This is a genomic window from Halomonas sp. ND22Bw (assembly GCF_003011945.1).
Classification (GTDB): domain Bacteria; phylum Pseudomonadota; class Gammaproteobacteria; order Pseudomonadales; family Halomonadaceae; genus Halomonas; species Halomonas halophila.
Genome location: NZ_PXWD01000016.1, coordinates 1 through 56,699, shown reverse-complemented (window position 1 = coordinate 56,699; position 56,699 = coordinate 1). Strand labels below are relative to the sequence as shown.

Below are 56,699 nucleotides of genomic sequence, written 5' to 3'. Positions count from 1 at the left end.
TCCCTTGAGATCGACGCGGCCAGCCCCATATAGCTGGCAACGGCTTTTTTCACCGACATATCAGTCTCGCTGGCGGCGCTGCCGCCGGCCGGCATTTCAGGAGAGACGCATGGCCAAAGATCCGCAGACCCCGCTGGACGACGAGCTGGCACGCCAGCAGGACGAGGCCGACACCCAGGTCGAGCCGGAGCCCGTCGAGGGCGAGCTGGAAGGTGCCGCCGAGGCCGCCGAAGAGGGCGCCGAGGCGGCCTCCGACAACCCGGAGGCCGAGATGCTGGCGGCCAAGGTCGAGGAGCTCGAGCAGGCCCTGGACGAGGCCAAGGACCAGTCGATGCGCACCGCCGCCGAGGCCCAGAACGTACGCCGCCGCGCCGAGCAGGAGGCCGAGAAGGCGCGCAAGTTCGCGCTGGAGAAGTTCGTCAAGGAGCTGCTGCCGGTGGTCGACAGCCTGGAGAAGGCGCTCGAGGCCATGGGCGAGGACGCCACCGAGGCGCATCGCGAGGGCGTCTCCATGACCCTGAAGATGCAGATCGACGTGCTGAACAAGTTCGGCGTCGAGCAGGTCGAGCCGTCCGGCGAGCCCTTCGACCCGCAGTACCACGAGGCCATGGCCATGGTGCCGAACCCCGAGCTCGAGCCCAACACCGTGATGGACGTGATGCAGAAGGGCTACCTGCTCAACGGTCGCCTGGTGCGCCCGGCGATGGTGGTGGTCAGCCAGGCCGCCGAATAAGCCGAGGCGAAATCGGTGCGGGGCCCTTGAAATGGCGTCGAGGGCCCCCAGATAGACAGCATCCCGCGGTAAACGCCGCGAACGAACGAATCACGTAACAGCAAAATTTCGAGGATTTCCTATGGGACGCATCATCGGTATTGACCTGGGGACCACCAACTCTTGCGTGGCCGTGCTCGACGGCGACAGCCCCAAGGTGATCGAGAACGCCGAAGGCGCACGCACGACCCCGTCCATCATCGCCTATACCGACGACGGCGAGACGCTGGTGGGTCAGGCGGCCAAGCGCCAGGCAGTGACCAACCCGCAGAACACCCTGTTCGCCATCAAGCGTCTGATCGGTCGTCGCTTCGCCGACGACGTGGTCCAGAAGGACATCAAGATGGTGCCCTACACCATCGCCGAGGCCGACAACGGTGACGCCTGGGTCGAGGTCAAGGGCAGCAAGCTGGCGCCGCCGCAGGTCAGCGCCGAAGTGCTGAAGAAGATGAAGAAGACCGCCGAAGACTACCTCGGCGAGTCCGTGACCGAAGCGGTCATCACCGTGCCGGCCTACTTCAACGACAGCCAGCGCCAGGCCACCAAGGACGCCGGCCGCATCGCCGGCCTCGAGGTCAAGCGCATCATCAACGAGCCGACCGCGGCCGCGCTGGCCTACGGCATGGACAAGTCTCGCGGCGACAAGACCATCGCAGTCTATGACCTGGGTGGCGGCACCTTCGATATCTCCATCATCGAAGTGGCCGACGTCGACGGCGAGACCCAGTTCGAGGTGCTGGCCACCAACGGCGACACCTTCCTGGGTGGCGAGGACTTCGACCTGGCACTGATCAACTACCTGGTCGACCAGTTCAAGGCCGACAGCGGCATCGACCTGTCCGGCGACAACCTCGCCATGCAGCGCCTCAAGGAAGCCGCCGAGAAGGCCAAGATCGAGCTGTCCAGCGCGCAGCAGACCGAGGTCAACCTGCCGTACATCACCGCCGACAACACCGGTCCCAAGCACCTCAACGTGAAGGTGACCCGGGCCAAGCTGGAGTCGCTGGTGGAAGACCTGGTGACCCGTTCGCTGTCGCCCTGCAAGACCGCACTGGCCGACGCCGGCCTGTCCGCCTCCGAGATCGACGACGTGATCCTGGTCGGCGGCCAGACCCGCATGCCGATGGTCCAGTCCAAGGTCGCCGAGTTCTTCGGCAAGGACGCCCGCAAGGACGTCAACCCGGACGAGGCCGTGGCCGTGGGCGCCGCGATCCAGGGCGGCGTGCTGGGCGGCGACGTCAAGGACGTGCTGCTGCTCGACGTCACCCCGCTGACGCTTGGCATCGAGACCCTCGGCGGCGTGATGACCCCGCTGATCGAGAAGAACACCACCATCCCGACCAAGAAGACCCAGACCTTCTCGACCGCGGATGACAACCAGACGGCCGTGACCATCCACGTGCTGCAGGGTGAGCGCAAGCAGTCCAGCGGCAACAAGTCGCTCGGTCGCTTCGACCTGGCCGACATTCCGCCGGCGCCGCGCGGCGTGCCGCAGATCGAGGTCGCCTTCGACCTGGACGCCAACGGCATCCTCAACGTGTCCGCCAAGGACAAGGCCACCGGCAAGGAACAGTCGATTGTCATCAAGGCCTCCAGCGGCCTGTCCGACGAAGAGATCGACCAGATGGTCCAGGACGCCGAGGCCCACGCCGACGAGGACAAGAAGTTCGAGGAGCTGGTGCAGCTGCGCAACCAGGCCGACGGTATGATCCACGCCGCTCGCAAGACCCTCGAGGAAGCCGGCGACAAGGCCACCGACGAGGAGAAGCAGGCCATCGAGAGCGCCGCCTCCGAGCTCGAGGAAGCGGTCAAGGGCGACGACCAGGAAGACATCCAGGCCAAGCTCGACAAGCTGACCGAGGCCTCCGGTAACCTGGCGCAGAAGATGTACGCCGAGCAGGGCGAGGCCGCCCAGGGCGCCGACGCCGCCGGCGAGGCTGGTGCCAAGCAGGAAGACGACGTGGTCGACGCCGAGTACGAGGAAGTCAACGACGACCAGAAGAAGCAGTAACCACGACGCCTGACATCGGGTGACGCCAGCGCGGGGGCCAGACTCCCGCGTTGGTGTTTCCGCAGCAGCGTCGCGACGGAGGCGGACAGACTCATGTCCAAGCGTGATTACTACGAGGTACTGGGCGTCGAGCGTGGGGCCGATCAGAAAGAGATCAAGAAGGCCTATCGACGCCTGGCCCAGAAATACCATCCGGATCGCAATCCGGACGACGAGACCTCGGCGGAGAAATTCCGCGAGGTCTCGGAAGCCTATGAGGTCCTGACCGACAGCGAGAAGCGCGCGGCCTACGACCAGTTCGGCCATGCCGGCGTCGACGGCCAGGCCGGCGGTGGCGGCGGCTTCGGCGGCGCGGGAGCCGGCGGCTTCAGCGACATCTTCGGCGATGTCTTCGGCGACATCTTCGGCGGGGGCGGCGCACGGCGTCATCCCAACGCCCCGCAGCGCGGCAGCGACCTGCGCTACAACCTCGAGCTCGATCTCGAGGACGCGGTGGCCGGCACCAGCGTCGACATCCGCGTGCCGCGTCACGTCGAGTGCGAGCGCTGCGACGGCGACGGCGCCGAGCCGGGCTCCACCAAGGAGACCTGCCCGACCTGTAACGGCATGGGTCAGGTGCGCATGCAGCAGGGCTTCTTCGCCGTGCAGCAGACCTGCCCGACCTGTCACGGCAGCGGCCAGCACATCAAGGTGCCGTGCCACGGCTGTAACGGCGAGGGTCGCGTGCGCGAGACCCGCACCCTGTCGGTGAAGATCCCGGCGGGCGTCGACACCGGCGATCGCATCCGCTTGAACGGCGAAGGCGAGGCCGGGCTCAACGGCGGGCCGGCCGGCGACCTCTACGTGCAGGTGGCCATCAAGCCGCACCCGATCTTCGAGCGCGACGGCCGCCACCTGCAGTGCGAGGTGCCGATCAACTTCGTCGACGCCTCCCTGGGCGGCGAACTCGAGGTGCCGACTCTGGACGGCCGGGTGAAGCTGAAGATTCCGCCCGAGACCCAGACCGGCAAGCTGTTCCGGCTCAAGGGCAAGGGCGTCAAGCCGGTCCGCGGCGGCCCCGCCGGCGACCTGCTGTGCAAGGTGGTCGTCGAGACCCCGGTCAAGCTCAGCGAGGAGCAGAAGGACCTGCTGCGCCAGTTCCAGGACAGCCTGGAAGGCAGCAACAGCCATCACTCGCCGAAGAAGACCAGCTTCTTCGACGGCGTGAAGAAGTTCTTCGAGGACATGAAGCCGTAAGGCGACAACCTCGGTGGCACGCTCGAGGCCCCGCGCTCCTCAGGGAGGCGGGGCCTCGTCGTGTTCGGGCCGACGCAAAGGCGCATCGAATATGGGAACTGTTCCCATCTCCGGTGTACCATGATCGCTTATCTCGGGGGCGCGGCTCGTCGTGCCCGCTCGACATGAATGACGCTCAAGGACCCTCATGGACAACGTCACGGATCGGCCGCTGGCCGGCATCGTGCTTCGACTGATGTCGGGCATTCTTTTCACGGGCATGATGGTGTGCGTCAAGGCGGTGAGCGATGCGGTGCCGCTGGGCCAGACGGTGTTCTTCCGCTCGGCCTTCGCGCTGCTGCCGATCGTGATCTTCATGACCTGGCGGCGTGAGTTTCCCCGGGCCCTGGTGACGCGCAAGCCGCTGGGGCACCTGGTGCGCTCGGGGTTGGGGGCGGCGGCGATGTTCGCCTCCTTCGCCGCGGTGGCGCGGCTGCCGGTGGCCGAGGCGACGCTGCTGGCCCAGCTGTCGCCGGTGGCCATGGCGGTGGGGGGCGTGCTGCTGCTGGGTGAGCGTTTCACCCTCCACCGGGCGGCGGCCTTCGCGCTGGTGCTGGCGGGGGTGGCGGCGCTGGTGGTGCCCGACCTGGGCGAGTCCCGGGGGCAGGTGATGGGCTACGGCCTGGGCGTGCTGGCCGCGCTGCTGACGGCGGGGGCGCTGGTGACGGTGCGGCGCATCTCGCGCACCGAGACGGCGGCGTCCATCGCCTTCTATTTCGTGCTGGTCACGGCGCTGGCGGGGCTCGCCACCCTGCCGCTGGGCTGGGTGGCGGTGTCGGGACAGACGCTGGCGCTGCTGGTGCTGGCGGGGCTGTTCGGCGGGGCCGCGCATATCTGCATGACCCTGGCGCTGCGCTATGCCGAGGTCTCGCGCCTGGCGCCCTTCGAGTACGTGGCGCTGATCTGGCCGGTGCTGGCCGACCTGGCGATCTTCGGCCTGGCGCCGTCAAGCGGCTTCCTGGTGGCCCTGCCGCTGGTGCTGGGCGGGGCGGCCCTGGCGGCGCTGGAGGGGCGTCGGCTCAGACGGCCTCTTCGACAATGAGCTGAGGCTGGCCCCTCGAGCAGCGTTCGATGCGCGCGGTCACCTGATAGACGCGATGCAGCAGCTCGGGGGTCACCACCTCCTCGGTGGGGCCGCAGGTGATCAGCTCGCCGTGCTTGAGCACCATCGCCTGATCGGTGAAGCGCAGCGCGTGGCCCAGATCGTGCAGGGCGGCGATCACCAGCATGCCTCTTTCCCTGGCCAGTCGGCGCAGGATCGACAGCAGCTGGATCTGGCGATGCAGGTCCAGCGCCGAGGTCGGCTCGTCGAGCAGTAGCACCTCCGGGTTCTGCACCAGCGCCTGGGCCGCGCCCACCATCTGCCGCTGGCCGCCGCTGAGGTCGCCGATGTCACGCTCGCCGAGCGCGGCGATGCCCAGCGCGTCCAGGGCGCGATCCACCTCGGCCAGATCCTCGGGCTTCACGTTCAGGCGCCGGCCCTGCATGCGCGCCAGCAGCACCGACTCGTAGACTGTCAGCACCGCATTGACGCCGGTGTCCTGCGGCATGTAGGCCACCGGGCGTTCGCGGGTGGCCCCCTCGATGCGCACCGTGCCGCCGCCGTCGAGCAGCCCGAAGATGCGCCGGAAGAGGGTCGACTTGCCCGCGGCGTTGGGGCCGAGCACGGCCACCACCTGGCCGCCCTCGAGGGGTGGGGTGGTGATCTCGGAGAGAATGCGGCGGCGGCCGTAGCGGGCCGACAGCCCGTCGAGGGTGAGCGTTACCATGAGGCCTTCTTGTTGCTGAGAACGAGGAACAGGAAGAAGGGGATGCCGACCAGCGAGGTGATGATGCCGATCGGGATGACGGTCCCGGGGATCAGCACCTTCGACAGCACCGAGCCGATGGACAGGATCAGTGCGCCGCACAGCGCCGCGCCGGGCAGGAAGAAGCGCTGATCCTCGCCCAGCAGCAGGCGGGCGATGTGCGGCCCGACCAGGCCGATGAAGCCGATGGTGCCGACGAAGGCCACGGCGATGGCGGCCAGCAGCGAGACCAGCACCAGCACCTCGAGGCGCAGTGCGCGGGGCTTCACGCCCAGGCTCTCGGCCTTGGCGTCGCCCAGGCGCATGGCGGTCAGCGCCCAGCCGTGGCGTGCCAGCAGCGGCATGACCACGGCCAGCACGCCCAGCGCGATCCACAGCTTGGGCCAGGTGGCCTTGGTCAGGCTGCCCATGGTCCAGAACACCACCGCGGAGACGGCCTGCTGGCTGGCGAAGAACTGGATCAGCGCCATCAGGGCGTTGAAGATGAACACCATCGCGATGCCCAGCAGCACGATGGTCTCGATGGTCACGCCGCGCCGCATGCTCAGGGCATGGATCGCGAAGGCGGTCAGCATGGCCATGACGAAGGCGTTGATCGGCACCATGTAGTCGACCGCCGCGGGCACGATCACCACGCCGAAGGCCAGCGCCAGGGCGGCGCCGAAGCTGGCGCCGGCGGAGATGCCGAGCGTGAAGGGGCTGGCCAGGGGGTTGCTGAGGATGGTCTGCATCTGGGCGCCGGCCACGGACAGGCTGGCGCCGACCACCAGCGCCATCAGCGCCACCGGCATGCGGATCTCCCACAGGATGACGCGGGCCTGCTGGCTGACGTCATCCGGGGAGAACAGCGCGGTAATCACCTCGCCGAGGCCGAAGCGGGCCGGCCCCAGGGCCAGGTCGACGCACAGGCTCAGGAACAGCGCCAGGGTCAGGGCGGCGAGGATCAGCTGGCGGCGGACCACCAGGGCGCGATAGAAGTTTCGCCCCTCCTCGGCGGAGGGGGCGGCGGACGGTGCGCTGGCCGACATGTCAGTCATCCTTCAGCGAGACCCAGTAGCCCGGGGCGTAGTCTACCGGCAGGAAGCGTTCATGCAGTTCCTGCAGCGTCGCCTCGGGGTCGAGATCGGCGAACAGCTCGGGGTGGAACCACTTGGCCAGCCGCTGCACGGCGACGAAGTAGTAGGGGCTGTTGTAGAACTGGTGCCAGATGGCGTGGAAGTCGTCGTTCTCCACGGCCTCGATGCCGGTCATGGCGGTGCGCTCGGTCAGCCCCTCGAGCTTGGCCCGGGCGGCCTCCATGTCGGCGCCGGGGCCCACGCCCACCCAGGCGCCGCCGGGCACGTAGGCGTCCCAGTTGCCGCCGGTCACCACCACCTGCTGCGGGTCGGCGGCGATGATCTGTTCCGGGTTCAGGGTGCCGAAGGTGTTGGGGATGATGCCGTCGGCGATGTTGCTGCCGCCGGCGAGCTCGACGTACTCGCCGAAGTTGCCCGGGCCGAAGCTCATGCAGCACTCCTCGGAGTAGCCGCCGGCGCGGTCGATCAGCACCCGGGGGCGTTCCGGCTCGGCGGCGGCAATGGTCTCGGTGACCCGCGCCATCTGTGCCTCGGAGAAGTCGATGAAGGCCTCGGCGGCGTCTTCCTCGCCCAGCAGCTCGCCCATCAGTCGCATCGAGGGCGTGGTGTGCGCGAGCGGATCCTCGCGGAAGTCCACGTAGACGATCGGGATGCCCAGCCGGGCGAGCTTGTCGTCGTAGGCGGCATCCTCGGTGGCGGTCCTGGCCTCGAGGTTCATCAGCACCACGTCGGGCTGCAGCGCGGCGGCCTGTTCGACGTCGAAGGTGCCGTCCTTGAAGCCGCCGAAGGTCGGGATGTCTTCCAGTTCGGGGAACTTCGCCGCGTAGCTGGCGTAGTTGTCCGGATCGGCCTGGGAGAAGTCCTCGCGCCAGCCCACCACGTGCTCGAACGGGTTCTCCGGCTGCAGCGCGCCCAGCAGGTAGATCTGACGCCCCTCGCCAAGGATCACGCGATCCACGGGGGCGTCGACGGTGACCTCACGACCGGCGACGTCGGTCACGGTGATTTCCTCGGCCAGGGCAGCCGTGGAACCGAGGGCGATGGCCGTGCCGGCGACGGCTTTCAGCAAGGGGCTGGACATGGGCGGTATCGGGCTCGTTTCGTGTGTCGGAATGCGCGAGGGGCGCCGGTGCTGCCTGCTGGTGGTTACGTATCATTCCTATTCGCAGGCGATGGCCAGTATGCCCGCATCTCTCGGCGGCGTCGAGACAGGCGGAACGTCGCGTTCCGCCCGGCGGGCGGCCCACGGGTACCGCAGTGGCGAACATGAGGTTGCCGGATAGGGACTGGCGCGCGAGGGTGCCCGCGTCATAGGCTGGAGGCCTATTCACTCTGGAACGCGGAGGGCAGAGATGCCGATTTCACGAGCCGATATCGCCACCGAGTCCGGCGACAAGCTGATCAACCGACTGTGCAAGCACTGGGCCCACAAGCTGGACGTCGAGCAGGAAGAGGGCAAGGGGCGCGTGACCTTCGAGGCGGGCAGCTGCCTGATGACCAGCGAGCCGGGCAAGCTGCACGTGGCCATCGAGGCCCTGGATGAAGAGGCGCTGGACCGGCTCGAGGGCGTGGTGGCGAGCCATCTCGAACGCATGGCCGGCAAGGAGCCGCTGGAGATCGTCTGGGAGAACTGATGGCCTCCCGTGCCCCGGTCCGCCGCGCCCACCTCGGCATGCTGGCCTGGGCGCTGCTGGTGGGGCTTTCCTTTCCCATCGTGGGGCGGCTCGGCGAGCTGCCGCCACTGTCGCTCACCGCGCTGCGCTTCGCCATCGCCTGCCTGGGGCTCTGGGCGCTGGTGCGCCGTACCCCGGAGGCCTGGCCCGAGCGCTGCGCCTGGCCGTGGCTCGTCGCCATGGGGGCCTGCCTGGCGGGGTTCTTCGGTGCCATGTTCTGGGCCGCCCATCACGCCACGGCGCTGTCCATGTCCACGCTCTACGTCAGCGTGCCGCTGCTGGCCTATGGCATGGGGCTGGCGGTCGGCGTGGAACGGCTGGCCTGGCGGCTGCCGGCGATCCTTGCGCTGGGCGCCCTCGGGGCCCTGGGGCTGGCCGGCGCCGAGGCCTGGCAGCGCGGCGGCCAGTGGCGCTTCGGCGCCGGCGAGGCGGTGTTCTTCCTCGGCTGCCTGTGCTCGGCGCTGTATCCGGTGCTGTCGCGCCGCGGCCTGGTCGCCGGGCACCTGCCCGCCTCGGCGGCGGTGCGCACCTTCTGGAGCCTGGCGCTGGGCGGCGTGCTGGTCGGAGCGCTGGGGCTCGCCCTGGAGCCGGTGGCCAGGCTCGCCACCATGAGCGGGCGCGATGCCCTGCTGATCGTCTATCTGGGGCTCGGCTCCAGCGCCCTGACCTTCTGGCTGATGCAGCGCGCCACGGCGGTGCTCGGCCCGGCCAGCATCACCGCCTACGGCTATCTGGTGCCCTTCGTCTCGATGCTGTGGCTGTTCGCCGAAACGCCGTCGCGGCTCGACTGGGTGTGGCTGCCGGGCAGCGCCCTGGTGGTGCTGGCCATCGGCCTGCTGCTGGCCGGCGGCGAGGAAGGCGCCGATGACGGCCACGCTGGCGCGGCCGAGGGTGGCGAGGGTCGCGGCTGACGGCGCGGGCTCCCTCGGGGCTCTGATATACTCCCGGCCATCTTTCGATCCGCCAATGTCAGGAGTCTCCGCATGACCCGTATCGCCATCGTCGGTGTCGCCGGCCGCATGGGCCGCACCCTGGTCAACGCCGTGCAGCAGGATGCCGAAGCCACCCTGGCCGGCGGCATCGTCGAGCCGGGCAGTTCACTCATCGGCGCCGATCTCGGCGAGCTGTCCGGTCAGGGCAAGCTGGGGGTCGCCGCGGTCGATTCCCTGGCGCAGATCGTCGACGACGTCGACGTGCTGATCGACTTCACCACGCCGCAGGTGACGCTGTCCAACCTGGCGGTCTGCGCCGAGCACGGCAAGCGCATCGTGATCGGCACCACCGGCCTGTCCGACGACGAGCTGGCCGAGCTGGACGGCTACCGCGACCGCGTGCCGATGGTCTTCGCGCCCAACATGAGCGTCGGCGTGAACCTGACCCTCAAGCTGCTCGAGACCGCCGCCAGGGCGCTGGGCGACGAGGGCTATGACATCGAGGTGATCGAATCCCACCATCGCCACAAGGTCGACGCGCCCTCCGGCACTGCGCTGAAGATGGGCGAAGTGATGGCCGACGCCCTGGAGCGTCCGCTCAAGGAATACGGCGTGTTCGAGCGCGTCGGCCAGTGCGGGCCGCGCACCGACAAGGAGATCGGTTTCGCCACCGTGCGTGCCGGCGACATCGTCGGCGAGCACACCGTGATGTTCGCCACCGAGGGCGAGCGCATCGAGATCACCCACAAGGCCTCCAGCCGCATGACCTTCGCCAAGGGCGCGGTGCGCGCGGCGCGCTGGGTGAGCGAGCGTCCGGCCGGGCGCTACGACATGCAGGACGTCATCGGCCTGAATTGAGCCATCGGTGTGCGTGAGGGGGTAGTCGAGAGGGCTCGGATGCTTTAAAATCCCCCAAATTTTGGCCGGGCGACGGCCCTTCGCCGCGCAAGCGCTTGTTGCGTCGGCCCAGCATTCCGAGCGAATGACAACAAGCGGGATGAAACCGGTCTTCCATGTCGGGTTTCGTCCCGCTTTTTTACGGGCCGAAGGGCGGTGGGGCGTTTTACCCGTCGGGTGCCTGCCGAGCCTATCCTTGACGAGCTGTCTCTTGAAGTCGTCTGTGAACATATGGGAGGACGTTGCATTGAACAAACCCGCGATACTGGCCTTGGAAGATGGCAGTGTGTTTCATGGCACCGCCATCGGCGCCGATGGGCAAACCAGCGGTGAGGTGGTGTTCAATACGGCCATGACCGGCTATCAGGAAATTCTCACCGACCCCTCCTATACCCGTCAGATCGTCACCCTGACCTATCCTCACATCGGCAACACCGGCATCAACGCCGAAGACGTCGAATCCGGTGCCATCGCCGCCGCCGGCCTGGTGATCCGCGACCTGCCGCTGCTGGCCAGCAACTTCCGCTCCGAACAGTCGCTCTCCGACTACCTGGTCAGCCAGAACGTGCTGGGCATCGCCGACATCGACACTCGTCGCCTGACCCGCATCCTGCGCGACAAGGGCGCCCAGAAGGGTGCCATCCTGGCCGGCGCGGACGCCGAGGGCGAGGACGCCGAGGCGCGCGCCCTGGCCGCGGCCAACGCCTTCCCGGGCCTCAAGGGCATGGACCTGGCCAAGGTGGTGTCCTGCCAGTCCGCCTACGAGTGGAGCGAGGGCGAGTGGGCCCTGGGCGCCGGCTATGCCGATGCCGCCGAGGCCGAGCGTCCCTTCCACGTGGTCGCCTACGACTACGGCGTGAAGCGCAACATCCTGCGCATGCTGGCGTCCCGCGGCTGCCGCCTGACCGTGGTGCCGGCCCAGACCCCGGCCAGCGAGGTCATGGCGCTGAATCCGGACGGCGTCTTCCTCTCCAACGGCCCGGGCGACCCCGAGCCCTGCGAGTATGCCATCGCCGCCATCCGCGAGCTGCTCGAGACCGAGCTGCCGATCTTCGGCATCTGCCTCGGCCACCAGCTGCTGGCGCTGGCCAGTGGCGCGACGTCCGAGAAGATGAAGTTCGGCCACCACGGTGCCAACCACCCGGTCCAGGACCTCGACACCGGCCACGTGATGATCACCAGCCAGAACCACGGCTTCGCCGCGGACGAGGCGTCCCTGCCCGAGACCCTGCGCGCGACCCATCGCTCGCTGTTCGACGGCACCCTGCAGGGCATCGAGCGCACCGACCGTCCGGCCTTCAGCTTCCAGGGCCACCCGGAGGCGAGCCCGGGGCCGCGCGACGTCGCGCCGCTGTTCGATCGCTTCATCGAGATGATGAAGGCCAAGCGCTAACCGTCCGATCGTCGCCCCTCGTCCGTCACCTTTTTTGCGGGAAGCACCATGCCAAAACGTACCGACATCCAGAGCATCCTGATCATCGGCGCCGGCCCCATCGTCATCGGCCAGGCCTGCGAGTTCGACTATTCCGGCGCCCAGGCCTGCAAGGCCCTGCGCGAAGAGGGCTACCGGGTCATCCTGGTCAACTCCAACCCGGCCACCATCATGACCGACCCGGTGATGGCCGACGCCACCTACATCGAGCCGATCACCTGGCAGGCGGTGGAGAAGATCATCGAGGCCGAGCAGCCCGATGCCGTGCTGCCGACCATGGGCGGCCAGACCGCGCTCAACTGCGCCCTCGACCTGGACAAGCACGGCGTGCTCGCCAAGCACGGCGTGGAGATGATCGGCGCCAACGCCGACGCCATCAACATGGCCGAGGACCGCGACCTGTTCGACCAGGCCATGAAGCGCATCGGCCTGGAGTGCCCCAAGGCCAAGGTCGCCCACACCATGGACGAGGCCTGGGGCATCCAGGGCGAGCTGGGCTTCCCGGTCATCATCCGCCCGTCCTACACCATGGGCGGCTCCGGCGGCGGCGTGGCCTACAACAAGGAAGAGTTCGAGGAGATCTGCACCCGCGGTTTCGAGCTCTCCAACAACCACGAGCTGCTGATCGACGAGTCGCTGCTGGGTTGGAAGGAATACGAGATGGAGGTCGTTCGCGACAAGAACGACAACTGCATCATCGTCTGCGCGATCGAGAACTTCGATCCCATGGGCGTGCACACCGGTGACTCCATCACCGTGGCCCCGGCCCAGACGCTGACCGACAAGGAATACCAGAACATGCGCGACGCCTCCCTGGCGGTGTTGCGCGAGATCGGCGTCGAGACCGGCGGTTCCAACGTCCAGTTCGGCGTCGACCCGAAGACCGGCCGCGTGGTGGTCATCGAGATGAACCCGCGGGTGTCGCGTTCCTCGGCGCTGGCCTCCAAGGCCACCGGCTTCCCGATCGCCAAGATCGCCGCCAAGCTGGCCGTCGGCTACACCCTGGACGAGCTGCAGAACGACATCACCGGCGGTCGCACCCCGGCGTCCTTCGAGCCGTCCATCGACTACGTCGTGACCAAAATTCCGCGCTTCACCTTCGAGAAGTTCCCCCAGGCCAACGACCGTCTGACCACCCAGATGAAGTCGGTGGGCGAGGTGATGGCGATCGGCCGCACCTTCCAGGAGTCGCTGCAGAAGGCGCTGCGCGGCATGGAGACCGGCAACGACGGTCTCGATCCGAAGATCACCCGCTTCACCGACGAGGCGATGGCGCAGATCAAGGGCGAGCTGCAGGCCGCCGGCGCCGACCGCATCTTCTACGTCGCCGATGCCATGCGCAGCGGCATGAGCGTCGAGGACGTGTTCGCGCTGACCAACATCGACCGCTGGTTCCTGGTCCAGCTCGAGGACCTGATCCTGACCGAGCAGGCCCTGGCCAGGCGCTCGCTCTCCGAGCTGAGCACCCGTGACCTGTGGCAGCTCAAGCGCAAGGGCTTCTCCGACGCCCGCCTGGCGGCGCTGCTCGGCGTGGCCGAGAAGGAGTTCCGCAAGACGCGCCAGAAAGCCGGCATCCGCCCGGTCTACAAGCGGGTCGACACCTGTGCGGCCGAGTTCGCCTCCGACACCGCCTACATGTACTCCACCTACGAAGAGGAGTGCGAGGCCGAGGTCAGCGACAAGCAGAAGATCATGGTGCTCGGCGGCGGTCCGAACCGCATCGGCCAGGGCATCGAGTTCGACTACTGCTGCGTCCACGCCGCCCTCGCCATGCGCGACGACGGCTATGAGACCATCATGGTCAACTGCAACCCGGAGACCGTCTCCACCGACTACGACACCTCCGACCGCCTCTACTTCGAGCCGGTGACCCTGGAGGACGTGCTGGAGATCGCCGACAAGGAGCAGCCGGCCGGCGTGATCGTGCAGTTCGGCGGTCAGACCCCGCTCAAGCTGGCCCGCGAGCTCGAGGCCGCCGGCGTGCCGATCATCGGCACCACCCCGGACGCCATCGACCGCGCCGAGGACCGCGAGCGCTTCCAGACCATGATCGACAAGCTGGGCCTCAAGCAGCCGCCCAACGCCACCGCGCGCAGCTTCGACGAGGCCTTCGCCAAGGCCGAGGCGATCGGCTATCCGCTGGTGGTGCGCCCGAGCTACGTGCTCGGCGGCCGGGCCATGGAGATCGTCTACGACGCCTCCGAGCTGGAGAACTACATGACCCACGCGGTCAAGGTCTCCAACGACTCGCCGGTGCTGCTGGACCACTTCCTCAACGCCGCCATCGAGGTCGACATCGACGCCGTTTCCGACGGCCAGCAGGTGGTGATCGGCGGCATCATGCAGCACATCGAGCAGGCCGGCGTGCACTCCGGCGACTCCGCCTGTGCGCTGCCGCCGTACTCGCTGCCGGCCGACGTGCAGGACGAGATGCGCGACCAGGTCAAGCGCATGGCGGTGGAGCTCGGCGTCAACGGCCTGATGAACGTGCAGCTGGCCTGGCAGGACGGCGAGATCTACGTCATCGAGGTCAATCCGCGCGCCTCGCGCACCGTGCCCTTCGTCTCCAAGTGCATCGGTACCTCGCTGGCCCAGGTGGCGGCGCGCTGCATGGCCGGCATCAGCCTGGCCGACCAGGGCTTCGTGGCCGAGATCGTGCCGACGACCTACAGCGTCAAGGAAGCGGTCTTCCCGTTCAACAAGTTCCCGGGCGTCGACCCGATCCTGTCGCCGGAGATGAAGTCCACCGGCGAGGTGATGGGCTCCGGCGAGACCTTCGCCGAGGCCTTCTACAAGGCGCAGCTGGGGGCCGGCGAGGCGATTCCGTCGCTGGAGGGCGAGCGCAAGGCGTTCCTGTCCGTGCGCGAGCCCGACAAGGCGGGTGTTATCGAGGTGGCCCGTTCTCTGTTAACATTGGGCTTCACCCTCTGTGCGACCCGTGGTACGGCGGCGGCCCTTCAGGCGGCCGATCTGCCCGTGGAGATCGTGAACAAGGTCTACGAGGGTCGTCCGCACATCGTCGATCTGCTCAAGAACGACGAGGTCGCCTACATCGTCAATACCACCGAGGGCCGTCAGGCCATCAATGATTCCTCGGTGATCCGTCGCACCGCCCTCGCCCGCAAGGTTCCCTATGCCACCACCCTGGCAGGGGCCAAGGCCGTTTGTCTGGCGCTCGAGTACGGCAATGCCATCACCGTGCGGCGGCTACAGGAACAGCATGCAGGAGTCAGTCAATGAACAAGGTCCCGATGACCGTCGTCGGTGAGCAGCGTCTTCGCGACGAGCTCGATCACCTCAAGAGCGAGGCCCGTCCGAACGTGATCGCGGCCATCGCCGAGGCGCGCGAGCACGGCGACCTCAAGGAAAACGCCGAGTATCATGCGGCCCGCGAACAGCAGGGCTTCATCGAGGGGCGTATCCAGGAGATCGAAGGCAAGCTGTCCAACGCACAGGTCATCGATGTCACCAAGCTGCCCAAGACCGGCAAGGTGATCTTCGGGGTGACCGTGGAGCTGATGAACCTCGATACCGACGAAGAGGTGACCTACCGCATCGTCGGCGAGGACGAGGCCGACATCAAGGCCGGTCAGATCTCCGTGACCTCTCCCATCGCCCGTGCCCTGATCGGCAAGGAAGAGGGAGAGGTGGTGCTGGTGCGTACCCCCGGCGGCGACGTCGAGTACGAGATTTCCAGCGTCGAGCACCTGTGATTCAGCGTGCGGCCCGCGGGCCGCACGGCTGAAGAAAAACGCCCCCGCAGCATCCGCTGCGGGGGCGTTTCGTTATGGGGCGGGCCCCGTCGAGACCGTTGGCGGCCGTCGCGCGTGGCGGCTCAGCGCCGGCCGTGGTGCTCCTCGAAGCGCTTGATGTTGGACAGCTTCGGATTGACCTTGGGGTTGTGGCGGTAGAAGAGGGCGACCTTGCCGATCTTCTGCACCAGCTCGGCGCCGCTCTCGGCGACCAGGGCCTCCAGCACGGCGGCGCGGTCCTCGCGCTCGGCCAGCGCCAGCTTGACCTTGACCAGTTCGTGGTCGGTCAGCGCCCGGTCGAGTTCGGCGAGCACGCCCTCGCTGAGGCCGTTCTCGGAGACCATGACGACGGGGTCGAGATGGTGGCCGATGCTGCGAAATGCTTTCTTTTGTGCCTGTGACAAGCTCATGGTATCTTGCTTCTTCCCGGTTGGCGCGCAGCGCACATGGTACGGTGAATCGCCTCGCGGCGAAAGCGCGGCCGGCTCTCACCGCCTCCTCGACCGGCCCGCAAGGTCAGCTTCCCCATCCCCGTTTATCGGAATCCGCTCGACCCCCTGTCATCCAGATTTCTCACAGGTGATGCCGTGGCATCTTCCCATGACGCCCGGGACAAGGGCTCCAAGCGGCGCGGCGCCAGCAAGAGCAGCGCCGGCTGGCTGAAGGAACACTTCGACGACCGCTACGTCCAGCAGAGCTGGCAGGACGGCTATCGCTCGCGGGCCAGCTACAAGCTGCTGGCGCTGGATGAGAAGGACAAGCTGCTGCGTCCCGGCATGACGATCATCGACCTGGGGGCGGCCCCCGGCGGCTGGAGCCAGATCGCCGCCGAGAAGGTCGGCGACAATGGCGTCGTCATCGCCTCCGATATCCTCGAGATGGATGCCCTGGCCGGGGTCGATTTCGTGCAGGGCGACTTCACCGAGGAGGCCGTGCTCGACGAGATCCTCGGCCGCCTCGGCGATCGTCCGGTCGACCTTGTGATGTCGGACATGGCCCCCAATATGAGTGGGATGGCCGCCATCGACCAGCCCCAGGCCATGTATCTGGTGGAGCTGGCCCTGGACCTGGCGCGTCAGACCCTGTCCCCCGGCGGCACCTTCCTGGCCAAGGTCTTCCAGGGCGAAGGCTTCGACGAATATCTGAAGGAGCTGCGCGGCAGCTTCAAGCGGGTGGTGACCCGCAAGCCGGAAGCGTCCCGGGCGCGTTCCCGCGAGGTCTACCTGCTGGCGGAAGGGTTTCGCGGCTGAGCGCCGTGGGGGCGCCGATGAAGGCGCATCGATAGCGTCAGGCTAAGGACGCCATGGCCGGACATCATCGCGTGTCTGTGTCACAGTGGAGACAGGAGCCGCACCTTGGGCCCTGCCAGCGAACGGGCGTGGTAGGGTAGTGTCGAAGGGCCAGGTGGTTACGGCCGACAGATTCTTGCAATTGAGGGTAGTCCCTTGAACGACATGGCGAAGAACCTGATTCTGTGGTTGGTCATCGCGGCGGTGCTGCTGACGGTGTTCAACAACTTCAGCGTCGAGAATACACCGCAGACGATGAACTATTCCCAGTTCGTCGAGCAGGTGCAGAACGAGCAGGTCCGGAGCGTGACCATCGATGGCTATACCATCAATGGCGAGCGCAAGGACGGCTCCCAGTTCCAGACCATCCGCCCGGCGGCGGAAGATCCCAAGCTGATGGATGATCTGCTGGCCCACGACGTCACCGTGATCGGCCAGGAGCCCGAGCAGCAGAGCCTGTGGACGCGGCTGCTGATCGCCAGCTTCCCGATCCTGCTGATCCTCGCCATCTTCATGTTCTTCATGCGCCAGATGCAGGGGGGCGGTGGCGGCAAGGGCGGCCCGATGAGCTTCGGCAAGTCCAAGGCCAAGCTGCTGTCCCAGGACCAGATCAAGACCACCTTCGCCGACGTGGCCGGCTGCGACGAGGCCAAGGAGGAGGTCGAGGAACTGGTCGACTTCCTGCGCGATCCGACCAAGTTCCAGCGACTGGGCGGCACCATCCCCCGCGGCGTGCTGATGGTCGGCCCGCCCGGTACCGGCAAGACGCTGCTGGCCAAGTCGATCGCCGGCGAGGCCAAGGTGCCGTTCTTCTCGATCTCCGGCTCCGACTTCGTCGAGATGTTCGTCGGCGTGGGCGCCTCGCGCGTGCGCGACATGTTCGAGCAGGCCAAGAAGCAGGCGCCCTGCATCATCTTCATCGACGAGATCGATGCCGTGGGCCGCTCGCGTGGCGCCGGCATGGGCGGCGGCAACGACGAGCGCGAGCAGACCCTGAACCAGCTGCTGGTCGAGATGGACGGCTTCGAGGCCAACGAGGGCATCATCGTCATCGCCGCCACCAACCGTCCCGACGTGCTCGACCCGGCGCTGCTGCGTCCGGGCCGCTTCGACCGCCAGGTCACCGTGCCGCTGCCCGACATCCGCGGTCGTGAGCACATCCTCAACGTGCACCTGCGCAAGGTGCCGCTGGGCGACGACGTCAAGCCGTCGCTGATCGCTCGCGGTACCCCGGGCTTCTCCGGCGCCGACCTGGCCAACCTGGTCAACGAGGCGGCACTGTTCTCGGCCCGTCGCAACAAGCGCCTGGTGGGCATGGAGGAGCTGGAGCTGGCCAAGGACAAGATCATGATGGGCGCCGAGCGCCGTTCCATGGTCATGACCGAGAAGGACAAGCTCAATACCGCCTATCACGAATCGGGCCACGCCATCATCGGCCTGGTGATGCCCGAGCACGACCCGGTCTACAAGGTCACCATCATCCCGCGCGGCCGCGCGCTGGGCGTGACCATGTTCCTCCCCGAGGAGGATCGCTACAGCCTGTCGCGTCAGCAGATCATCAGCCAGATCTGCTCGCTGTACGGCGGCCGTCTCGCCGAGGAGATGACGCTGGGCCCGAACGGCGTGACCACCGGGGCCTCCAACGACATCAAGCGCGCCACCGAGCTGGCCCACAATCTGGTGGCCAAGTGGGGCCTGTCGGAGGAAATGGGCCCGATCATGTACGACGAGGACGAGTCCCACCAGTTCCTCGGCGGCCCGGGCCAGAGCGGCGGCAAGCTCAAGTCCGGCGAGACGGTCACCAAGCTCGACAAGGAAGTGCGTCGCATCATCGACGAGTGCTACGCCCAGGCCAAGCAGATCCTCGAGGACAACCGCGACAAGCTGGATGCCATGGCCGAGGCGCTGGTGCAGTACGAGACCATCGACGCCGACCAGCTCAAGGACATCATGGACGGCCGCACCCCGCGTCCGCCCAAGGGCTGGGACGACGACGGCCCCGGCCCCGGTGCGCCGATCGGCGAGGCGCCCCAGGAGGATGCCAAGGGCGATGACGGCGACGACGAGGAGGAATCCCCGGGCCGCCGTCCCTCCGACCCCCTCGGCGGTCCGGCCGGCAGCTGACCCCTCGCGAGCGAGACGATCAACGGGCGCCCTGCGGGGCGCCCTTGCCGTGGCGGGGAGACCGCTCCCCGCCACCCGAACAGCTTCAGGACAACGATGCACAACAGCGTTCCCACTTCCCTGCAGTGTGGCCGGCAGCGGCTCGACCTCTCCTTTCCCCGCGTGATGGGGATCCTCAACGTCACTCCCGACTCCTTCTCCGACGGCGGTCGCCACAACGCCCTCGACGACGCCCTGCGCCGCGCCGAGCGGATGCTGGCCGAGGGGGCGGCGATCATCGACGTGGGCGGCGAGTCCACGCGTCCCGGCGCCGCGGCGGTGCCGGTGCAGCAGGAGCTCGATCGTGTGGTGCCGGTGGTCGAGGCGCTGGTGCGCGAGTTCGATGCCCTGGTCTCGGTGGACACCAGCGCCCCCGAGGTGATGACCGCCTCGGCCGAGGCCGGCGCCGGCCTGCTCAACGACGTGCGCAACCTGCGTCGCGAGGGCGCCCTGCGCGCCGCCGCCGCCAGCGGCCTGCCGGTGTGCGTGATGCACATGCTCGGCGAGCCCAGCGACATGCAGGACGCGCCCCACTACGACGTGCCGGTGGAGGAGGCAGTAGCCGACTTCCTCGAGCGCCGGGTGGCGGAGTGCGAGGCCGCCGGCCTGCGTCGCGAGCGGCTGATTCTCGATCCCGGCTTCGGCTTCGCCAAGAGCGTCGAGCACAACCTGCGCCTGCTCCATCGCATGGAGCGTCTGGAGGCACTCGGCCTGCCGCTGCTGGTGGGCATGTCACGCAAGAGCATGATCGGCAAGGTGCTGGATCGCCCGGTGGAGGAGCGGCTCCACGGCGGTCTGGCGCTGTCGGCCCTGGCCGTCGAGCGCGGCGCACGGATTCTTCGCGTCCATGACGTGGCGCCCCACGTGGATGCGATCAACATGGCCTGGGCCGTACTCAAGGAGGGTTGCGACCATGACTAGGCGCTATTTCGGGACCGACGGCATTCGCGGCACGGTGGGCGAGCCGCCCATCACCGCCGACTTCATGCTCAAGCTGGGCTGGGCCACTGGCCGGGTGCTGGCGGAGAAGGGCGGGCGGCCGCGGGTGGTGATCGGCAAGGACACCCGTATCTCCGGCTACATGTTCGAGTCGGCCCTGGAGGCCGGCCTGTCTGCCGCCGGGGTCGACGTGATCCTGCTCGGCCCGATGCCGACCCCGGGCATCGCCTACCTGACGCGGGCCTTCCGCGCCAGCGCCGGGATCGTCATCTCGGCCTCGCACAACCCCTTCGCCGACAACGGCATCAAGTTCTTCTCCGCCGCCGGCACCAAGCTCGGTGATGCCGTCGAGGAGCGCATCGAGGCCATGCTCGAGGAGCCGCTGACCACGGTGGCACCCGATGCCCTGGGCAAGGTGCGGCGTGCCGACGACGCCGCCGGCCGCTACATCGAGTTCTGCAAGTCGACCATTCCCGATCGTGTCGACCTGCACGGCCTGAAGATGGTGATCGACTGCGCTCACGGCGCCACCTATCACATCGCGCCCAGCGTGTTCCGCGAGCTGGACGCCAGGGTCGAGGTGATCGGCGCCGAGCCGGACGGTCTCAACATCAACCATGAGGTCGGCTCCACCCATCCCGCCGCGCTGCGTGCTGCGGTGATCCGCAGCGGCGCCGACCTGGGCGTGGCCTTCGACGGCGACGGCGACCGGGTACTGATGGTCGACGCCGAGGGGCGCGAGATCGACGGCGACGACATCCTCTACATGATCGCCCGCGATCGCCACTCCCGCGGCGAGCTCGGCGGCGGCGTGGTCGGCACCCTGATGAGCAACTTCGGCCTGGCCGCCGCGCTGGAGACGATGGGCGTGCCCTTCGAGCGGGCCAAGGTCGGCGACCGCTACGTCATGGAGCGCCTGGACGCCAACGGCTGGCAGCTCGGCGGCGAATCGTCGGGGCATATCGTCTGCGGTCACGTCCAGACCACCGGCGACGGCATCGTCTCCGCCCTGCAGGTGCTGGCCATCATGGTGCGCGAGGGCAAGCCGCTGGGGCGGCTGCTCGACGGGCTGGAGAAGGCGCCCCAGGCGCTGGTCAACGTGCGCCTGACGCCGGGCACCGACGCCCGGGCGCTGATGGACGAGGCCTCGCTCAAGTCCGCGGTGGCCGCCGTCGAGACCGAGCTCGGCGACCAGGGGCGGGTGCTGCTGCGCCCCTCCGGTACCGAGCCGCTGATCCGGGTGATGGTCGAAGGGCGGCCGCACCTGGACGTCGACGGCCTGGCTCGTCGGCTGGCGGCCGACGTCGAGGGGCTGCTGACCTAGGTCGGTTGTCTTGACAGGGCCGCTCCTATACCATTTCGCTCCACCTTGAAAGAGGGAAGCTGCATGCCTACGCCGCTGATCGCCGGCAACTGGAAGATGAACGGGTCCCGCGCGCTGGTCGACGACTTCGGTCGTGCCTTCGGCGATGCCGAGCTGCCGGAGAGCGTGGCGGTGGCGCTGATGGTGCCTTTCCCTTATCTGGACGCCGCGAGCCGCGCCTTCGAGGGCACGCCGCTGGCCCTCGGTGCCCAGACGCTGAGCGACCGGCCTTCCGGGGCCTTCACCGGCGAGGTCAGCGGCGAGATGCTGCGCGACTGCGGCGCCCGGATGGTGCTGGTCGGCCACTCCGAGCGGCGCACGCTGTTCGGCGAGGACGATGACGCCGTGCTGGCCCGCGTGCGCGCCGCGCTCGACCTGGGGCTCGCCCCGGTGCTGTGCCTGGGCGAGACCCTCGAGGAGCGCGATGCCGGCCGCACCGAGGCGGTGGTGCTCGGTCAGCTCGAGGCGGTGTTCGATGCGCTCGGCGCGGACGAGCGCGCCCGGCTGGTGCTCGCCTACGAGCCGGTGTGGGCCATCGGCACCGGCCGCACCGCGACACCGGCGCAGGCCCAGGCGGTCCACGGCGCCATCCGTGCGCGTCTTGCGCGCTACGACGCCGGGCTCGCCGCCGATACCCAGGTGCTCTACGGCGGCAGCATGAAGGCCGCCAACGCCGCCGAGCTGCTCGCGCAGCCGGACATCGACGGCGGTCTCATTGGCGGCGCTTCCCTGAACGTCGACGAATTCCTAGCCATTTGCCAGTCAGCAGGTTGATAACCATGCAAGTTGCCATTCTCATGATCCATGTGGCGATCGCCATCGCCCTGGTCGTCCTGATCCTGCTGCAGCAGGGCAAGGGCGCCGACGCCGGTGCCTCCTTCGGTGGCGGTGCCTCCCAGACCGTGTTCGGCTCCAGCGGCAGCGGCAATTTCCTGTCGCGCGCCACCGGGCTGCTGGCCGCGGCCTTCTTCGTCACCTCCCTGGCCCTGGCGTATTTCGCCTCCCAGGCCGGTCAGGCGCCGGAAGAGACGGGCATTCCCGATGCCGAGCTGATCGAACAGCAGCAAAATGCCGTGCCGTCCCTTGACGAAGGGTCATCGGGTATGGATAATACTGCGCCAGTGCTAGAGGACAGCGGCAGCAACTGAGCCGCGAATCTGGCCTCCCCTGATGCCGAAGTGGTGGAATTGGTAGACACGCTATCTTGAGGGGGTAGTGGCCTTACGGCCGTGCGGGTTCAAGTCCCGCCTTCGGCACCATTCCTGAAGCCGGTCTGGCGATCTCATCGCCGAGCATCGGATCTTCATCGCAGGATTGGCGAAACGGTGTGATGCGGCTTGACGGAAGCGCCGAGTCAGCATAGAATCACCGACCTAGATTGATGCGGGGTGGAGCAGTCTGGTAGCTCGTCGGGCTCATAACCCGAAGGTCATCGGTTCAAATCCGGTCCCCGCTACCATCTTCCTGTCGGGCATGCAGGACCCTTGAGGGGCATGCCAGGCGTCGAGAAGTGGTATACAGGTTTCTTGAAAAGCCCCTTCCTGTGAAGGGGCTTTTTGTTAGCGGCCAGCTCGCCGACAAGCATCGGCGGCGCTGATCCGGGCAACGCCAATCAGCCACCTGACTCTCCTGTTCACTCCCGGCCAGGTGCCTGATGCAACGGCTGTAGGAGCTTTCTTCCGTGGCAACCAAGGATGCTGCGCTGCACGCGCTGATCGAACCGGTGGTCTCGGCCATGGGGTTCGAGCTGTGGGGCACCGACTATCTGTCCCAGGGCAAACACTCTCGTCTGGTGATCTACATCGATCACGCCGATGGCGTGAGCGTGGATGATTGCGCCGACGTCAGCCGCCAGGTCAGTGCGGTGTTCGACGTCGAGGATCCCATCAGCGGTGAATATCGGCTCGAGGTGTCCTCTCCGGGGATGGATCGCCCCCTGTTCACCCTCGAGCAGTTCGCGCGCTATGCCGGCCACAAGGTGGCGGTGAAGCTGCGGGTGCCGTTCGATGGGCGGCGCAAGTTCCAGGGCCTGCTGGCCGGCGTCGAGAACGATGAGGTGCTGGTGCGGCTCGACGACGAGGAATACTGCTTTCCCATCGAGAGCATCGATCAGGCGCGGGTCGTGCCGCAGTTCGAAGACTGAGGTCGATGCACAAGGACGGGTTTACTGGCGAGGCTAAGGCATGAGTAAAGAGATTCTGGCGGTCGTCGACGCGATCTCCAACGAAAAGGGTGTCCCCCGCGAGGTGATCTTCGAGGCCGTCGAGGCGGCGCTGGCCAGCGCGTCACGCAAGCGCTTCGAGGACGAGGAAGCCAGCGTGCGGGTCCATATCGACCGCATCACCGGCGACTACGAGACGTTCCGCCGCTGGGAGGTCGTCGAGGACGACGACTTCGACGGCCCGGACGCCCAGATCAAGCTGAGCTACGCCGAGCGTCGCGATCCGCCGCTGGGCCTCGGTGACGTGGTCGAGGAACAGATCGAGAACGCCGCCTTCGGTCGCATCGCGGCCCAGACCGCCAAGCAGGTCATCGTGCAGAAGGTGCGCGAGGCCGAGCGGGCCGAGGTGGTGCGCCTCTATGCCGACCGCGAGGGCGAACTGGTCGCCGGCATCGTCAAGAAGACGACACGCGATGGCCTGATCATCGACCTCGGCGAGAACGCCGAGGCCTTCCTGCCGCGCAGCGAGATGATCCCGGGCGAGCGCTACCGCATGAACGAGCGCGTCCGCGCGCTGCTGACCAAGGTCGATCCGGAGGCCCGCGGCGCCCAGCTGATCCTGTCGCGGACCTGCCCCGAGCTGATCATCGAACTGTTCAGCATCGAGGTGCCGGAAATCGCCGAGCAGCTCATCGAGATCAAGGGCGCGGCCCGCGATCCGGGCTCGCGGGCCAAGATCGCGGTCAAGACCAACGACCGCCGCATCGATCCGGTCGGCGCCTGCGTGGGCATGCGCGGCTCCCGGGTCCAGGCGGTGTCCACCGAGCTCCAGAACGAGCGCGTGGACATCGTGCTGTGGGACGACAACCCGGCCCAGCTGGTGATCAACGCCATGGCGCCGGCGGATGTCGCCTCGATTCTCGTCGACGAGGATTCCCACGCCATGGACGTGGCGGTCGCCGAGGACAACCTGGCCCAGGCCATCGGCCGTAGCGGCCAGAACGTGCGCCTGGCCTCCGAGCTCACCGGCTGGCGTCTCAACGTCATGACCGAAGCCGACGCCGAGGCCAAGCGCGACCAGGAGGTCGATAGCCTGGTCGAGCATTTCATCCAGCACCTGGACATCGACGACGACGTGGCACGCCTGCTCGTCGAGGAAGGCTTCACCTCCCTGGAGGAGGTCGCCTATGTCCCGGCGGAGGAAATGCTGGAGATCGAAGAGTTCGACGAGGATCTCGTCGAGGAGCTGCGCGCTCGTGCCAAGGACGAGCTGCTGAACCTGGCCATTGCTTCCGAAGAGGAGCTCGACGGTGCCGAACCGGCCGACGACCTGCTTGAGATGGACGGCATGGAGCGTCACTTGGCCTATATCCTGGCCAGCCGGGGCATCAAGACCATGGAGGACCTCGCCGAACAGTCCGTCGACGATTTGACGGATATCGAGGAACTGGACGAGGAGCGCGCCGCGGCACTGATCATGACTGCCCGTGCGCCTTGGTTCGAGAGCGAACAGTAAACGGGTCACGGGCTGAGGAGGGTCGTAATGTCAGAAATGACCGTTAAGGATTTTGCAGCGAAGGTGGGGCGTGAAGTGCCCCGCCTGCTGGAACAGATGAAAGAAGCCGGGCTCGAGCACAAGTCCGAGGGCGACGCCGTGTCCGAAGAGGACAAGCGTCAGCTGCTGGACTACCTCACCAAGAGTCACGGCGGGAGCGCCGAGAAGGCCGCGCCCAAGAACCGTATCACCCTGACCCGCAAGACGCGCAGCCGCATCAAGAGCGGCGACCGGGGCAAGAGCATCGAGGTGCAGGTCCGCAAGAAGCGCACCTACGTCAAGCGCGAGGAAGAGAAGCCCGCCGAGGAGCCGAAGTCGCAGGATCACGGTCCGCGTCAGCTGGTCGGTGACATGGCCGAGGCCGAAGCCAAGCGTCAGGCCGAGGAAGAGCAGCGCGCCGCCGAGCAGGCGGCCCGCGCGGCCGAGGAAAAGGCCCAGGCCGAGAAGGCCAAGGCCGACGCCGAGGCGGCCGCCAAGGCCGAGCCGGAGATCCCGGTGCCGGAGCTGGAAACCCCGGCGCCGTCCGAGCAGCCGCCGGCCCCGCCGAAGGAGGGCCGCACCGACCGCCGCGCCGCACCGGCCGGCAAGAAGGCCGGCAAGAAGGGCCGTCACGAGCGCGAGGACGACCGTGGCGATCGCGAAGAGCGTCGTCGCGGCGGCAAGAAGGCCAAGCGCGCCGAGCGTCGCGGCGGCCGCCGCGGTGGCAGCCAGGGCGGCGGCAAGCACGGCTTCCAGAAGCCGACGCAGCCGATCGTCCGCGAGGTCTCCATCCCCGAGTCGATCAGCGTCGCCGACCTGGCCGACAAGATGTCCATCAAGGCGAACGAGGTCATCAAGACCATGTTCACCATGGGCGCGGCGGTGACCATCAACCAGACCATCGATCAGGACACCGCGGCCATCGTGGTCGAGGAAATGGGCCACAAGCCCAAACTGGTCAAGGACGATGCGCTGGAGACCGAGGTCCTCGAGAACATCTCCTATGAAGGCGATGAGATCACCCGTTCGCCGGTCGTGACCGTCATGGGTCACGTCGACCACGGCAAGACCTCGCTGCTCGACTACATCCGTCGTGCCAAGGTCGCCACCGGCGAGGCCGGCGGCATCACCCAGCACATCGGCGCCTACCACGTCGAGGACGATCACGGTGGCGTGACCTTCCTCGATACCCCGGGCCACGCGGCGTTCACCGCCATGCGTGCTCGCGGTGCCAAGGCCACCGACGTGGTGGTGCTGGTCGTGGCCGCCGATGACGGCGTCATGCCCCAGACCATCGAGGCCATCGAGCACTCGAAGGCCGCCGGCGTGCCGATGGTCGTCGCGGTCAACAAGATCGACAAGCAGGGCGCCGATCCGGACCGGGTCAAGAACGAGCTGTCCCAGCACGGCGTGATCTCGGAAGAGTGGGGTGGCGACACCCAGTTCGTGCACGTCTCCGCCAAGTCCGGCGATGGCATCGAGGGCCTGCTCGAGTCGATCCAGCTGGTCTCCGAAGTGCTCGAGCTCAAGGCCGTCCCCGAGGCGCCCGGCAAGGGCGTGGTGGTCGAGTCCCGCCTGGACAAGGGCCGTGGCCCGGTGGCCACCGTGCTGGTCCAGAACGGCACCCTGAAGAAGGGCGACATCGTGCTCGCCGGCCTGCACTACGGCCGCGTGCGTGCGCTGATCAACGAGCTCGGCCAGCAGGTCGACGACGCCGGTCCGGCCATGCCGGTCGAGATCCAGGGCCTGGACGGCACCCCGGAAGCGGGTGACGACTTCATGGTCCTCGACGACGAGAAGAAGGCCCGCGAGGTCGCCAACTTCCGTCAAGGCAAGTACCGCGAGGTGCGCCTGGCTCGCCAGCAGAAGGCCAAGCTGGAGAACATGTTCTCCCAGATGGGCCAGGAAGAGGTCGCCAAGGTCAACATCGTCCTCAAGGCCGACGTCCAGGGCTCCCTGGAGGCCATCAAGGGCGCGCTCGAAGAGCTGTCGACCGACGAAGTGCAGGTCGCCGTGGTGTCCTCCGGCGTGGGCGGTATCACCGGTACCGACGCCAACCTGGCACTCGCCAGTGACGCCATCGTGGTCGGCTTCAACGTGCGTGCCGACGCCGCCGCTCGCGAGATCATCGAGCGCGAGGGTCTCGACCTGCGCTACTACAGCGTCATCTACCAGCTGATCGACGAGGTCAAGCAGGCGATGAGCGGTATGCTCGCGCCGGAGTGGAAGGAAGAGATCGTCGGCGTGGCCGAGGTTCGCGACGTCTTCAAGGCACCGAAGATCGGCGCCGTCGCCGGCTGCATGGTGGTCGAGGGCACCGTCTATCGCCACAAGAAGATCCGCGTGCTGCGCGAGAACGTGGTGATCTACGAGGGCGAGCTCGAGTCCCTGCGCCGCTACAAGGACGACGTCAACGAGGTTCGCAACGGTATCGAGTGCGGTATCGGCGTGAAGAACTACAACGACGTCCAGGTCGGCGACAAGATCGAGGTCTTCGATCAGGTCAAGGTCGAGCGGACGCTCTGACCGCGAGGAGCCGATCATGCGCGAGTTCAAGCGTACCGACCGGGTAGCCGACCAGCTCCAGAAGGAGCTGGCGGTACTCATCCAGCGCGAGATCAAGGATCCGCGCCTGGGCATGGTCACCGTCAGCGGGGTCACGGTCAGCCGTGACCTCGGCTATGCCGACGTCTACGTGACGCTGCTCGGCGAGCAGGATGCCGAGCGCATCAAGGAAAACCTCGGCGTGCTCAAGCGTGCCGCCGGTTTCCTGCGCGGGCAGATCGCCCGTCGCATCAAGCTGCGTCACGTGCCGGAGCTGCGCTTCCACTTCGACGAGAGCGTGGTGCGCGGTCAGCAGCTGTCCTCGCTGATCGACGAGGCGGTGGCGAGCGATCGCGACCGTCACGACGACGAGACCGAGGGTGGCGACGGCGAGCGCGGTGAGGGAGAGCGCGACTGATGGCGCGTCGCCGTCGCGGACTGCCGGTGAACGGCGTGCTGCTGCTGGACAAGCCTCAGGGCGCGTCCAGCAACCACGCGCTGCAGCGGGCCCGGCGCCTGTTCCAGGCGCAGAAGGCCGGCCACACCGGCACCCTCGATCCGATGGCCACCGGGCTGTTGCCGGTGTGCTTCGGCGAGGCGACCAAGTTCTCGGCCTTCCTGCTCGACGCCGACAAGGCGTATCGCACCCGGGTCGAACTCGGGACGATCACCGACTCCGGCGACGCCGAGGGCGAGGTGGTCGAGCGTCGCGAGGTGCCGCCCCTCGAGGAGGCCGACCTGCGCGGCGTGCTCGAGCGCTTCACCGGCGAGATCGACCAGGTGCCGCCGATGTATTCGGCGCTCAAGCACCAGGGGCGCAAGCTCTACGAGCTGGCCCGCGAGGGCAAGAGCGTGGAGCGTGCAGTGCGTCGCGTGACGGTGTATGATGCGCGCCTTCTCTCGTTCGAGGGCACGGCCTTCGAACTCGAGGTGCGGGTCAGCAAGGGCACCTACATCCGGACCCTGGCCGAGGACATCGGCGAGGCGCTCGGCTGCGGCGCCCATATCAGCGTCCTGCGACGGCTGGCCACCGGCCCTTTCGGCGCCGACGGCATGCTGACGCCGGAGGCCCTCGAGGCGCTGCCGGATCAGGCCGCACGCGAAGGCGTGCTGCTGCCGGTGGACGTGCTGGTGGCCGACCTGCCCAGGCTGGCCCTGGACGAGGCGGCGGCCAGCCGCCTGCTGCATGGCCAGAGCGCCAGGTGCGACACCGGTGAACTGCCGGTCGACGGCCTGGCCAGACTCTACCGCGACGAGACCTTTCTGGGGCTCGGCGTGGTGAGAGCGGCGGGGGAGATCGCCCCGCGCCGCCTGCTGAGCACCGCCGAGGCGGACTCGGCATGATCCGGCCCTTCGGGGCCGGCGTGGAGACTGCAAATATGCGTGGTCTCCGACATTCACATCATTCAGGCATATTGCTGAACTGGAGAAACAGATGGCACTGACCGCTGAGCAGAAGGCCGAGATCGTCAACGAATACGGCCGTGGCGACAACGACACCGGTTCCCCCGAGGTGCAGGTGGCCCTGCTGACCGCCAACATCGACGGCCTGCAGGATCACTTCAAGACCAACAAGCAGGATCACCACTCTCGTCGTGGCCTGATCCGCATGGTCAACCAGCGCCGCAAGCTGCTGGACTACCTGAAGCGCAAGGACTTCGAGCGCTATCAGTCCCTGATTCAGCGCCTCGGCCTGCGTCGCTAAGGAAAAGGGTAATTCGCTACTGCGCTCGATAGCCTGGCCGTCGGCGGTGCTCGGAATCCTCATGTAGCAGGCTACATTCCGGTTCCTGCGCTCCGGCGGCGACCAGTCTCTCGTCGCTCGCAACGCGAATTCCTCCTTTTCTCGACGTAGACGTGAAACGGGCAGCCCTCCGGGGCTGCCCGTTTCGCGTTTATGGCGCTGCCTCGATGGCTGGTGACGACGCAGGACGCGGAAATCTCACCCCCTGGTGGCCGCGCCGGGCGACACCCCCTAAAATGGTCGCCGAGTCGAAACGACCCGAACATGAATCGAAAAGCTGAAGGAAGTCGCCGTGAACCCGGTCAAGAAAACGTTTGAGTACGGTCGCAGCACCGTCACCCTGGAAACCGGGCGCATCGCCCGCCAGGCCTCCGGTGCCGTGATGGTCACCATGGACGACACCGTGGTGCTGTGCACCGTGGTGGCGAAAAAGGACGTCAATCCCGCCCAGCCGTTCTTCCCGCTGTCCGTCCACTACCAGGAGAAGACCTACTCTGTCGGCAAGATTCCCGGCGGCTTCTTCAAGCGTGAGGGGCGGCCCACCGAGAAAGAGACCCTCACCTCGCGGCTGATCGATCGCCCGATCCGCCCGCTGTTCCCGAAGGGCTTCATGAACGAGGTCCAGGTCATCTGCACGGTGCTCTCCGCCGACCGTAACCAGGACCCGGACATCGCCGCCATGATCGGTACCTCCGCCGCCCTGGCCGTCTCCGGCGTGCCCTTCAACGGCCCGATCGGCGCCGCCCGCGTCGGCTTCACCGAGGACAAGGGCTACTTCCTCAACCCCAGCGTCGAGGAGCTCGCCAGCTCCGAGCTGAACATGGTCGTCGCCGGCACCGAGAAGGCCGTGCTGATGGTCGAGTCCGAGGCCAGCGAGCTGCTCGAGGACGAGATGCTGGGCGCCGTGCTCTACGGCCACCAGGAGATGCAGGTCGCCGTCTCCGCCATCAACGAGCTGGTCGCCGAGGCCGGCAAGCCGCGCTGGGACTGGCAGCCGGCCGCCGAGAACACCGCCCTCAAGGACGCCGTGGCGCTGGGCTTCGAGGCCAAGGTCGGCGAGGCCTATCGGATCACCGACAAGATGGCCCGCCAGGATGCCCTGTCCGCGCTGAAGGACGAGGCCGTGGCCCAGCTGGCCGGTGAAGAAGAAGGCCAGTTCGCCGCCGACGAGGTCAAGGGCGCCTTCGCCGGTCTCGAGAAGCGCGTCGTGCGCTCCCGCGTCATCCAGGGCGAGCCGCGCATCGACGGCCGCGACCACAAGACCGTGCGTCCGCTGGACATCGAGGTCGGCAGCCTGCCCAAGACCCACGGCTCCGCCGTCTTCACCCGCGGCGAGACCCAGGCCGTGGTCGTGGCCACCCTTGGCACCCTGCGCGACGCCCAGCTGATCGAGTCGCTGGAAGGCGAGCGCAAGGACCGCTTCCTGCTGCACTACAACTTCCCTCCCTACAGCGTGGGCGAGGCCGGCTTCATGGGCGGTCCCAAGCGTCGCGAGATCGGCCACGGCCGCCTGGCCCGCCGCGGCGTCCAGGCCATGCTGCCGAACGAGGACGACTTCCCCTACACCATCCGCGTGGTGTCCGAGATCACCGAGTCCAACGGCTCCAGCTCCATGGCCTCCGTGTGCGGCTCCTCGCTGGCCCTGATGGACGCCGGCGTGCCGATGAAGGCCCCGGTGGCCGGCATCGCCATGGGCCTGGTCAAGGACGATGACGGCTACGCCGTGCTGACCGACATCCTCGGCGACGAGGACCACCTCGGCGACATGGACTTCAAGGTGGCCGGTTCCGCCGAGGGCGTCACCGCCCTGCAGATGGACATCAAGATCGAGGGCATCAACGAGGAGATCATGGAGCAGGCGCTCCAGCAGGCCAACGAGGCCCGCCTGAGCATCCTCGAGCAGATGAACACCGTGATCGCCAAGAGCCGCGAGGAGGTGTCCGACAACGCGCCCTCCATGGCCACCATCAAGATCGACCCGGAGAAGATCCGCGACGTCATCGGTAAGGGCGGCGCCACCATCCGCAAGATCTGCGAGGACACCGGCGCCTCCATCGACCTGGACGACGACGGCACCGTGCGCATCTACGCCGAGGAGAAGTCGGCGGCCAAGGCGGCCATCGACACCGTGCTGGCGATCACCGCCGAGCCGGAAATCGGCAAGCTCTATCGCGGCAAGGTGGTGCGCATCGCCGACTTCGGCGCCTTCGTCAACATCATGCCCGGCACCGATGGCCTGGTGCACATCTCTCAGATCGTGCCCGAGCGCGTCAATGACGTGCGTGATTTCCTCAACGAGGGTGACGAGGCCGTGGTCAAGGTGCTCGACATCGACAACCGCAACCGGGTGAAGCTGACCATCAAGGAGATCACCCCGGAAGAGAAGGCCGCCTTCGAGGCCGAGGAAGCCGAGACCGACGAGCTCTAAGCGAGCGGTCATTGAGCCGAACGCCCCCGTGGCTCACGCCGCGGGGGCGTTCTCGTTCCGGGGCCCTGGCCCCGCCATCGATCAGGGACGACCCATGACGCGCCACGAATCCGCTCCGTCATCCACCGCCCCCAGGACCGTCACCCAGCGTCGCGACTGGCTGGGCGTGGGCGCGGTGATGATCGGCATCTTCCTGCTGGTCACCGCCGAGCAGCTGCCCATCGGGCTGCTGTCCCAGGTGGCCGACTCGCTGTCCGTGACCTCCGGTACCGCCGGGCTTTTGATCACCGTGCCCGGTGTGGTGGCGGCCTTCGCCGCGCCGCTGCTGCCGGTGGCGGTGGGCCGGCTCGACCGGCGCTGGCTGTTGACCGGGCTGATGACGCTGATGACCCTGGCCAGCCTGCTGGGCGCGCTGGCCGACGGCTTCGCCATGCTGCTCGCGACCCGGGTGCTGGTGGGCGTGTGCATCGGCGGCTTCTGGGCCATCGCCGGCGGCCTGGCCTCGCGGCTGGTGGCCCTGGAGCAGGTGCCGCGGGCCATGTCGCTGATCTTCAGCGGCGTGGCCGGCGCCTCGGTGCTGGGCGTGCCGGCGGGTACCTGGCTCGGCGAGCACACCGACTGGCGCATCGCCTTCGGCTCGCTGGCCGGGCTGAGCCTGCTGGTCACCATTGCCCTGTGGCGGCTGCTGCCGAGCCTGCCGGCGCAGCAGCCGGTGCGGCTCTCCAATCTGGCCGGGCAGTTCGCCAGCCGCGGCGTGCGGGTCGGCGTGGCCGCCACCGCGCTGATCGTGATGGGCCACTTCGCCGCCTACACCTTCGTCAGCCCGATCCTGCAGGAGATCGCCGGCATCCCGCTGGCGAGCGTCAGCGCCCTGCTGCTCTGCTACGGCGCAGCGGGGCTGCTGGGCAACTTCCTCGCCGGCACCGCCGCCGGGCGACGGCCCTACGCCACGGTACTGGTGATTCCGCTGCTGCTGGCGATCGCGACCCTGGCCTTTCCCTGGCTGGGGCGCGAGCCGGCGGCCGCGATCGGGCTGTTGATGCTGTGGGGCGCGGTGTTCGGCAGCATCTCGGTGAGCCTGCAGACCTGGATCCTCAAGAGCGCCCTGAACACCGAGGCCGCTACCGCGCTGATGGCCTTCGTGTTCAACCTGTCGATCGGCATCGGGGCCATGGCCGGCGGCCGGGTGGTGGATGCCATCGGTCTGAGCGGCGTGCTGCTCGGTGCCGGCGGGCTGTTCGTGCTGGCCGCGGCACTGGTGGCACGCACGCCCTCGCGGGTGGTCGGGCCGCCTCAGGGCTGAGGACGAGAGACACCAGCCAGAACGCAAAAGCCCCCGCTCATCGGAGCGGGGGCTTTTCTCGTGGTGAGGCGTCGTGGCAGTCGCTTAACGTTCGATCGCCAGCGCTACCCCCTGCCCGCCGCCGATGCACAGCGTCGCCAGGCCCTTCTTGGCATCGCGGGCGATCATCTCGTGCACCAGGGTCACCAGGATGCGGCAGCCGGAGGCGCCGATCGGGTGGCCCAGCGCGATGGCGCCGCCGTTGACGTTGATCATCGAGGTGTCCCAGCCGAGCTCCTTGTTCACCGCCAGCGCCTGGGCGGCGAAGGCCTCGTTGGCCTCGACCAGGTCCAGGTCCTCGAGGCTCCAGCCGGCCTTGTCGAGGCAGCGGCGGGTGGCCGGGGCCGGGCCGATGCCCATGATCGCCGGGTCGACGCCGGCGTTGGAGTAGGCCTTGATGCGGGCCAGCGGCTCCAGGCCCAGGGCCTTGGCCTTCTCGGCGGAGCACAGCATCACCACGGCGGCGCCGTCGTTGATCGAGGAGGCGTTGCCGGCGGTCACGCTGCCGTCCTTCTTGAACGCCGGGCGCATGCCGCCGAGCTTCTCCGCGGTGGTCTCGCGGGGGTTCTCGTCGGTGTCGAACACCAGCGGATCGCCCTTGCGCTGGGGAATCTCCACCGGAACGATCTGGCCCTTGAACTTGCCTTCCTTGATCGCGGCGGAGGCCTTCTGCTGGGAGCCGGCGGCGAACGCGTCCATCTCCTCGCGGGTGATGCCGTACTTGTCGGCCAGGTTCTCGGCGGTGATGCCCATGTGGAAGTCATTGAAGGCATCCCACAGGCCGTCATGAACCATGGAGTCGATGGCCTTCCAGTCGCCCATGCGCTGGCCGGTGCGCGAATTGGGCAGCACGTGCGGAGAGAGCGACATGTTCTCCTGGCCGCCGGCCAGGATCAGCTCGGCGTCACCGCAGCGAATCGCCTGGGTGGCCAGGTGCAGGGCCTTGAGGCCCGAGCCGCAGACCTTGTTGATGGTCATGGCCGGCACCGCGTCGGGCAGTCCGCCCTTGATGGCGGCCTGGCGGGCAGGGTTCTGGCCGGTGCCGGCCGTCAGCACCTGGCCGAGCAGCACCTCGTCGACCTGCTCCGGGGCCACGCCGGTGCCGGCGAGGATGTCCTTGATCACATGGGCGCCCAGATCGCTGGCGGGGATGCCGGCGAGGGAGCCGCCGAAGGCGCCGACGGCGGTGCGACGGGCGGCAACGATGACCACTTCTTGCATGAGGCTTACTCCTGAAGATTCGCGGACGAGCGTCCGCTCAGCATAGGGGACTTTTGTGCGCTGCGGCAATCCCCGCCGAGTCGGCTCGGCTAGAACTTCAGTATAGGCACGCGGGAGAAGGACGAGAGGAGAGGCCGGGGCGGGCGCCCCGGCCGGGGAGCATCAGGCCAGCTGGACGGGGATGGCGTTGCTGGTGTGGCTGACGACGTTGCCTTCCTTGAGGTAGACCAGCGAGGGCTGGTGGTCGTCGAGCTCGGCCTGTTCGTACTGGGCGTAGCTGCAGATGATTACCCGCTCGCCGGCGTTGGCCAGGTGGGCGGCGGCGCCGTTGACCGAGATCACCTTGGAGCCTTCCTCGGCGCGGATGGCATAAGTGGTGAAGCGGTGGCCGCTCTCGACGTTGTAGATCTGGATCTGCTCGTTGTCACGGATGCCGGACATGTCGAGCAGCTCGCCGTCGATGGCGCAGGAGCCTTCGTAGTTCAGCACCGAGTGGGTGACGCGGGCCATGTGCAGCTTGGCCTTGAGCATGGTGGTCAGCATGAAAGGGGAACTCCTTCGTGGCGTGGCCGGGCCCTCAGCGGGGGAGGGTCAGCGACAGGTTGTCGATCAGTCGGGTCGGGCCCAGGCGCGCCGCGGTGAGCAGCACGGCGTCGCGCGTGGTGTCGTCGACCGGGCCCAGGTCGGCGGCACGCAGTTCCAGATAGTCGGGGACGAAGCCCGCCTCGCGCAGCCGCTCGAGGCCGCGGGTCAGGCTGTCGTCGACCGGCTCGCCGCCCTCCAGCGCCTCGCGCAGGGCGCACAGGGTGCGATACAGCTCGGGCGCCACGGCGCGCTGCGCCGTGTCCAGATAGCCGTTGCGCGAGGACAGCGCCAGGCCGTCCTCGGCGCGCTCGATCGGCACCCCGACGATCTCGAGCGGCAGGTGCAGGTCGGCCACCAGGCGGCGGATCACCGCCAGCTGCTGGTAGTCCTTCTCGCCGAAGCAGGCCAGGTCCGGCTGCACCAGGTTGAACAGCATGGTGACCACGGTCGCCACGCCGTCGAAGTGGCCGGGACGGTCGCCGCCGCACAGCCCCTCGGAGACCTCGGGCACGCTGACCCGGGTCTGGGCGTCCAGGCCGCGCGGGTAGACGGTGGCCACGTCGGGGGCGAACAGCAGGTCGCAGCCGGCGGCCTCGAGGTGGGCCTGATCGTCGGCCAGGGTGCGCGGATAGGCGTCGAGGTCCTCGTTCGGCCCGAACTGCATCGGATTGACGAAGATGGTCGCCACCACCACGTCGGCGCGGCGCCGTGCCTCGGCGACCAGCGCCAGGTGGCCGGCGTGCAGGTTGCCCATGGTCGGCACCAGGCCGATGGTGCGGCCGGCGCGGCGATGCTCGGCCAGCGTCTCGCGCAGCGTGGCGACGTCGTTCAGGGTCTGCATCAGAAGCCGTGCTCCTCGGCGGGGAAGCGCCGTGCCTTGACGTCCTCGTGGTAGCGGCGGAAGGCGCCCTGGACGTCGTCGGCCTCGGCCAGGAAGTTCTTCACGAAGCGCGGCTTGCGGCCGGCGGTGACACCGAGCACGTCGTGCATCACCAGGATCTGGCCGTCGGTGCCGGCGCCGGCGCCGATGCCGATCACCGGCACGTCCAGGGCCTCGCTCACGGCGCGGCCGAGGCTCGCCGGCACGCACTCGAGCAGGATCACCGAGGCGCCGGCTTCGGCCAGGGTGCGGGCATCCTCGAGGATGCGCTCGGCCTGGCCGGCGTCGCGCCCCTGGACCTTGTAGCCGCCCAGCTGGTGGACGGTCTGCGGGGTCAGGCCCAGATGGGCGCACACCGGCACGCCGCGGCGGGAGAGCTCGCGGATGCCGTCGGCCATCCAGGCCTCGCCTTCCACCTTGACCATCTCGGCGCCGGCACGCATCAGCGCCCCGGCGTCCTCGAGCAGGCGTTCGGTGGTGGCGTTGCTCATGAAGGGCAGGTCGACCATCAGCAGGCTCGCGCCCTTGCCTCGGGCCACGCAGCGGGTGTGATAGCAGACGTCGTCCAGGGTTACCGGCAGGGTGCTGGTGTGGCCCTGCAGGACCATGCCCAGGGAATCGCCGACCAGCAGCACCTCGATGCCGGCCTCGCTGGCGGCATGGGCGAAGGTGGCGTCGTAGGCGGTCAGGCAGCTGAAGGTTTCACCGGCGCGCTTGAAGGCCTGCAGCGTGCTCAGGGTGACGGTTTTCATGGCGTGCTCTCGTGTCGTGATCCGGCGCTCGGCGAAGGCCGCGCTCTTGTGTAACCGCGCATTGTTACCCGAACCGGTCGAGGGTGTCGATAGGTAACAGGCGGGGCGTCACTCGGCGGTATCGGGTAACACTCGGCGCAGTCCGGCCTGGTCGAGGTCGGCGGCCAGATGCGCGACGGTTCGGCCGTTGGGCAGGCGCAGCGCCGGGGCAAGCTCGGCCATCGGCACCAGCACGAAGGCGCGCTTCGCCATCTCCGCGTGGGGCAGCGTCAGTCGTGGCGTCGTCATCTCGTGATCGTCGAACAGCAGCAGGTCGAGGTCCAGGGTGCGCGGCCCCCAGCGGCGGCCACGGACACGTCCGTGGCGCTGCTCGAGGGCCTGCAGCTGGTCGAGCAGCGCCAGCGGCGACAGCCGGGTCTCCAGCTCGGCCACGGCGTTGACGAAGTCGGGCTGGTCGGCCGGGCCCAGCGGGCGGCTGGCGTAGCGCGACGAGGCCCGGCGCCGCCGGGTCAGCGGCAGGGCGTCGAGCTCGGTCAGGGCGCGCTCGACGTGGCCGTGGGGGTCGTCGAGGTTGCTGCCGAGCCCGATCCAGGCGCGGTGTGGTGCGCTCATGAGTCGTCGTTGGACGGCTTGCGGCGCCGACGGCGGCGCCGGCGCTTGTTGCGCGGGGCGGGGGTGCCGGCGGGGTCGGCGTCGACCTTGCCCAGCAGGCGGCGCTGCTCGTGTTCGTCGGCGTCCTGGAAGGCGGTCCACCAGTCGCCGAGGCCGGGCTCCATCTCGCCGGCGGCTTCGCGCACCAGCAGGAAGTCGTAGGCGGCGCGGAAGCGCGGATGCTCGCGGGTCTGGAAGACGCGCTTGCCGCGTCGCAGCGGCAGGCGCTGCTGCAGGTCCCAGATGTCGCGCATCGGCAGGCTGAAGCGCTTGGGAATGGACACGTGCTGCAGCTGGCGCGAGATGACCTGCTGGGAGGCGGCCTGCTGGGCCGGGATGGGCGGCATGCCGTCGGCCTCCAGGGCCTGCTGGCGCAGCTGCACCGGGCCCCACAGCAGGGCGGCGAACAGGAAGGCCGGCGTCACCGGGCGATCGTCGCGGACGCGGCGGTCGGTGCTGGTCAGGGCGCGCTCGATGACCGCCTCGGCCCAGGGCAGCTCTTCCATGGCCTCGTCGGCTTCGGGGAACAGCATGGCGAACAGGCCGTAGTCGCGCAGCAGGTGGAAGGTCTCGACGCCGTGGCCGCTCATGAACAGCTTGAGGACCTCGTCGAACAGCCGCGCCGGCGGTACCTGGAGCAGCAGCTCGGCCAGCTCGGCGATCGGCGCCTCGGTGGCCGGGGCGATGTCGAAGTCGAGCTTGGCGGCGAAGCGCACCGCACGCAGCATGCGTACCGGGTCCTCGCGGTAGCGGGTCGCCGGGTCGCCGATCAGCCGCAGGGTGCGATCCTCGATGTCCTGGACGCCGCCGGCGAAGTCGTGGATCGAGAAGTCGGCGATGTTGTAGTAGAGAGCGTTGATCGTGAAGTCGCGCCGGATGGCGTCCTCCTCGATGTTGCCCCAGACGTTGTCGCGCAGCAGCATGCCGTCGTCCGACTGCTGGGCGATATGGTCGGCGTGATCGTCGCTGGGCTTGCCGCGGAAGGTGGTGACCTCGATCACCTCGCGGCCGAAGCGCACGTGGACGATACGGAAGCGGCGCCCGACGATACGGGAATTGCGAAACAGCTCGCGCACTTGCTCCGGGGTGGCGTCGGTGGCCACGTCGAAGTCCTTGGGCATGCGGCCGAGCAGGGAGTCGCGGATGCAGCCCCCTACCAGGAAGGCCTCATGGCCGGCGTTGTGCAGCCGGTACAGCACCTTGAGGGCGGCGTCGCTGAAGTGCTGGCGAGAGACCGGGTGCTCGTCGCGGGGAATGATGCGCAGCTCGGGGAGGGCGGCCGACGGCTCCTGAGGGCCGAACAGCGACCGGAGGCGCTCGCCCGGGCTCTGCAGAAAGCGGGTAAATCCTTTGATCATGCGGCGTTGTCGACTCGCGGGGTACAAAAGAGGGTACGAAAGGCGTTGAGTGTAGCGAACACCCGACACCTTGCAAAGCGTGGGGCCGCTGACCCGCCGCCTGGAAATGGAAAGGGGAGGCTCGTGAGCCTCCCCTGAAAGCAGGATGCAGCATCCCTGCTGCTGATTCTTCTTCGTGATGGCGCATCGCCTTGAATACGCACCACAGTCACCAAGGAGCTCAGGCAAGCAATGTTGTTGTCATTGTGGACGTTCCTGAAAGTGACCGTCTCGTATTCAAAACAATAATCCAACCACGACGGCATGTGATTGCCTCCCCCCGACGTCTTGTTGTTGTTGACGGGGGTGCACCTCTGACGGCCCTTGTTGTTGTTGGCGGCCGGGTCGGGTGCGTCGCGTCCTGATTCCGGACTTCGAGCGTCTTGTTGTTGTTGCCTCGAAGGACTCGCGCCCGCTGCCGCTGTTGTGCTTGTTGTCGGCAATGGCGCTCGTGTGTCTTCCGGCCCGTGGTCTTGTTGTTGTTGGGCGGGCCTGTCACCGCGCGCGGGCCTTGTTGTTGTTATTGGCCGCGGGTGGCATCCGGCATTGTTTTTCTTGTCCTGTATGTAGCAGGCGGTGTGCCACAATCTATTAAGCTCATTTAAATCAATAAGATATGCTATCCGCCGTCGAGTGCTCTCGGCGTGAGGCGGGAAAGTGTTACCCAGGGTGCGCGCTTATGGGGCAAAGGCTGTGTGGGAAGGTAACAAATGGTGCGTGTGCGCCGTCGAACGCCTCAAAAACGACGCCCGCGGGGTCGGCCGCGGGCGCTAGTGCTTTGGTCGTAGAGGCGGGCGGCGTCCGGTGCCCGTCGCCTCAGCCGGTGCTGCGGCGAGGGCCCTTCTTGCGCGGGATGCCGAGGCGCTGACGGCGCTCCCACAGGCACTTGCGGCTGATGCCGAGCTTCTGGGCCAGCTCGGTCTCGCTCATCTGGTCCTGGTGCTCGAGCACGAAGTGCTGGAAGTAGTCCTCGAGGGACAGGTCCTCTTCCTCCTCGTCCGGTCGTTCGCCGCCGCCGGACGCGGGCGGCTCGTCGTCAGGGATGGGCGGCGCCGGCGGGGCCGCACCGGCATGGGGCGGGGGGCCGATCCCCAGATCGTCGGGGTGTATCAGGTGGCCCTCGGCCAGGATCACCCCGCGCTCCAGGGCGTTCTCCAGCTCGCGCACGTTACCGGGCCAGGGGCAGTCGCGGATCACCCGTCGGGCGGCCCGCGACAGCTTGAGCCCTTCGCGTTCGTGGCGCCGGCAGGCCTTCTCCAGCAGCACGTCGGCGATTTCCAGGATGTCGTCCTCGCGGTCGCGCAGCGGCGGCAGGTCGATCTGCATCACGTTGAGGCGGTAGTAGAGGTCGAGGCGGAAGCCGCCGGTGCGTGACAGGGCGTGCAGGTCGCGATGGGTGGCGGCGATCAGGCGCACGTCGACGTGGCGGGTCTCCACCGAGCCGATCTTGCGGATCTCGCCCTCCTGCAGCACGCGCAGCAGGCGGGCCTGGGCATCCAGCGGCAGCTCGCCGATCTCGTCGAGGAACAGGGTGCCGCCGTCGGCGGCCTCGACCAGGCCGGTGCGGGCGGCGCTGGCGCCGGTGAAGGCGCCCTTCTCGTGGCCGAACAGCTCGGACTCGATCAGCGTCTCGGGGATGGCCGCGCAGTTGACGCACACCAGAGGGGCGGCGGCGCGCCGGCTCTGCTGGTGCAGGGCGCGGGCCACCAGCTCCTTGCCGGTGCCGGACTCGCCCTGGATCAGCACGGTGACGTCGGCCGGCGCGGTCTTGCGGATGCGGGTGTAGACCGCCTGCATGGCGGGGCAGTTGCCGATCATCGGCTGGCGTTCGCCGCCGGGGGCGGTGACGTCGGGCGGCTCGCCCTGCTGCAGGGCGCGCTGGTGGAGCACCCGGGCCACGGTCTCGAGCAGCTCGTCGTGATCGAAGGGCTTGGCCACGTAGTCCACGGCGCCGAGCTTCAGCGCCTCCACCGCCGAGCGCATGCTGGCGTAGCTGGTCATGATCAGCACCGGCACCGGGGCGACGCGGGCGACCAGCTCGGTGCCGGGATCCCCGGGCAGGCGCAGGTCGCTGATCACCAGGTCGAAGCCCTGGGGATCGAGGGCCAGCGCCTCGTCCACCGAGCCGGCCTCGCTGACGCGGTGGTCATGGCGTTCCAGCAGGCGCTTCAGGGCGCTGCGGATGATGGCTTCGTCTTCAACGATCAGGATCCGGCTCATCGGTACTCTCAGCATCCTCTCGGTGGAGGGGCAGCCACAGCAGGATACGGGTGCCATGGGCCTGCCCGGCGGGCGGGGACTCGATGTCGATCTGGCCGCCGTGCTCGGCGACGATGCTGTAGACCAGCGGCAGGCCGAGTCCCGTGCCCTCGCCGGCGGGCTTGGTGGTGGTGAAGGGCTCGAAGAGATGATCGCGGACCCGGGCGTCGATGCCGTGGCCCTCGTCGGTGACCGTGACCCGAAGCCGTTCGCCGTCCGCCTCGCCGGCGACGACCACTCGCCCGCCGGGCGCGCTGGCGTCGCGGGCGTTGCCGAGCAGGTTGATCATCACTTGCTGCAGGCGCTGGGCGTCGCCGGACACCCGTGGGTTCGGCGGGCAGCGGTTCTCGAAGCGGATATCCTCCCCCGAGCGGGCGAGGTGGATCAAGTTCAGGGCCTCGTCGGTGACCTCGGCCATCGACACCGGCGCGAAGGCGGCGCCGGTGACGTGGCGCCCGCCGTGGGCGAAGCCCACCAGCGAGCCGACGATGCGCGAGACGCGGTCGGTGAGCTGCTGGATCTGGTCGGCAGTCTCCCGGAGCTCGGGGTCATCGGTGTCGTAGCGCAGATTCTGGGCCAGCGAGGAGATGCCGGTGATGGGATTGCCGATCTCGTGGGCCACGCCGGCCGCCAGCTGGCCGATGGAGGCCAGGCGAGCGGCGTGCACCAGCTCGTCCTCCAGCCATTTCATCTCGCTGTGGTCCTCCACCAGGATGACGTTGCCGCCGTGGGCGTCGCGCTCGTCCTGATGTTCGGCCCGGTGCAGGCTCAGGAAGCGCTGGCCGTTCGCCAGCGTCACCGGTTGCTTGTAGAGCTGGCTGGCCGGTTCGGCGAGGATGCGGCCCAGCAGCTCGTCCCAGGGCGGCGGCAGGGTACCGCGGTGGGCGCCGATCACCGACTCGCCGGGGATGCCGGAGAGCTCGGCCAGGGCGTCGTTCCACATCAGCAGCTCGCCGTCCTCGCCGAAGGCGCACAGCCCCACCGGCAGCCGGCTCAGGGTGCGGCGATGATAGCGGCGCAGGCCGTCGATCTCACGGGCCAGGCCGTTGAGCCGCGGACGATAGTCCTCCAGCCGGTTCTCGACGAAGTGGATGTCCTCGGTGGCCCCGGGGCCGTCCTGGCGATAGGGCAGGAAGCGGTCGACGATGTCCTGGGCCACCGAGGGCCCCATCAGCCCGGAGAGATTGGCCTGGATGCGGTCGCGCAGCCGGCGCAGGGCATAGGGGCGGCCATCGAGAGGCGACATCTGCAACGCCGCCAGGGCGCGCTCCACCTCGCGCTCGGCGACCTCCTGACCCAGCGCCCGGGACAGGTGGCGCTTGATCTCCAGGCCGTTGGCGGCCACCAGCGGCAGGCGCATGGGGCGCACCACGGCGTCCACCGAGCAGGCCTCGGCGGCGGCCCGCTCGCCGGCCGAGGTGCGGGTGGCCAGCGAGACCAGGATGAAGACGAGCACGTTGGCGGCCAGCGAGACCAGCGTGACGAGATACCAGTCGGGCTCGTCGGCCAGCGCCTCCAGTCCCGGGGGGATCGGAGGGAGCCAGGGCGCGCCGCCGAGCAGCGACGGCCAGAGGCCGGCCAGCCAGATGGCCACGCCCACCGCGAGGCCGGTGACCATGCCCTTGCGGTTGGCGCCGGGCCAGTACAGCAGCGCCAGCATGCCCGGCAGGCACTGGGCCATGCCGACGAACGAGGCGATCGCCAGGGTCGACAGGTCGTGGTGCACGCCCACGGTGCGATAGAACAGCCAGCCGCCAACGATCACCGCGCCGATCAGGGCGCGCCGCAGCCAGCGCAGCCAGCGGTAGAGGTCGGGCTGGGCGATGGGCGGGTGGGCCACCAGCACCAGGTGGTTGAGGATCATCCCCGACAGCGCCAGGGAGATGATGATCATGGTGCCGCTGGCCGCGGCCAGGCCGGCGAGGAAGGCCAGGGCGCCGACCCACCACGAGGAGGACAGGGCGAAGGCCAGGTAGGCGCTGCCGGTGGTCGCGGGGTCGACCCCGAGACGCTGGGTTCCCCACAGGATCAGCGGCACCGGCAGGGCCATCAGCAGCAGGAACAGCGGCACCACCCAGCCGGCGCGCAGCAGGGTGCGGCGCTCCAGCGGCTCGGCGAAGGTGATGTGAAACATGTGCGGCATCAGGAAGGCCGCGGCGAAGAACAGCATCAGCAGGGTGCGCCACTGGGCCGGGGGCAGCGACTGCGTCTCGGCCTGGGCGAGGTGGCCCGGACCGTCGAGCCAGGCCTGGAGGTCGCCGGGGCCGTCGAAGATGCCGAACAGCGCCACGGCGCCCAGCGCCAGCATGGCGCCTAGCTTGACCACCGACTCCAGGGCGATCGCCGCCAGCAGGCCGTCCTGGCGGGCATTGAGGTGGGTATGCCGGGCGCCGAACAGGATCGCGAACAGCGCGATCAGGGCGCTGAAGCCCAGCGCCAGCCACTCCCGCGAGCCGCCGCCGGTCAGCAGACGGATGGCGTTGGCCATGGTCTGCACCTGCAGCGCCAGCAGCGGCAGCACCGCCAGCAGGCTGACCAGGGTGACCAGGGTGCCCACCCAGCGTGAGCGGAAGCGGAAGGCGAACAGGTCGGCCAGCGAGGCCAGCTGGTAGGTGTGGGCCATGCGCTGGATCGGCACCAGCAGCATCGGCGCCAGCAGGAAGGCACCGGCCGCGCCCAGGTAGTAGGCCAGGTAGCCGTAGCCGCTGCGGTCGGCCTGCTCGAGGGTGCCGTGGATGGCCCAGGCGCTGGCGTAGACGCCCAGCGCCAGGGTGTGGGTCGCGGGATGGCGGGCGAGGCGGTTCGCCGCCCCGCCCCGTTCCACCGCCAGGGCGCACAGGGCGAGCAGCAGCAGGTAGCCCACGCCCAGGGCGAGCAGGCCGGCGAGGTTCATTCGAGGTCCCCCTGGCGTCGCTCGTCGAGCTGGCGCTTGCGCTCCAGCCACACGGTCAGGGCGATCAGTCCGCCCCAGATCAGGAAGGGCCGATACCAGGCGGCGCCGGGGCTGCCCCAGCCGCTCATCAGCAGCGGCGAGAACAGGTAGCCGGCGAAGACCAGGAACAGCACGATGCGGTAGACGTACATGCGCTCTCCTCAGTCGGCGGCGGTCAGATGCCGCTCGGGATCGGCGCGCAGCCGCCATGGTGCCCAGCGGGCGATGGCGTGTTCGAGCTGCTCGGCCACCGGCGCCTCGGCCAGCGCGGCCGGCGGTGCCTGGTCGAGCAGCGTCAGGGCCCGATGCAGCAGCGGCCGGGCCTCGGGCTCGGCCTCCGGCAGCGCCGGGGCCAGGTTCTGCTTGGAGAGCTTCTGGCCGTCGTCGCCCATCACCAGCGGCAGGTGCAGGTAGCGCGGCTCGGGCAGGCCCAGGGCGTGCTGCAGCTGGCGCTGCCAGGGGGTGTTGTCGAGCAGGTCGGCGCCGCGCACCACCTCGTTGATGCCCTGGTCGGCGTCGTCGACCACCACGGCCAGCTGGTAGGCCCAGAGGCCGTCCTTGCGCTTGAGCACCACGTCGCCGAGCTCGGCCGGATCGAAGGCCTGCGGGCCGAACAGGCGATCCTGCCAGCGCACGGGGCGCAGGCCGAGGTCGCTACGCAGTCGCCAGGCCTGAGGCTGCTGCGGTTCGCACACGCCGTCGCGACACCAGCCGGGGTAGATCGCGTGATCGCGCCACTGCTTGCGCGAGCAGCTGCAGGGATAGGCCAGGCCCTGGGCCTCGAGGCGAGCCAGGGCGGCGGCGTAGGCGTCGTCACGCTCGCTCTGCCAGGCGACCGGGCCGTCCCAGTGCAGGCCGAAGGCCTCGAGCTGGCGCAGGATGGCATCGGAGGCGCCGGGCGGGCAGCGTGGCGGGTCGACGTCCTCGATGCGCAGTCCCCAGTGGCCCCGCGCGTGGCGGGCGTCGAGGAAGCTGGCGAGGGCGGCGACCAGTGAGCCGAAGTGCAAGGGACCCGAGGGGGTCGGCGCGAAGCGGCCACGATAGGCACTCATGGGCGGCTCCGGAGCGGAAGAGACAGGGTGAAGCGACGGTGCGGACGGGCGCCGGCGGCGCCCGTCGCGGAAGCGGTGGCGGCCGGGTATCAGCCGCCCAGCTGCTTCTCCTTGAGCTCGGCGAGGGTCTTGCAGTCGACGCACAGGGTCGCGGTGGGACGCGCCTCGAGGCGGCGGATGCCGATCTCGACGCCGCAGGCCTCGCAGAAGCCGTAGTCGTCCTCGTCGATCTTCTCGATGGTCTCGTTGATTTTCTTGAGCAGCTTGCGCTCGCGGTCGCGGGTGCGGAGCTCGAGGCTGAAGCCTTCCTCCTGGGTAGCGCGATCCGCGGGGTCGGCGTAGTTGTTCGCCTCTTCCTGGAGATGGCGCACCGTGCGATCCACTTCTTCCATGAGCTCCTGTTTCCAGCCCAGCAGGATCTGGCGGAAGTGCTCGAGCTGCTTCTCGTTCATGTACTCTTCACCCGGTGCCGGCTCGTACGGGGTGAATTTCTTGGGCGCTTCCATCTTCTTTTCTGCTACTGGCATGGGGCTGCCTCGTTACTTGTGTGACTGCTGATCAATACCCGATGAACTGCTCAAGGTATCTCACGCCAAAGGGATGCTTGTTTAGCGAAAAAACGCGGCCTTTGCAATCCCCCCGACGCGCCGGACTGCGCCAGCGCAACAAAAGTCGTAACATGCGAGCTTTGACCGTGAGCGGCCGAAAAGATGCCGGTCACGACTCGCCGTGCAAGGAGAAGCCCATGTCCTGGAGCTCGCGACTCGACGCCGTTGCTCCCTTCCGCGTGATGCGCCTGCTGGAGGCCGCCCAGGCCCGCGAGGCCGCCGGCCACGACGTCATCCATCTGGAGGTGGGCGAGCCGGACTTCCCCACTCCCGAACCGGTGCAGGCCGCGGGCCAGCGGGCCCTGGCCGAGGGGCAGACCCGCTACACGCCGGCGGCGGGGCTGCCGGCGCTGCGCGAGGCGATCGCCGGGCACTACGCGCGCCATTTCGACGCCGAGGTCGATCCGTCCCGCATCATCGTCACTCCGGGTGCCTCCGGCGCGCTGCTGCTGGCCAGCCAGCTGCTGGTCGAGGGCGGCGATCGGGTGCTGATGGCCGATCCCACCTATCCCTGCAATCGCCACTTCATGGCACTGGCCGGCGCCGAGATCGAGGCGGTGCCGGTGGGGCCGGCCAGCGGCTGGCAGCTCGACGCCGCGACCGTCGCCCGCCACTGGCGCGACGACACCCGGCTGGCGATGCTGGCCACGCCGTCGAACCCCACCGGGCACATGCTCGATGCCTCGGCCTTGGGCGCCGTGGCCGACACCGTCGCCGCGCGCGGCGGCCATCTGCTGGTCGACGAGATCTATCAGGGGTTGTGCTACGACCTGGCGCCGCTCTCCGCCGCCTCGGTGGCGCCGCAGGCCTTCGTGGTCAACAGCTTCTCCAAGTACTTCGGCATGACCGGCTGGCGCCTGGGCTGGCTGGTGGCGCCGGAGGCGGCGGTCGAGCCGCTGACCCGGCTGGCGCAGAACGTCTTCCTGTCGGCACCGACGCCGGCCCAGCACGCCGCCCTGGCGGCCTTCGAGCCCGAGTGTCGGGACATCCTCGAGGCGCGCCGCCGGGAGCTGGCGCAGCGCCGCGACGCCCTGCTGGCGGGGCTGGAGCGACTGGGGCTGGCGCCCGATCAGCCGCCCCAGGGCGCCTTCTACCTGTGGCTCGACGTGTCCCGCTACACCCGCGACAGCGAGGCCTTCTGCCGGCGCCTGCTCGAGGAGGAGAACGTGGCCATCACTCCGGGCACCGACTTCGCCCTCGAGGGCGGCGAATACCATGTGCGCATCGCCTTCACCACCGGCGTCGAGCGTCTGGAGGAGGCCGTGATGCGGCTGGGGCGGTTCCTGAGTCGCCAGGAGGGCGCCTGATGGACTATGCCGCGCCGCTGGTGGCGGGCGTGCTGCTGCGCCGCTACAAGCGCTTCCTGGCCGACGTGCGCCTGGACGACGGCCGCGAGGTCGTCGCCCACTGCCCCAACACCGGCTCGATGCGCGCGGTCAACGTGCCGGGCTGCCGGGTGTGGCTGTCGCCAAGCGACGATCCGCGGCGCAAGCTGGCCTGGACCTGGGAGCTGATCGAGCTGCCTCGGCCGGAGGGCGGCGTCGACCTGGCCTCGGTGCATACCGGGCGGGCCAACCGCATCGTCGAGGAGGCGCTGGTGGCGGGCACGGTCGAGCCGCTGGCCGGGGCCGGTACGCTGAAGCGTGAGGCCAGGGTGGAGGGCGCGAGGCTGGATTTCCGGCTGGATGGCGATGCCGGCGCGACCACCTATGTCGAGGTCAAGCAGGTGACCCTGCGCGAGGACGACGGCCACGGCTACTTTCCCGATGCGGTCAGCGAGCGTGGGCGCAGGCACCTCGAGACCCTGGCCGCGCTCGCCGCCGAGGGCCATCGTGCGGTGCTGCTGTTCTGCGTCGCCCATGAGGGCATCCGCTCGGTGGCGCCGGCCGGCCACCTGGATCCGGCCTATGCCGAGGCGCTGCGCCGGGTGGCCGGCGAGGGCGTGGAGGTGCTGGCGCGGGCCTGCCGCTTCACGCGGGAAGACGGGCGGCCGGTGGCCGTGAGCCTGGGCGAGGCGGTGCCGGTCGAGCTCGAGCGCCGCTATCGCTGACGGGCACGAACCGGACGGGGCGGTGCCCCGTCCGCTCAGCGCCGGGTGACGCGAAAGATCGCGATCTCGCCGAACAGGTTGGGCCAGCGCCGCGAGGCCCAGTTGCCGCCACGGCTGCCGACGCCCACCGCCCGGTCGACGATCGACAGCCCCTTGTCGCGACACAGCTGCTCGAAGTCGTTGAAGGTCGAGAGGTGGATGTTGGGGGTGTCGTACCAGGCGTGGGGCAGCGACTTGGAGACTGGCATGTAGCCGCGCAGGCCCAGATAGGCGCGGTGACGCCAGTAGGCGAAGTTGGGGAAGGTGATGATGCACTCGTCGGCCACGCGCAGCATCTCGTCGAGCATGCGGTCCGGGCGGCGCAGCGCCTGGAGGGCCTGGGTCATCACCACCAGGTCGCAGGCGTCGTCCTCGAAGTTGGAGAGCCCCTCGTCGAGGTTCTGCTCGATGACGTTGACGCCCCGGGCCAGGCAGGCGGTGATGCCGTCCGGGTCGATTTCCAGGCCGTAGCCGGTGACGTTCTTGCTCTCGGCCAGGGCCGCCAGCAGGGTGCCGTCGCCGCAGCCCAGGTCGAGCACCCGGGCGCCGTGCGGCACCCAGTCGTGGATACGTTGCAGGTCGGCGCGCATCATGAGCGTTCCTCCAGTCCCTGGTCGCGGGCCACGCGTTGCATGAAGGCGGCGAACACCGCCAGGTAGCGGGGCTCGGGCAGCAGGAAGGCGTCGTGGCCGTGGGGCGAGTCGATGTTGGCGTAGCTGACCGCCTTGCCGGCGCGTATCAGGGCGTTGGCCAGTTCCTTCGAGCGCGACGGCGGGAAACGCCAGTCGCTGGTGAAGCTGACCACCAGGAAGGGGCAGGCGGCCGGGGCCAGCGCCGCCGCCAGGTCGCCGCCGTGGGCTGCCGCCGGATCGAAGTAGTCCAGCGCCTTGGTCATCAGCAGGTAGGTGTTGGCATCGAACGAGGTCGAGAAGGTGTCGCCCTGGTAGCGCAGGTAGGACTCCACCTGGAACTCCACGTCGTAGCCGAAGTTGAGGTCGTCGCTGCGCAGGTCGCGGCCGAACTTGCTGCCCATGGCGTCTTCGGACAGGTAGGTGATGTGCCCCACCATGCGGGCGAGCTTGAGCCCGCGGCGTGGCAGGGTGGCGTGTTCGGCGTAGTGGCCGTCGAAGAATTCGGGGTCGGAGCGGATCGCCTGGCGGGCCACCTCGTTGAAACCGATGTTCTGGGCCGACAGCTTGGGCGTGGCGGCGATCACCGCGGCGTGGGCGACACGCTCGGGGTAGGTCAGGGCCCACTGCAGCGCCTGCATGCCGCCGAGGCTGCCGCCGACCACCGCGGCGAAGCGCTGGATGCCGAGCCGGTCGGCCAGGCGCGCCTGGCTGTGCACCCAGTCGATCACCGTCATCATCGGGAAGTCGGGGCCCCAGGCGGTGCCGGTCTCGGGGTTCTCGCTGGTCGGCCCGGTGCTGCCGTGGCAGCCGCCCAGGTTGTTCAGCGAGACCACGAAGAAGCGGTCGGTGTCGATCGACTTGCCGGGGCCGATATGGGCGTTCCACCAGCCGGGCTTGCGGTCGTCCGCCGAGTGGTAGCCGGCGGCATGGTGATGCCCCGACAGGGCGTGGCAGATCAGCACGGCGTTGGTGCCCTCGGCGTTGAGGGTGCCGTAGGTCTCGTAGACGAGGTCGTAGGCCGGCAGCGTTCTGCCGCAGGCCAGCTCCAGGGGGTCGTCGAAGTGCGCCGTCTGCGGCGTCACCAGGCCGACCGAATCGCGTGGCTGCTCGGTCATCTGTCAGGCGTGTCCAGTCGTTTTTCGTTGGTATTCGGGGCGTGACGGGAGGCTCGGCTCGATCCGCGCCGGGGATGAGCCGGCGCGAGGGGTCTTGGCCATGGGTGGGGTCAAGGCGCCCTCGCGACGGCTTGTCGCCGGAAACGCTCATCGCGAATGCCGGATCGTCGGCGACGTGCCTTCTAGAGCCCCACCAGCACGCCGACGACGCCGGCGGCGCGGATCAGCGAGCCCACCACGATGCCGTCGAGCAGGCTGATGGCGATGAACACCACGATCGGCGAGAGGTCGAGCATGCCCAGCGGCGGGATCACCCGGCGCACCGGCGCCATGATCGGCTCCACCAGCTGCATGACCAGGATCGCCGCCGGGTGGCTGGCGCGGGGCGACACCCAGCTGAGGATGATCATCACGATCAGCGCGAAGAAGTAGATCTTGAGAATGGCATTGGCCAGCGCCGCCACCGCGCCGATCGCTAGGCTACCGATCGGTGCCATGCCGTAGCCGGCGATCTGCAGGATGGCCACGATGGCGATCAGCTTGACCACCAGGCCGGCCGCCAGGGTGGCCAGGTCGAAGCGGTTCATCACCGGCCCCAGGAAACTCTGGAAGGGGCGTACCACCGGCTGGGTGATCTTCACCACCGACTGGCTGATCGGGTTGTAGTAGTCGGCCCGGGATGCCTGCAGCAGGAAGCGCAGCATCAGCAGGAACAGGTAGATATTGACGAGGGTGTTGACCAGCAGCAGGCCGGCGTTTCCCAGTTGACTGCCCATCGGGGCTCCTCCGTGTCTTGTGCGATCGGTCGCGGTGGCGCGGCGTTCAGTGCTTGCCGAGTTCGTCGGCCATTTCGCGGGCGCGGGCAGCGCAGGCGTCCATGGCCTCGGCCACGATGCGGCGCATGCCGGCATCCTCGAGGTGCGAGATGGCGCGCTCGGTGGTGCCGCCGGGCGACATCACGTTGCGCTTGAGCTCGCCCGGGGTCTTGTCGCTGTCCATCGCCATGCGCGCCGCGCCGAAGGCGGTCTGCATGGCCAGCCTGCGGGCGGTGTCGGCGGGCAGGCCGAGGCTGACGCCGGCCTCTTCCATGGCCTCGAACATCAGGAAGAAGTAGGCCGGAGCGCTGCCGGAGACCGCGGTCACGGCTTCCAGCAGGCCTTCGTCGTCGACCCACTCGACCAGGCCCACGGCCTCGAGCAGTTCGGTGGCGAGGTCGCGCTGGGTGTCGCTGACCTTGGCGTTGGCATAGAGCCCGGCGGCGCCGGCGCCGACCAGCGAGGGCGTGTTGGGCATGCAGCGCACCACGGCGAGTTCGCCCCCCAGCCAGGCCTCGAGGGTCTCGGCGGGCAGGCCGGCCGCCACCGAGACGATCAGCGGCTTGCGCGCCTGGATCGCGTCGCGCATCCCGGCGCAGACGTCCTGCATGATCTGCGGCTTGACCGCCAGCACCACCACGTCGGCCTCGGCCACGGCGGCGGCGTTGTCGGTGGCGGTGTGGATGCCGTACTTCTCGCGCATCGGTGCGAGCATCTCGTCGTTGGGCGAGGTGGCGGTGATGGCGTCGCGGGGATAGCCGCTGTCGATCATGCCGCCGATGATGGCGCCGGCCATGTTGCCGGCGCCGATGAAGGTGACTTGGCTTGCCATGCGTTCAATCCTGTGTGGGTCGACGAATGGGCCGTCGGCATGCCGGCGGCGTCGTGAGTGATCAGGCGGAGGTGTCGCGTGCCCCGAAGATGGCGGTGCCGAGCCGCACCTGGGTGGCGCCCTCGGCCACGGCGGCTTCCAGGTCGGCGCTCATGCCCATCGAGAGGGCGTCGAGCCGTGCCTCGGGAAAGCGCTCGCGGAGGTCCTCGAGCGCCTCGCGCAGGCGGGCGAAGGGGCGGTGCTGTGCGGCGGGATCGTCGGCCGGGGCCGGGATCGCCATCAGCCCGCGCAGCCGGAGGTTCGGCATGGCCAGCACGGCCTCGGCCAGTGCCGGGAGATCGGCGACGGAGACGCCGGACTTCGAGGGCTCGTCGCTGATGTTGACCTGCAGGCAGACGTTCAGCGGCGGCAGCGTCTCGGGGCGCTGGGCATCGAGGCGGCGAGCGATCTTCTCGCGTTCCAGGCTGTGCACCCAGGCGAAGTGCTCGGCCACGTCGCGGGTCTTGTTCGATTGCAGCGGGCCGATGAAATGCCAGACGATATCGTCGAGATCCGCGAGCGCCTCCTGCTTCTCCAGCGCCTCCTGCAGGTAGTTCTCGCCGAAGTCGCGCTGGCCCAGCGCGTGCGCTTCGCGGATCATGGCGGCGGGTTTGGTCTTGCTCACGGCCAGCAGCGTCGCGCCGTCGGGCGCGCGGCCGGCATCGGCCAGTGCCGCGTCGAGGCGGTGGCGGGCGTTGGCCAGGGCGTCACGAAGTGCCAAGTTTGTCATGTCGCAAGCTTTACCATACTAAGAACACCTCTATCCCGGGAGCAGGGGAATCGCATGGATATTACCGAACTGCTGGCATTCTCGGCAAAGCAGAACGCCTCGGACCTTCACCTTTCGGCCGGCCTGCCGCCGATGATCCGGGTCGACGGCGACATTCGGCGGCTCAACGTGCCGGCCATGGACGATCGTGAGGTCCGCAAGCTGATCTACGATATCCTCGCCGATCGTCAGCGGCGCGACTTCGAGGAGTACCTGGAAACCGACTTCTCCTTCGAGGTGCCGGGCGTCTCGCGCTTTCGCGTCAACGTCTTCCACCAGGCTCGCGGCGCCGGGGCGGTGTTTCGCACCATTCCCTCCGAGGTGCTGACCATGGAGGATCTGGGCATGGGCGAGACGTTCCGCCGCCTGGCCATGCTGCCGCGCGGCCTGGTGCTGGTGACCGGTCCTACCGGCTCGGGCAAGAGCACCACCCTGGCGGCGATGATCGACCACATCAACGACAACCGCTTCGAGCATATCCTGACCATCGAGGATCCGGTGGAATTCGTGCATCGCAGCAAGCGCTGCCTGATCAACCAGCGCGAGGTGCATCGCGACACCCAGGGCTTCGCCCCGGCGCTGCGCAGTGCGCTGCGCGAGGACCCGGACGTGATCCTGGTCGGCGAGATGCGCGATCTGGAGACCATCCGGCTGGCGCTGACCGCGGCCGAAACCGGCCACCTGGTGTTCGGCACCCTGCATACCACCTCGGCGGCCAAGACCATCGACCGGATCATCGATGTCTTCCCGGGGGACGAGAAGGCCATGGTGCGCTCGATGCTCTCCGAGTCGCTGCAGGCGGTGATCTCGCAGACCCTGCTCAAGCGCCAGGGCGGCGGCCGGGTGGCGGCCCACGAGATCCTGATCGCCACCTCGGCCGTGCGCAACCTGATCCGCGAGGACAAGGTGGCGCAGATCTACTCGGCGCTGCAGACCGGCGGCAACCTGGGCATGCAGACCCTGGATACGGCGCTGTCGCGGCTGGTGGCGGACAACGTGGTCGCCCGTGAGGAAGCCCAGACCAAGGCGCGAGCCACGCTCGCGCATCAATGAGGCGGTGAGGCAGGAGGAAAGCGTCAATGACCGCGAAGGAATGGCTGTATCAGCTGCTCGACATCATGATCGAGAAGGAAGCCTCGGACCTGCTGATCTCGGTGGGTGCACCGCCGACGCTGAAGATGGCCGGTCAGCTGACGCCCATGGGCGAAGAAGGGCTGTCGGTGGTGCAGGTCGGCGAGCTGGTGGCGGCGGCAATGCCCGAGAATCACCGGGCGCGCTTCGACGATGAGCAGGAGGCCAATTTCGCGCTCAGCCTGTCGGGGCGGGGGCGCTTCCGCGTCAGTGCCTTCCGCCAGCGCAACCAGCCGGCCATGGTGCTCCGGCGCATCGCCTTCGAGATTCCCCATCTCGAGGAACTGTCGCTGCCGGAGGTGCTCGGTGAGCTGGCCAACATCAAGCGCGGGCTGGTGTTCGTGGTCGGTGGCACCGGCACCGGCAAGTCGACGACCCTGGCGTCGATGATCCAGCAGCGCAACGAGACCGCCGGCGGCCACATCATCAGCATCGAGGATCCGATCGAGTACGTGCACCCCCACCGCCGAGCGATCATCAACCAGCGCGAGGTCGGCATCGACACCGAGTCGTTCGAGGTGGCGCTGAAGAACACCCTGCGCCAGGCCCCGGACGTGATCCTGATCGGCGAGATCCGCACCCGGGAGACCATGGAGCATGCGCTGGCTTTCGCCGAGACCGGCCACCTGTGCCTGGCGACCCTGCATGCCAACAACGCCAACCAGGCGCTGGAACGCATCATCCACTTCTTCCCCCACGAGCGGCACGACCAGATCTGGCTCGACCTGTCGCTCAACCTGCAGGCCATCGTCGCCCAGCAGCTGCTGCCGACCCAGGCCGGTGGCCGCTGCCCGGCCATCGAGGTCCTGCTGAAGTCGCCGCTGATCGCCGACCTGATCCGCAAGGGGGAGGTGGCGGACGTCAAGAACGTCATGGCCCGCTCCCGGGACATGGGCATGCAGACCTTCGACCAGGCGCTCTATGACCTCTACAGCAAAGGGGCGATCAGCGAGGAAGTGGCGCTGGTGCACGCCGATTCGGCCAACGATCTGCGCATGATGATCAAGTATGGCGACGAGCAGGGCGTGGGGCTGGCGCAGGCCAAGGAGGCGGCCAGCCAACTGTCCCTGCGCGGCGAGGATGACTATTGAGTCATCCCCGCTGGCGGGGCGATCAAGGTGCGAACAGGCCGCCCAGCACTCGCGGGCCGGCGGCGCCGGTGACCGAGGGCAGATTGCCGGACAGGCCCTCGAGGCGGCACCAGGCCAGCCAGGCGAAGGCCGCGGCCTCGAGCCAGTCGGGCGACCAGCCGAAGGCCTCGGCGGTTTCCAGTCGCGTGTCGGGCATTCGGCGTGCCAGGCGGGCCAGCAGATTGGCGTTGTGGGCGCCGCCACCGCAGGGAATCAGGCATTCGGCGGGCGGGGCGTCGTAGGCGTCGCGGGCCATTTCCACGGCCAGCGCCACGCTGGCGGCGGTCAGCTCGGCGAGGGTGGCCTGAACGTCCTCCGGGCGCTCGTGGCCGTCGAGATGTGAGGCCAGCCAGTCGAGATGGAAGACCTCGCGACCGGTACTGCGCGGTGGCGGGCGATGGAAGAAGGGCTCGGCAAGCAGCCGCTCCAGCAGGGCTTCATCGACGCGGCCAGAGGCCGCCCAGGCGCCGTCGGCATCGAAGCTTCCTCGGCGATGGCGGGCGTGCCAGGCGTCCAGCAGGGCGTTGGCCGGGCCGCTGTCGAAGCCCAGGGGGGGGCGGTCGTCCTCCCGCGGCGGCAGCAGGGTCAGGTTGGCGAAGCCGCCCAGGTTCAGCACCAGGCGCCACTTGCCCGGGGCGCGGAACAGTGCCTGATGAAAGGCGGGCGCCAGGGGTGCGGCCTGGCCGCCGGCGGCCAGGTCGCGTCGACGGAAGTCGGCGACCACCGGGCAGCCGGTGAGCTCGGCCAGCAGGCTGGGGTTGTCGAGCTGCAGGGTATAGGCCGGCCCTCCGTCGTGGCCCCAGGGGGCGTGCTCGATGGTCTGGCCATGGCTGCCGACGGCGGCGATGTCGGCGGGAGCGAGCCCGGCATCCGCCAGTAATCCGGTGACGGCTCGGGCCTGGGCCTCGCAGAAGCCTTGCTCGGCCGCGGCCAGGTCGGCGAAGCCGGCGCCGTCGGCGTGGCAGAGCGCCCACAGGCGCTCGCGGAGTGTCGGCGGCATCGGCTCGCCGTGGGTGGCGATCAGGCGTGGGGGCCGTGTCGCCGAGCAGTCGACCAGGGCGGCGTCGATGCCGTCGAGACTGGTGCCGGACATCAGGCCGATGAAGTAGGGCATTAGGGCTCTCGCTGGGGCTCAACCGTCGATGGCTGGCATGGTAACATCCTCGCCCATTGCCAATGTCCTGCGTCGCCCGAACGGGCCGCCCTGCCGAGTGGAGAGGAGAGCATGACCGATGTCGCCGACGCGCTAGCGTTGCTCAAGCGTGGTACTCACGAGATCCTGCTGGAAGACGAGCTGGAGAAGAAGCTGGCCTCCGGCCGTCCGCTGCGCATCAAGGCGGGCTTCGATCCCACCGCGCCGGACCTGCATCTGGGGCACAGCGTGCTGCTGACCAAGATGCGCCAGTTCCAGGATCTCGGTCATACGGTCATCTTTCTGATCGGGGACTTCACCGGCCGCATCGGCGATCCCACCGGCAAGAACGTCACCCGCAAGCCGCTCACCGAGGAAGAGGTCAAGGCCAACGCCGAGACCTACAAGGCCCAGGTGTTCAAGATCCTCGATCCCGAGAAGACCGAGGTGCGCTTCAACGCCGAGTGGTTCTCCGCCATGAGCGCGGCCGACATGATCTCGCTGGCGGGGCAGAGCACCGTGGCGCGCATGCTCGAGCGCGACGACTTCGAGAAGCGCTACAAGTCCGGCCAGTCGATCTCCATTCACGAGTTCCTGTATCCGCTGGTGCAGGGCTACGACTCCGTGGCCCTGGAGGCCGACGTCGAGCTGGGCGGCACCGACCAGAAGTTCAACCTGCTGATGGGCCGCGAGCTGCAGAAGCACTACGGCCAGTCTTCCCAGGTCGTCATCACCATGCCGCTGCTCGAGGGCCTGGACGGCGTGCAGAAGATGTCCAAGTCGCTGGGCAACTATGTGGGCGTCGACGATACGCCGGGCACCATGTTCAACAAGCTGGTATCGATGCCCGACAGCCTCATGTGGCGCTACTTCGAGCTGCTCTCGCTGAAGAGCAACGAGGAAATCGAGGCGCTCAAGCGCGATGTCGAGGGCGGTGCCAACCCGCGCGACGTGAAGATGGAGCTGGCCCGCGAGCTGATCGCCCGCTATCACGGCGATGAGGCCGCCGCCAATGCCCACCGCAGCGCCGGCAACCAGCTGGCCGACGGCGAGCTGCCGGAAGACCTGCCGGAAGTGGAGGTCGACTTCGAGGGCAGCGAGCAGGCCCCCATCGCCGCACTGCTCAATCGCGCCGGGCTGACCAAGAACAGCGCCCAGGCCAAGGACATGCTCAAGAACGGCCGGGTCAAAGTCGACGGCGAGGTCGTGGAGCCGAGCGCCATGCTGGATACCGGCAAGAGCTACGTGGTTCAGGCCGGGAAGAAGCGCTACGCGCGCGTCATCGTCGCCTGATGCGCTGACGAGTGCCGAGACGAACGCCCGCCTCGTGCGGGCGTTGTTGTCTCTGGGCGTCGGGCCTGGATTATCCACAGGCGGTCGAGCGGGCAGGCGGGTGTGGATAGCTTTCTGGGGGTGCAGGCGCAGGTGAGTGTCACGCCCTGTTCATCCCCTCGTCACGATTCGGTAAATAGTCCTTGCGTTGCCCCGGGAGAATCCGTAAAGTACGCATCCGCTGCCGGCGACGGGCAACGTTGCAGGCGGT

At 68.5% G+C, this 56,699-nt stretch carries 50 protein-coding genes and 2 tRNA genes; 31 read left to right on the top strand and 21 right to left on the bottom strand.

Translation table 11 applies throughout. The features are described 5' to 3' along the window. Positions 1-109 precede the first annotated feature (109 nt). The 4 genes from grpE (at position 110) to CVH10_RS15650 (ending at position 5,100) form a co-directional block, all read left to right on the top strand. Positions 110-733 (top strand): nucleotide exchange factor GrpE, encoded by a 624-nt coding sequence (grpE, locus tag CVH10_RS15665; RefSeq protein WP_035592963.1) that lies wholly within the window; start codon positions 110-112, stop codon positions 731-733. Positions 734-854: 121 nt separating this feature from the next. Beyond that, on the top strand, positions 855-2,783 hold the full coding sequence (gene dnaK / locus CVH10_RS15660) for a molecular chaperone DnaK (RefSeq protein ID WP_106489185.1): 1,929 nt from the start codon (positions 855-857) through the stop codon (positions 2,781-2,783). 93 nt (positions 2,784-2,876) lie between these two features. Next, a complete protein-coding gene (dnaJ, locus tag CVH10_RS15655) occupies positions 2,877-4,019 on the top strand; it encodes a molecular chaperone DnaJ (protein ID WP_035592965.1) in 1,143 nt (380 codons plus the stop codon). A 187-nt stretch (positions 4,020-4,206) separates the two neighbouring features. Beyond that, a complete protein-coding gene (locus tag CVH10_RS15650) occupies positions 4,207-5,100 on the top strand; it encodes a DMT family transporter (RefSeq protein ID WP_035592966.1) in 894 nt (297 codons plus the stop codon). Here CVH10_RS15650 and CVH10_RS15645 read toward each other — a convergent pair. Genes CVH10_RS15645 through CVH10_RS15635 form a run of 3 tightly spaced genes read right to left on the bottom strand, consistent with a single transcriptional unit; the run spans position 5,078 to position 8,023 of the window. Further along, positions 5,078-5,827 carry an ABC transporter ATP-binding protein gene (locus tag CVH10_RS15645; protein WP_035592967.1) on the bottom strand — a complete coding sequence of 250 codons (750 nt, stop codon included), beginning with the start codon at positions 5,825-5,827 and terminating at the stop codon, positions 5,078-5,080. The genes CVH10_RS15650 and CVH10_RS15645 overlap by 23 nt on opposite strands. After that, positions 5,821-6,894: an iron ABC transporter permease gene (locus CVH10_RS15640; protein WP_106489184.1), complete on the bottom strand. Its 1,074-nt coding sequence runs from the start codon at positions 6,892-6,894 to the stop codon at positions 5,821-5,823. Before CVH10_RS15640 ends, CVH10_RS15645 begins: the two co-directional genes overlap by 7 nt. Before the next feature lies 1 nt (position 6,895). Then, on the bottom strand, positions 6,896-8,023 hold the full coding sequence (locus CVH10_RS15635; RefSeq protein ID WP_035592970.1) for an ABC transporter substrate-binding protein: 1,128 nt from the start codon (positions 8,021-8,023) through the stop codon (positions 6,896-6,898). Between the two features lie 271 nt (positions 8,024-8,294). Between CVH10_RS15635 and CVH10_RS15630 the strand changes: the two genes are divergently transcribed. From CVH10_RS15630 to greA, 6 genes are all read left to right on the top strand, one after another. Beyond that, positions 8,295-8,576: a DUF2218 domain-containing protein gene (locus CVH10_RS15630; RefSeq protein WP_106489183.1), complete on the top strand. Its 282-nt coding sequence runs from the start codon at positions 8,295-8,297 to the stop codon at positions 8,574-8,576. Further along, on the top strand, positions 8,576-9,526 hold the full coding sequence (locus CVH10_RS15625; RefSeq protein WP_369335825.1) for a DMT family transporter: 951 nt from the start codon (positions 8,576-8,578) through the stop codon (positions 9,524-9,526). The genes CVH10_RS15630 and CVH10_RS15625 overlap by 1 nt, the downstream gene beginning before the upstream one ends. 72 nt (positions 9,527-9,598) lie before the next feature. Beyond that, positions 9,599-10,405, top strand: coding sequence for a 4-hydroxy-tetrahydrodipicolinate reductase (dapB, locus tag CVH10_RS15620; protein WP_106489182.1), 807 nt, complete (start codon positions 9,599-9,601; stop codon positions 10,403-10,405). A 286-nt stretch (positions 10,406-10,691) separates the two neighbouring features. Beyond that, positions 10,692-11,837, top strand: coding sequence for a glutamine-hydrolyzing carbamoyl-phosphate synthase small subunit (gene carA / locus CVH10_RS15615; RefSeq protein WP_106489181.1), 1,146 nt, complete (start codon positions 10,692-10,694; stop codon positions 11,835-11,837). Positions 11,838-11,885: 48 nt separating this feature from the next. Further along, positions 11,886-15,116, top strand: coding sequence for a carbamoyl-phosphate synthase large subunit (gene carB / locus CVH10_RS15610; RefSeq protein ID WP_106489180.1), 3,231 nt, complete (start codon positions 11,886-11,888; stop codon positions 15,114-15,116). Beyond that, entirely contained in the window at positions 15,113-15,589 is a 477-nt protein-coding gene (gene greA / locus CVH10_RS15605) for a transcription elongation factor GreA (RefSeq protein ID WP_035592976.1), read from the top strand. Before carB ends, greA begins: the two co-directional genes overlap by 4 nt. Positions 15,590-15,711: 122 nt before the next feature. Here greA and yhbY read toward each other — a convergent pair whose 3' ends face one another. After that, entirely contained in the window at positions 15,712-16,038 is a 327-nt protein-coding gene (yhbY, locus tag CVH10_RS15600; protein WP_035592977.1) for a ribosome assembly RNA-binding protein YhbY, read from the bottom strand. 177 nt (positions 16,039-16,215) lie between these two features. On the opposite strand from yhbY, the gene rlmE reads away from it, so the two are divergent. From rlmE to CVH10_RS15520, 16 genes are all read left to right on the top strand, one after another. Beyond that, complete coding sequence (gene rlmE / locus CVH10_RS15595) at positions 16,216-16,878, top strand: 23S rRNA (uridine(2552)-2'-O)-methyltransferase RlmE (protein ID WP_035592978.1); 663 nt, start codon at positions 16,216-16,218, stop codon at positions 16,876-16,878. A 195-nt stretch (positions 16,879-17,073) separates the two neighbouring features. Then, complete coding sequence (gene ftsH, locus CVH10_RS15590) at positions 17,074-19,041, top strand: ATP-dependent zinc metalloprotease FtsH (protein ID WP_035592979.1); 1,968 nt, start codon at positions 17,074-17,076, stop codon at positions 19,039-19,041. Between the two features lie 165 nt (positions 19,042-19,206). Then, positions 19,207-20,001 (top strand): dihydropteroate synthase, encoded by a 795-nt coding sequence (gene folP / locus CVH10_RS15585; protein WP_106489188.1) that lies wholly within the window; start codon positions 19,207-19,209, stop codon positions 19,999-20,001. Next, entirely contained in the window at positions 19,994-21,343 is a 1,350-nt protein-coding gene (gene glmM, locus CVH10_RS15580) for a phosphoglucosamine mutase (protein WP_035592982.1), read from the top strand. Before folP ends, glmM begins: the two co-directional genes overlap by 8 nt. Before the next feature lie 63 nt (positions 21,344-21,406). Next, positions 21,407-22,156, top strand: a complete 750-nt coding sequence (gene tpiA / locus CVH10_RS15575; RefSeq protein ID WP_106489179.1) for a triose-phosphate isomerase — start codon at positions 21,407-21,409, stop codon at positions 22,154-22,156. 5 nt (positions 22,157-22,161) lie between these two features. Then, complete coding sequence (gene secG / locus CVH10_RS15570) at positions 22,162-22,530, top strand: preprotein translocase subunit SecG (RefSeq protein WP_035592984.1); 369 nt, start codon at positions 22,162-22,164, stop codon at positions 22,528-22,530. 24 nt (positions 22,531-22,554) lie between these two features. Further along, positions 22,555-22,641, top strand: a tRNA-Leu gene (locus tag CVH10_RS15565). Between the two features lie 123 nt (positions 22,642-22,764). Then, positions 22,765-22,841, top strand: a tRNA-Met gene (locus CVH10_RS15560). A gap of 222 nt (positions 22,842-23,063) precedes the next feature. After that, positions 23,064-23,525: a ribosome maturation factor RimP gene (rimP, locus tag CVH10_RS15555; protein ID WP_035592985.1), complete on the top strand. Its 462-nt coding sequence runs from the start codon at positions 23,064-23,066 to the stop codon at positions 23,523-23,525. A gap of 40 nt (positions 23,526-23,565) precedes the next feature. After that, positions 23,566-25,059, top strand: coding sequence for a transcription termination factor NusA (gene nusA, locus CVH10_RS15550; protein ID WP_035592986.1), 1,494 nt, complete (start codon positions 23,566-23,568; stop codon positions 25,057-25,059). Between the two features lie 27 nt (positions 25,060-25,086). Next, positions 25,087-27,603, top strand: coding sequence for a translation initiation factor IF-2 (gene infB, locus CVH10_RS15545; protein WP_035592988.1), 2,517 nt, complete (start codon positions 25,087-25,089; stop codon positions 27,601-27,603). A gap of 16 nt (positions 27,604-27,619) precedes the next feature. Then, positions 27,620-28,039 carry a 30S ribosome-binding factor RbfA gene (gene rbfA, locus CVH10_RS15540; RefSeq protein WP_035592990.1) on the top strand — a complete coding sequence of 140 codons (420 nt, stop codon included), beginning with the start codon at positions 27,620-27,622 and terminating at the stop codon, positions 28,037-28,039. Further along, a complete protein-coding gene (truB, locus tag CVH10_RS15535; RefSeq protein ID WP_106489178.1) occupies positions 28,039-28,965 on the top strand; it encodes a tRNA pseudouridine(55) synthase TruB in 927 nt (308 codons plus the stop codon). The genes rbfA and truB overlap by 1 nt, the downstream gene beginning before the upstream one ends. Before the next feature lie 91 nt (positions 28,966-29,056). Further along, entirely contained in the window at positions 29,057-29,326 is a 270-nt protein-coding gene (gene rpsO / locus CVH10_RS15530; protein WP_016853973.1) for a 30S ribosomal protein S15, read from the top strand. 331 nt (positions 29,327-29,657) lie between these two features. Beyond that, positions 29,658-31,793 carry a polyribonucleotide nucleotidyltransferase gene (gene pnp / locus CVH10_RS15525; protein WP_181244425.1) on the top strand — a complete coding sequence of 712 codons (2,136 nt, stop codon included), beginning with the start codon at positions 29,658-29,660 and terminating at the stop codon, positions 31,791-31,793. Between the two features lie 94 nt (positions 31,794-31,887). Next, on the top strand, positions 31,888-33,096 hold the full coding sequence (locus CVH10_RS15520; protein ID WP_081945738.1) for an MFS transporter: 1,209 nt from the start codon (positions 31,888-31,890) through the stop codon (positions 33,094-33,096). Between the two features lie 84 nt (positions 33,097-33,180). Here CVH10_RS15520 and CVH10_RS15515 read toward each other — a convergent pair whose 3' ends face one another. From CVH10_RS15515 to dksA, 11 genes are all read right to left on the bottom strand, one after another. Further along, complete coding sequence (locus tag CVH10_RS15515; protein ID WP_106489176.1) at positions 33,181-34,356, bottom strand: acetyl-CoA C-acetyltransferase; 1,176 nt, start codon at positions 34,354-34,356, stop codon at positions 33,181-33,183. 162 nt (positions 34,357-34,518) lie between these two features. Further along, positions 34,519-34,899, bottom strand: a complete 381-nt coding sequence (gene panD, locus CVH10_RS15510) for an aspartate 1-decarboxylase (protein WP_035592999.1) — start codon at positions 34,897-34,899, stop codon at positions 34,519-34,521. A gap of 34 nt (positions 34,900-34,933) precedes the next feature. Further along, entirely contained in the window at positions 34,934-35,782 is an 849-nt protein-coding gene (gene panC, locus CVH10_RS15505; protein ID WP_106489175.1) for a pantoate--beta-alanine ligase, read from the bottom strand. Beyond that, positions 35,782-36,573, bottom strand: a complete 792-nt coding sequence (gene panB / locus CVH10_RS15500; RefSeq protein ID WP_035593003.1) for a 3-methyl-2-oxobutanoate hydroxymethyltransferase — start codon at positions 36,571-36,573, stop codon at positions 35,782-35,784. Before panB ends, panC begins: the two co-directional genes overlap by 1 nt. Positions 36,574-36,681: 108 nt before the next feature. Continuing rightward, positions 36,682-37,185, bottom strand: coding sequence for a 2-amino-4-hydroxy-6-hydroxymethyldihydropteridine diphosphokinase (gene folK / locus CVH10_RS15495; RefSeq protein WP_035593005.1), 504 nt, complete (start codon positions 37,183-37,185; stop codon positions 36,682-36,684). Further along, complete coding sequence (gene pcnB / locus CVH10_RS15490; RefSeq protein ID WP_035593007.1) at positions 37,182-38,582, bottom strand: polynucleotide adenylyltransferase PcnB; 1,401 nt, start codon at positions 38,580-38,582, stop codon at positions 37,182-37,184. Before pcnB ends, folK begins: the two co-directional genes overlap by 4 nt. Positions 38,583-39,437: 855 nt before the next feature. Continuing rightward, the gene (locus CVH10_RS15485) at positions 39,438-40,841 is read right to left on the bottom strand and encodes a sigma-54 dependent transcriptional regulator (RefSeq protein ID WP_035593009.1); all 1,404 of its coding nucleotides are present in this window, start codon (positions 40,839-40,841) and stop codon (positions 39,438-39,440) included. Continuing rightward, entirely contained in the window at positions 40,819-43,773 is a 2,955-nt protein-coding gene (locus CVH10_RS15480; protein WP_106489174.1) for an ATP-binding protein, read from the bottom strand. The genes CVH10_RS15485 and CVH10_RS15480 overlap by 23 nt, the downstream gene beginning before the upstream one ends. Further along, positions 43,770-43,964: a hypothetical protein gene (locus tag CVH10_RS15475; RefSeq protein ID WP_106489173.1), complete on the bottom strand. Its 195-nt coding sequence runs from the start codon at positions 43,962-43,964 to the stop codon at positions 43,770-43,772. The genes CVH10_RS15480 and CVH10_RS15475 overlap by 4 nt, the downstream gene beginning before the upstream one ends. A gap of 9 nt (positions 43,965-43,973) precedes the next feature. After that, a complete protein-coding gene (gene gluQRS, locus CVH10_RS15470) occupies positions 43,974-44,864 on the bottom strand; it encodes a tRNA glutamyl-Q(34) synthetase GluQRS (protein ID WP_106489172.1) in 891 nt (296 codons plus the stop codon). An 89-nt stretch (positions 44,865-44,953) separates the two neighbouring features. After that, positions 44,954-45,391, bottom strand: coding sequence for an RNA polymerase-binding protein DksA (gene dksA / locus CVH10_RS15465; protein ID WP_035593017.1), 438 nt, complete (start codon positions 45,389-45,391; stop codon positions 44,954-44,956). A gap of 218 nt (positions 45,392-45,609) precedes the next feature. Between dksA and CVH10_RS15460 the strand changes: the two genes are divergently transcribed. Further along, positions 45,610-46,779, top strand: coding sequence for a pyridoxal phosphate-dependent aminotransferase (locus CVH10_RS15460; RefSeq protein ID WP_106489171.1), 1,170 nt, complete (start codon positions 45,610-45,612; stop codon positions 46,777-46,779). Next, entirely contained in the window at positions 46,779-47,522 is a 744-nt protein-coding gene (sfsA, locus tag CVH10_RS15455; protein WP_106489170.1) for a DNA/RNA nuclease SfsA, read from the top strand. The genes CVH10_RS15460 and sfsA overlap by 1 nt, the downstream gene beginning before the upstream one ends. A gap of 35 nt (positions 47,523-47,557) precedes the next feature. Here sfsA and metW read toward each other — a convergent pair whose 3' ends face one another. The 5 genes from metW to CVH10_RS15430 form a co-directional block, all read right to left on the bottom strand. Beyond that, positions 47,558-48,151, bottom strand: a complete 594-nt coding sequence (gene metW, locus CVH10_RS15450; RefSeq protein ID WP_035593045.1) for a methionine biosynthesis protein MetW — start codon at positions 48,149-48,151, stop codon at positions 47,558-47,560. Then, entirely contained in the window at positions 48,151-49,308 is a 1,158-nt protein-coding gene (locus CVH10_RS15445; protein ID WP_046079376.1) for a homoserine O-acetyltransferase, read from the bottom strand. The genes metW and CVH10_RS15445 overlap by 1 nt, the downstream gene beginning before the upstream one ends. A gap of 182 nt (positions 49,309-49,490) precedes the next feature. Beyond that, entirely contained in the window at positions 49,491-50,084 is a 594-nt protein-coding gene (locus CVH10_RS15440; RefSeq protein WP_035593026.1) for a YggT family protein, read from the bottom strand. Positions 50,085-50,130: 46 nt separating this feature from the next. Continuing rightward, on the bottom strand, positions 50,131-50,955 hold the full coding sequence (proC, locus tag CVH10_RS15435) for a pyrroline-5-carboxylate reductase (RefSeq protein ID WP_035593028.1): 825 nt from the start codon (positions 50,953-50,955) through the stop codon (positions 50,131-50,133). Positions 50,956-51,016: 61 nt separating this feature from the next. Then, on the bottom strand, positions 51,017-51,724 hold the full coding sequence (locus tag CVH10_RS15430; protein ID WP_106489169.1) for a YggS family pyridoxal phosphate-dependent enzyme: 708 nt from the start codon (positions 51,722-51,724) through the stop codon (positions 51,017-51,019). 54 nt (positions 51,725-51,778) lie between these two features. Between CVH10_RS15430 and CVH10_RS15425 the strand changes: the two genes are divergently transcribed. Further along, positions 51,779-52,816 (top strand): type IV pilus twitching motility protein PilT, encoded by a 1,038-nt coding sequence (locus tag CVH10_RS15425; RefSeq protein WP_035593033.1) that lies wholly within the window; start codon positions 51,779-51,781, stop codon positions 52,814-52,816. A 26-nt stretch (positions 52,817-52,842) separates the two neighbouring features. Then, positions 52,843-53,985, top strand: coding sequence for a PilT/PilU family type 4a pilus ATPase (locus CVH10_RS15420; protein WP_106489168.1), 1,143 nt, complete (start codon positions 52,843-52,845; stop codon positions 53,983-53,985). A 22-nt stretch (positions 53,986-54,007) separates the two neighbouring features. On the opposite strand, the gene CVH10_RS15415 is transcribed toward CVH10_RS15420, so the two are convergent. Next, a complete protein-coding gene (locus CVH10_RS15415) occupies positions 54,008-55,138 on the bottom strand; it encodes an anhydro-N-acetylmuramic acid kinase (protein WP_106489167.1) in 1,131 nt (376 codons plus the stop codon). Between the two features lie 111 nt (positions 55,139-55,249). On the opposite strand from CVH10_RS15415, the gene tyrS reads away from it, so the two are divergent. Beyond that, positions 55,250-56,449 (top strand): tyrosine--tRNA ligase, encoded by a 1,200-nt coding sequence (gene tyrS / locus CVH10_RS15410; protein WP_035593038.1) that lies wholly within the window; start codon positions 55,250-55,252, stop codon positions 56,447-56,449. The last annotated feature ends 250 nt before the right edge of the window (positions 56,450-56,699 follow it).

Bases quoted from the DNA above. Each gene is read 5' to 3' on its own strand.
- panC (WP_106489175.1), bottom strand. From the start codon at position 35,782: ATGCAGACCCTGAACGACGTCGCCACGCTGCGCGAGACGCTGGCCGAG.
- CVH10_RS15625 (WP_369335825.1), top strand. From the start codon at position 8,576: ATGGCCTCCCGTGCCCCGGTCCGCCGCGCCCACCTCGGCATGCTGGCC.
- grpE (WP_035592963.1), top strand. From the start codon at position 110: ATGGCCAAAGATCCGCAGACCCCGCTGGACGACGAGCTGGCACGCCAG.
- CVH10_RS15650 (WP_035592966.1), top strand. From the start codon at position 4,207: ATGGACAACGTCACGGATCGGCCGCTGGCCGGCATCGTGCTTCGACTG.
- dnaJ (WP_035592965.1), top strand. From the start codon at position 2,877: ATGTCCAAGCGTGATTACTACGAGGTACTGGGCGTCGAGCGTGGGGCC.
- infB (WP_035592988.1), top strand. From the start codon at position 25,087: ATGTCAGAAATGACCGTTAAGGATTTTGCAGCGAAGGTGGGGCGTGAA.
- pcnB (WP_035593007.1), bottom strand. From the start codon at position 38,582: ATGATCAAAGGATTTACCCGCTTTCTGCAGAGCCCGGGCGAGCGCCTC.
- tyrS (WP_035593038.1), top strand. From the start codon at position 55,250: ATGACCGATGTCGCCGACGCGCTAGCGTTGCTCAAGCGTGGTACTCAC.
- sfsA (WP_106489170.1), top strand. From the start codon at position 46,779: ATGGACTATGCCGCGCCGCTGGTGGCGGGCGTGCTGCTGCGCCGCTAC.
- CVH10_RS15475 (WP_106489173.1), bottom strand. From the start codon at position 43,964: ATGTACGTCTACCGCATCGTGCTGTTCCTGGTCTTCGCCGGCTACCTG.
- CVH10_RS15520 (WP_081945738.1), top strand. From the start codon at position 31,888: ATGACGCGCCACGAATCCGCTCCGTCATCCACCGCCCCCAGGACCGTC.
- CVH10_RS15415 (WP_106489167.1), bottom strand. From the start codon at position 55,138: ATGCCCTACTTCATCGGCCTGATGTCCGGCACCAGTCTCGACGGCATC.
- nusA (WP_035592986.1), top strand. From the start codon at position 23,566: ATGAGTAAAGAGATTCTGGCGGTCGTCGACGCGATCTCCAACGAAAAG.
- gluQRS (WP_106489172.1), bottom strand. From the start codon at position 44,864: ATGAGTGCCTATCGTGGCCGCTTCGCGCCGACCCCCTCGGGTCCCTTG.
- folP (WP_106489188.1), top strand. From the start codon at position 19,207: ATGGGGATCCTCAACGTCACTCCCGACTCCTTCTCCGACGGCGGTCGC.
- CVH10_RS15645 (WP_035592967.1), bottom strand. From the start codon at position 5,827: ATGGTAACGCTCACCCTCGACGGGCTGTCGGCCCGCTACGGCCGCCGC.
- CVH10_RS15420 (WP_106489168.1), top strand. From the start codon at position 52,843: ATGACCGCGAAGGAATGGCTGTATCAGCTGCTCGACATCATGATCGAG.
- CVH10_RS15630 (WP_106489183.1), top strand. From the start codon at position 8,295: ATGCCGATTTCACGAGCCGATATCGCCACCGAGTCCGGCGACAAGCTG.
- CVH10_RS15640 (WP_106489184.1), bottom strand. From the start codon at position 6,894: ATGTCGGCCAGCGCACCGTCCGCCGCCCCCTCCGCCGAGGAGGGGCGA.
- dksA (WP_035593017.1), bottom strand. From the start codon at position 45,391: ATGCCAGTAGCAGAAAAGAAGATGGAAGCGCCCAAGAAATTCACCCCG.
- CVH10_RS15440 (WP_035593026.1), bottom strand. From the start codon at position 50,084: ATGGGCAGTCAACTGGGAAACGCCGGCCTGCTGCTGGTCAACACCCTC.
- metW (WP_035593045.1), bottom strand. From the start codon at position 48,151: ATGCGCGCCGACCTGCAACGTATCCACGACTGGGTGCCGCACGGCGCC.
- CVH10_RS15515 (WP_106489176.1), bottom strand. From the start codon at position 34,356: ATGCAAGAAGTGGTCATCGTTGCCGCCCGTCGCACCGCCGTCGGCGCC.
- dnaK (WP_106489185.1), top strand. From the start codon at position 855: ATGGGACGCATCATCGGTATTGACCTGGGGACCACCAACTCTTGCGTG.
- yhbY (WP_035592977.1), bottom strand. From the start codon at position 16,038: ATGAGCTTGTCACAGGCACAAAAGAAAGCATTTCGCAGCATCGGCCAC.
- CVH10_RS15425 (WP_035593033.1), top strand. From the start codon at position 51,779: ATGGATATTACCGAACTGCTGGCATTCTCGGCAAAGCAGAACGCCTCG.
- rpsO (WP_016853973.1), top strand. From the start codon at position 29,057: ATGGCACTGACCGCTGAGCAGAAGGCCGAGATCGTCAACGAATACGGC.
- rbfA (WP_035592990.1), top strand. From the start codon at position 27,620: ATGCGCGAGTTCAAGCGTACCGACCGGGTAGCCGACCAGCTCCAGAAG.
- panD (WP_035592999.1), bottom strand. From the start codon at position 34,899: ATGCTGACCACCATGCTCAAGGCCAAGCTGCACATGGCCCGCGTCACC.
- tpiA (WP_106489179.1), top strand. From the start codon at position 21,407: ATGCCTACGCCGCTGATCGCCGGCAACTGGAAGATGAACGGGTCCCGC.
- panB (WP_035593003.1), bottom strand. From the start codon at position 36,573: ATGAAAACCGTCACCCTGAGCACGCTGCAGGCCTTCAAGCGCGCCGGT.
- dapB (WP_106489182.1), top strand. From the start codon at position 9,599: ATGACCCGTATCGCCATCGTCGGTGTCGCCGGCCGCATGGGCCGCACC.
- CVH10_RS15480 (WP_106489174.1), bottom strand. From the start codon at position 43,773: ATGAACCTCGCCGGCCTGCTCGCCCTGGGCGTGGGCTACCTGCTGCTG.
- truB (WP_106489178.1), top strand. From the start codon at position 28,039: ATGGCGCGTCGCCGTCGCGGACTGCCGGTGAACGGCGTGCTGCTGCTG.
- greA (WP_035592976.1), top strand. From the start codon at position 15,113: ATGAACAAGGTCCCGATGACCGTCGTCGGTGAGCAGCGTCTTCGCGAC.
- secG (WP_035592984.1), top strand. From the start codon at position 22,162: ATGCAAGTTGCCATTCTCATGATCCATGTGGCGATCGCCATCGCCCTG.
- CVH10_RS15485 (WP_035593009.1), bottom strand. From the start codon at position 40,841: ATGAGCCGGATCCTGATCGTTGAAGACGAAGCCATCATCCGCAGCGCC.
- CVH10_RS15445 (WP_046079376.1), bottom strand. From the start codon at position 49,308: ATGACCGAGCAGCCACGCGATTCGGTCGGCCTGGTGACGCCGCAGACG.
- folK (WP_035593005.1), bottom strand. From the start codon at position 37,185: ATGAGCGCACCACACCGCGCCTGGATCGGGCTCGGCAGCAACCTCGAC.
- carB (WP_106489180.1), top strand. From the start codon at position 11,886: ATGCCAAAACGTACCGACATCCAGAGCATCCTGATCATCGGCGCCGGC.
- CVH10_RS15635 (WP_035592970.1), bottom strand. From the start codon at position 8,023: ATGTCCAGCCCCTTGCTGAAAGCCGTCGCCGGCACGGCCATCGCCCTC.
- CVH10_RS15430 (WP_106489169.1), bottom strand. From the start codon at position 51,724: ATGACAAACTTGGCACTTCGTGACGCCCTGGCCAACGCCCGCCACCGC.
- proC (WP_035593028.1), bottom strand. From the start codon at position 50,955: ATGGCAAGCCAAGTCACCTTCATCGGCGCCGGCAACATGGCCGGCGCC.
- glmM (WP_035592982.1), top strand. From the start codon at position 19,994: ATGACTAGGCGCTATTTCGGGACCGACGGCATTCGCGGCACGGTGGGC.
- CVH10_RS15460 (WP_106489171.1), top strand. From the start codon at position 45,610: ATGTCCTGGAGCTCGCGACTCGACGCCGTTGCTCCCTTCCGCGTGATG.